Genomic DNA, 57,671 nt, shown 5'->3' on the forward strand with positions numbered 1-57,671 from the left:
AAGGCCACTCCGTCGCTTGAACCAGCAGGCAACGAACCATTATGAAAGGGGGCCAGTTTTAGGTGTCGCTAAGGGGACTCTTTCCGATGTCGCTTGAAAGAATCGGCAGCTTGGTTGATGTTTGATGGCCTACGCCTTGCGGCATCGGGAGTGATAGGCACGGCGTTATGCGTGACCATCGGCATTTCTCTTGCCCGATTGAATGTCGGAAGTTGGGCGCCTGGGACGTGGCAGCTTACCACCGCGAACCGGAACAGCAGGTCATGGGCGGAAAAGGGGCGAACGCAGGCTGCCACCGACGCCGGCGGGCAGGTAGCGCAAGCGGCTTTTCCTGTGCCTGCAGTTAGGATTAGGGGATGCTTGCTGTTGCCGCCGTTTTCATCGCGGTGATGTTTAGCACGTAGAGAATTAGCCCAGTCTCGTCCGAGACGTCTATTTGCCAGTCCTCATCCACCCAGATGAGGTCTGCGTGGTCCTTTAGAAGCTCACCTACAAACCGAGCAAGCTCGATCTGAAGCGCTGTGTGATCATCACTGTGGACCGGGACCGTATCGGAAATACGGGACTGCGTTCGGATGTTGATGTTGAACTTTGGGATGGGAAGCCTCCACCCGCAAAGCGCGCCGTTCGGCATTGCGTTCCAGTTCCCCGTACAGCGTCCAGTAACCGACTCCCATATGTTCTCTTTCTGTTCTATAGTGGCTTCACGAATCGGAAGGAGTCGGTCATGTCCATTGAGCGCCCCGAATGGGATGCATCCTGTGCTGGCTGGCAGGGCTACTGCGATCATCTCAACACAGTGAAGTTCAGCAACGCCGACCAGATGCACACAGGCTTCGTCGCTATAATGCGGGAGCGGAAGCACCCTGAGGACCTGCGCCTTTTCGTCCGCGGCTTCGCTGGGCATGATCCCGAGACAGTGACTGCCGCGCTGCGCGCCCGGTACGAGATCTGGGTCGAAGCACAGGATTGCGGCGTCGATCTGAAGGAGTCCGCGCTTGATGTGTGGGCAGCACTGGCAACCCGGCCGCTCACCCCCGAAGACTTCAATGTTTTTCCCGCGTTTGCAGATGCTGAAGCTTGAAAAAGTCCGGGAAACCGTCGCCGCTGAACTGGAGGCGCGCGGGATAGGCGATGCGCCTTTCTATGAGCAGATCAGGGAAGGGCGGCGCGATGACGGGCCGTTCATGATCGGGGCGCTGGCAATGGCGAAGCGCCGGGAAAGCGATGAAGGTCCCTGAACGGTTTACATCGTCTTGCGCGGGAGCAAGGAAGGGGTTTCCCAACGCGAAAACATGTTGCCGGGGATTGGGCATAATTTACCGCAACTCGTGACATATCGCAGCGACATTCCGAGGGCTTTCTACGCCCGTGGGAGATCACCGTTTATGTTGAGGAGGACGCCGATCAGGGGGATGATGAAGCGTGATCTCCGAAACAGACTCCGCCATCCGCGCCTTCAATGTCATGGTGGAGCAGATCGAGAAGGGGCAACCCTTCCACCCTCAAGAGGTGCAGGACGTCATAAACGAACTGCTGGAGGAGGGGCATCATAGCCTCGCCGATCGGTTGTCGCGGATGAAGATTAAGTGGGGTCGGTGAGAGACCGACCCCTGATGGAAGCACCATATTCGTATGTGGGCAATCGATGACACGCTGTCGCCTCTTTAGCGCCATGATCGCGAGCAGCTGATCGAGGATATGGCGCCGGAATGTGGCAATTTGCCGAGGCGACGTTGAAGGCTCTCACGCGGGAGCATGGCGGAACTTGATCGCCCCTTCTGCGTAATCTGCGGGCCTCGCTTCATTCACGCCCCCAGCATTTGGACGAGGCTACTTTTCTAAGGCAAGCTAGAAGCCGGTGCCTTTGCGGAGAGAATGCCGGCTCGCCCATCCCCGGAGGATTTGTGCACCTGACTCGTCCCCGCGCAGAATATTATGCGGCAAGATTGTTACAGAACCGGCAACTGGCTGACGCGGCAAGCGACCGCAACATTAGAGATGTCCATGAGCGCTTTGTGGAGATGTATGCAATGCTTCTCAGCCAGATAGATGCTTCCCCCGCTTCGAGGGGTGTGCATTTTTCGGGCTCTAAGGACTGTCGTGCTCAGGATGGCGAGTGTGCCTGAGCGTAAGAGCGTCGACCGGCCTATGTCGATGCCAGATCATCGCGCAGATCGCGCTATGAAGGCAGAGCATAGCCCGTAAACTGATCGCGGAGCCGTTTCTTGTCGATCTTACCCGTGGCGCCCAGCGGGATATCGTCGACGAACTGCACATCGTCAGGCATCCACCATTTGGCGATCTTGCCGTCCAGAAAGGCGAGAAACTCCTGCTTGTCAGCGGTCTGGCCACGGCATAGCTTGATCAGCAGCAAGGGCCGTTCATCCCATTTGGGATGGGGCACGCCGATGACGGCAGCGTTGGCGGTTTTCGGGTGTCCCATCGCGATATTCTCGATTGCGATCGACGAAATCCATTCGCCGCCCGACTTGATGATATCCTTGGCTCGGTCCGTAATTTGCATGAAGCCAAAGCCATCGATGGTGGCGACATCGCCCGTATCGAAAAATCCGTCGCCATCCAATATGACGCCGCCATCGCCCTTGAAATATTCGCCGACGACATAGGGGCCCTTTACCTGAAGATGGCCGCAGGTAACGCCATCATGCGGCAGGACATTGCCCGCGTCATCGGTCAACCGCATCTCCAGCGTCACCGGCGCGCGTCCCTGCTTCAGTCGATAGCCCAGCTGCGCTTCCTCTGCCATGGCTGCCACCTCCGGCACCAGTTCACCAATGGTGCCCACGGGCGAGGTTTCCGTCATCCCCCAAAGCTGGCTCACTTCCACACCATAATCATCCCGGAACGCACGCGCGATTGCCTCGGGCAGCGCCGAGCCGCCGATCTTGACGCGCTTGAGCGTCGTCAGCCTGCCATTCGTTTCCCGCAAATGCGTCAACAGCATCTGCCACACGGTCGGGACCGCCGCCGTGAAGGTAACTCCCTCCGCCTCCAACAGCTCATGGATCGACGCTCCGTCCAGCTTTGGTCCGGGCAGGACCAGTTTGGCGCCGACCGCCGGACCGGAAAAGGCCAGCCCCCAGGCATTGGCATGAAACATTGGTACAACCGGCATGATGGTATCAGCCGCTGAAATGCCGAGCATCTCGACCGACAATGTGGCCAGCGTATGCAGGAAATTCGAACGATGGGAATAGAGCACGCCCTTTGGCTGCCCGGTCGTGCCCGACGTGTAGCACAGTCCCGCCGGGCTGTTCTCATCAAACCCGCCCCATGCACAGTCCGGGGAACTCTGCGCGACCAGATCCTCGTAGCAGTGGGCATCCTGCCAAGGGCTGTTCTGCATGTGCTCGCGATCGGTCATGACGATGATGGCTTCGACCGTGGGCATCTTGAATCGATGTTCCGCCAACATGGGCAGGAAGGTCAGATCCGTCAGGATGACGCGATCTTCGGCATGGTTGATGATGTAGCAAAGCTGCTCAGCAAACAGACGGGGATTGAGCGTATGGCACACCGCCCCAATGCCCATGATACCATACCAGACTTCCAGGTGGCGGGCCGTGTTCCATGCCAGTGTCGCAACACGATCTCCCGGCACGATCCCCAACGCCTTGAGGGCGTTGGACACCCGCTTGGCCCGTTCATGCACCTGCGCATAGCTTGTCCGAACGATCGGCCCTTCGACCGAGCGGCTGACAATTTCGCGGTCACCATGCCAGACCTTGGCGTGATCCAGTATCTTATCGACGGTAAGGGGCCAGTCCTGCATCAGGCTACGCAAAATAACGCCCTCCTCTCCATGCCGCCTTTTCTTGAAGGCGTGCCGGCGCGCCAAACGACTGCATGACGCGGCTTATATGATGCTACTCCAAGACGGCTCGCGCGTCGCGCCATGTTTGCGGCGGCGGAAATTCCAGCATTTACCAAAAAACGGATCGGTAACGCGGTCCCAGTCTTTGGGCGCCCTCGATTTTGCAGGAGATTTTCCAGCATTATTCGTCGCATGTAAGCGTCGAAGAGCGGCACCGTAAACGCGGTATCCCCGTGCGCCGGACTGTACAACATTCCCTTCGCGATCAGACTGTTGCGCGTTGGAGCGACGCTGGATACCTTCACCCCCATGACATCGGCCACATCCCCCGAGCGATGGGGGCCTGGTCCGAGGCTCGCCATCGCGCGAAGATAGCGCTTCTCTCCAGGGGTCAGCCGGTCGAAGCGCACACGGAAGAAACTGGCGTCGAGTTCGGCAAGGGCGCCCGCAGTGGCCGATGCGATATCCTGCGCGGTGATGGGCGATGCATCAGCGACATCCCAGCCATGTTTTCCCCACTCCTGAAGGAAATAGGGATAGCCTTTGCTTGCGCGATGATCTCATCGAGAGCGTCATCGTCGATCGACTCCTCCTCGCGTTCGATCGGCAGGCGAATAGCCTCACGAGCCGCCGCATCATCCAGCGGCCCGACGGCGACAAATTCGAACAGGCGCTCAGCATAGGATTTTGACCGACCCCATCTGTCTCACTTCCTTCCACTGGAGCTAGCCACTTCTTTTCCTTGCGGTTGGAACGTTGCAGTCCCTTTGCGCACCAATGGACGAAAAGATCACCGGAACCATACTAGCCGTGCTGGCGCGTGCACCCGAATGGGTACGGCACGATCTTGCGGGCAAGGAGAACGGCATCCGCCGCCGCGCTGAAGAGACCATCGCCGCGATGATCTGCAGCGCTCTTCACGAGCGCGACGGCCATGCTTGAGCTAGAGGCTGGCGCGGTGCAGCGCCCGCGCCGCCTCTTCGATCTTCCTGCCCCATGCTAGGCGTTCCCGCCAGCGAGTGGGAATGGCATCTACTCCGTAGATAGCTCCGGCCAGTTGGCCTGTGATTGCAGCCGTCGTGTCGGCGTCCTCACCCAGGTTTGCCGCTAGCAGCACCGCTTCTTCTAAGCTGCCCGTTCTCCCAACGCACCAGAGGGCTGCTTCCAGCGAATGCAGGACATAGCCGGACGCTCTGATCTCACGTCGCTGCTTTCCACGCCAAGATCCTCCCATGATAGTCTCAACACCAGGCGCCCCGATGAACTTGCGCGGCCCCAGCATGGCACGGCGCGGCTTACCCTGGATAGCCTCCGCTAATAGCTGCGCATAGGCGCGGCAGGCATCCACCGCTTCGATGGTAGAATGGGTGGTTCTGCTCTGGCGCGCCGCAACCTCGTCCAACCTAGTCGGGTCATTCCAGTAGCGCACGGCCACTGGAGCAAGCCGCATGAGGCTGCCATTGCCTGCTGCGCTAGGATCCGTCGATCCCGCGATGGGATCGCCGGAGGCTTGCCAGCGCAGCAGCGCGTCCAGCGTGGTGTTGCCGATGTCGAAGCAAGTTCCGGTGCAGGAATAGGCGCCGTTGCGTTGCCAATCCACAAAACGCCGCATGAGATCGGCTTCCTCGAACTCATCGTGCTCCGTAAGGCTCGCCATCAGCGCCAGCGCCATAGCAGTGTCGTCGGTCCATTGCCCTGCCTCAAGACCGAACGGGCCACCGCCGATCATGTCGGTGAGCGGTGGGCCGCTGTCGCGGGCGGTAAATTCAAGAGTGGTGCCAACCGCATCACCGACCGCAAGGCCCAGCATCGCGCCGACGGCGCGCTGCTCGACGGATACACGGTCAGTGTATGGCTCGGGTTCGGAAATGGGGCGCAAACGCCTGACGTGCTGGAGCTGCGCATCGCTTTCGATCGCGCCGGGCCGCGCCTCGCGGACACGAGCGATTGCATAGGCAGGGCTCTGACCCAGCTCAACCAACAAACGCGCGGCGATTGTGCCAGCACGGCCCAGGCCGCCTTTGCAGTGAACAAGGACGTTGCCACCGTCGCGAATGATCGCGCGCAGACTGGCGCCGGCAGATTGCCATGCTCGCTCAAATTCGGGGCCTGGCACCGACACATCGGCAATCGGAAGATGATACCAAAGCATAGCGCGTTGCCGTACTGCCTCGGCCAACCTCTCTACCTTTAGCATCTGGAGCTCATGCGGCTCGATCAGCGTCACCACGGCTGCTGCGCCCCAGGAGACGATCGCGTCGAGATCTAGATCTAGGTCGCGCTCCCATGAGTCCGACCAGGCGCTTGGCTGTTTCTTGCCTGGGCAGAAAGTAACACCAACCAGACCGTAACCATGCCCAGCCTTCATCTCAGCGATTGTGAGCGGGCAATCGAGTGACGTGCGGAGTAGAGAGATGTGCACCTTTTTCCTCCTTTCAGCCTAGGTCCTGGGAAGCGTTGGATGAGCCCCGCGAAAAACGCTGCCTCCGGCGGAAAGATGCGCGATCGACTCAACGATCGTGTGCGCGTCGCGAATTGCCGCTTCCAGCGCCTGGGCGCGCTCAAACTGCGACGGCAAGGGCGCGCCTGCCTGCCCTTCAGCCGCCATTGCCGCACTGTCTTCAAACGCTGCCGTCAGCATGGCGAATAGCCTCGATATAAGCTCATCCTTGTCGACAATGGGTCACCTCGCAGCCCACAAGCCGTGGGGCGGAATGTCCACCCCCAGCTTTTGGCATGCGCAGAGATAGTCGAAGGAGCTCGCTTGTGGCTCCAGAAGAGCCTTCGCAGCCAGGCGGCTATGAGGCGGGGTTCAGGTTGAGCAGGTCGCCGGGCGGGATGTCAAAGGGTCAGGCAAGCTTTTCGACAACCGTGATTGTGGGATTGCGCCGGCCGCGTTCTATGTCGCTCACATAGGTGCGGTGGATGCCGGCCCGATCGGCATCATCCTCCCGACTCCAACCCTTGGCCTCGCGGAGGCGGCGTATAGTAAGACCAAGGCGCTGCTGGATATCCACCCCCATCTTAAAGCGCGCCTGTCGCTTATCGATCTACAGACGATCAGTGACAAAGGACGGATTAGCGTTCGCTCCGCTAACGAGGCGTCCTCCCGCCGATGCACCTCCCAAAGTCTCCTTATCCTTGCACATTCTACTCGACTTGGTGGCCCAACAGAGCGAACGCTGATGTCGTGACGACGCGGCCGAATTGAGTGCCGCTGCCCTCGGAGGATGACAATCCACGGGGCTTTGGGTGGTGGGAGCGGCGCTCATGCCTGCACCCTTGAAGGAGTCCGTTCGGTTGAGCGACATTCAACTGGTCCTGCTGGCCACCGCCGCGCCGCGCGACAATGGCAGCCTGCTGCCGCCGCCTGCCGCGGTAGGCGAGGCCCCTGCCCGCATCCGCAAGGCTGTCCAGGCGCTTATACGCCGCGGCCTTGCCGCAGAGGTGGAACTGCCCGCTTACGCAGACGCTTGGCGGACCGAGGGTGGCCACGCGATCGGCGTGGTGATCACCGATGCAGGCCGCGTTGCGATCGGCATCGAGCCGGAGGAGCCCGAATCACCCGCGACGGACCTAGCCGAACCGTCTAGAAGCTCGCTGTAAGGTTGAATGAATTATACACCGTCCAGTCCTTCGGCGGCGCATTGGGCGCGTCACGCAGGAACCGGCCCTTTGCCAGCAGCAGCCCGTCATATTCAAACCGCAGCCGCGATGGGATCAGCCAATAGCGTATGCGCCCTTCAACCTGATGTCCGGCGAATCTCCCTGACCGACCGCTCGCGTCGCGCACGCCCGTCGTCGCGAAACCGTCGGTCGCGGAGTCCAGCCACATGGCGCGGTAGGACAGGAACCAGTCCAGCCGCTTGTCCGGGGTCGCTTCCACACGCACGCCCGGCGTCACGATGTTGGCGCGGGTGATGGCATTATAGAGGCCCGCGGGCGCGAAGTCCGCACGGCGCATGCCGAGCAGCGTGTCGAACCGGCCATAGCTGCCGCCTGACCTGTCGCCGCTTGCCCGGTCGAACTCCACCGAGAAGCGTGTTTTCCACTTGTCAGCTAGACTGTAGCCGACATCGGCATGGACGAAGCTGGCGCTGACATCCTGCCGGACGGCGGTAAGCGCGAGCGACGCATTGATGCCACCCCATTGGTAGAAAGCCTCTACCTCATAGTCTAACCGCCCGGGCGCGGGATCGGTCATGATCCGCCCGCCAAACGTATTCAACGACCGATCGCGCGTCGGCCGTCCCGGCGCGTCACGCTCACCCAGGTGGAAATAGCTGACCTCCGCCATTACCGGACCGAGCGCCTTGGCCTTGCTGACCAGCCCGCCCCACAGCACCAGGTCAAAGCTCTCCTTGTCGAGCCGCACCTTATGATCCCGCACGCCCTCCGCGTCATCGGGCCGACGCATTTGCGGCAGCGTATAGATGAAGGTCGCCTTCCACCCCTTCGCCGCCGCCAGATCGGTGCGGATGCCGGTATAGCCATTGGTCGTGTTGCGATAATCATCTGCCGCCACCAGCCGCCGCGATCCCAGGTTCAGCGTCATCCGGCCCAGCGTCACGCCCAGGCTGCTTCCCCTGCCGAACGGATCCTTCCAATCCCGCGCCGCATAAGCCTGCACCAGCTCCAGCGTATTGACCTCATTGGTCGAGATCGGCGTTCCGGGGTCAGCACCCCAAGCACGGCTGTCAAACAGTTCCGCGCCTAGCCTCCATCCGTCAGCCTGATATTCCGCCAGCAGCTGCGTCCGAATATTCGTCAGCGAATCTTCAGCATCGAAACCTGCACGCGCTTGCCCGTAGATGATTTCATGACGCAGGCGAACACTGCCGCTCAACCGGAAAGCCGACCCTGCCCCTTCAGCGGCCGCCCAACCGGTTCCGTTCCAGCACAGGGCTATACAACCCAGGGCAAACCGACTTAACGATACATATGTTTTCATCATGGTGGGTGGTGATATACATGTATCTTGCCGCCTTCAAGCATTGAACTGGGCCTTGGGTTCCAATCTGCTCTCCCCTTGCGATCCAGCGCCCCAAGGGCTTGGCTGATCCTCCGCAGCGCCCGCGCCGCTGAGGCGGGTCAGGAGAAATTGCCCGAACTGCCATTCGCCAAGGCCGGAGTCCGCGTTGATGTGGCCCGCCTGTCCCGCATCAGCGAAGCGGCTGCCCCAGAACCGCGCCAACTGCCGCGCCCGCTCGAACCGGATATAGGGATCATCGCGGCTCGCCACGACGATCGATGGGAAAGGGAGCAGCGCCTTGGGCGAGGGCGCAAAGCTCAGCAATCGGGAATCGATGCCGCCCACATCGACCTCGGGCGGTGCGACCAGCAGCGACCCCGCTATCTTGTGGCTCCATTCCCGGCATTCCAGCGCCGCCCACCAGGCGACCGCATGGGACCCCAGGCTGTGCGCCGCCAGGATCACCGGCCCCTTCACCCGCGCGATCGCTTCATTGAGGTTGCTGACCCAGCTATTGCGATGCGGCCGGTTCCAACTGCCCAATTCGACGCGGCGGCAGTTGGGCAGTTCGGTTTCCCAAATCGTCTGCCAATGCCCGGGCCCGCTGTTCAGCAGGCCGGGAATGGTCAGGATGGTGGGGCATGGTTGCGGTAGGGTGGCTTGCGTGAGCATTATGAAGTCTATCCTGCGGAACTTCATCATATCTCTACTATATCAGTTGAGATGCCGAGCGACTAAAGCTATCAGCCGCTCAAGTGAGACTTGCTGCGCGCCCTTCGACCCGGTTTCAGCATCCATCGCCTCGACGGCGGGGTAGGTCAGATCGCGATCAGCGCATAGGGCCGGTCAAATTTCTCCGACACCACGAACTGCGCGCAATTGTACACCGGCACCCCGCGCGGCGTCCGTCCCTCGAACGCGCCGCGATGGGCATGTCCATGCACGGCAAAGCGCACATTGTCGAACCGGTCGATCGCCTCCGCCAAGCGGGACGAACCCAGAAAGGGAAAGATTTCCGGCGGCTCGCCTTCGACCGTATCGACCACCGGGGCATAATGCAGCACTGCGACGCAGCGGTCGGTTCGAAGCGAGCGCAACGCATTTTCCAGCTTGCGCGCTTCGTTGATCGCTTCCTCGACGAAAGTCTTAATGCCCTTCTCGCCAAATGCGCCCAGCTCCCCCCGGCCGAAACCGCCGACAAAGCCCTTCACCCCGGCAAAGCCGACGCCCTTTATCTCCACCGCCTGGTCATCGAGCACCGTGACGCCTGCGCCATGCAGGATGCGCGAGACCTCCTCGGGCTGGCCGCATTCATAATCATGATTGCCAAGCACCGCGACGATCGGGATGGAGCAGGCGCGCAGATCCTCGGCCAAAATCTCTGCCTCGCGCGTCTTGCCGAAATTGGTGAGGTCCCCGCACAGCGCCAATATGTCCGCCTTTTCCGAAATCTCCTCGAACATCGCACGGTAACGATGTTCGGACGTGTCTGTGACATGAAGGTCGCCGATCGCCGCAAGCGTCAGCCCCTCATTCCGTGCGGGATCATTTGTTCCGGTCATGGCTCTCCTCAAGACCCTTGCCGACCACATCGGCGAAGCCCCATTCGGTGATGTCGATCAGATAGTCGCGCGGGGACAACAGCCGCCCCCGGCACACCCGGATATTGGGCACCGGCAGTTCCGCCCGTGTCTGCAGGCGGCCCAGCAGCTCCTCGAACAGCCACAAGGGGACGCAATGCCGTTCGGTCGGGTAGATGAATCGAAAGTTGAGCAGGTGAATGAGCAGCAATTCCCAATGCAGCTCCATGGAATCGAGCAGCCATTGCCAGTTGATCCGCTCATGCTGTTTCAGGATCATGTGGACGACATCGGCGCCGTCATAGCGATAGCGGTCCTGGATAAAGATCTTGGACAGGATGAATTCAGTGGGCGGGGTGATCCTAACCTCTATGCCATAAACCTCGGCATAAGCGGCATCGCGGAACCATTCCTCGGTCACCGGCACGCTGGCCGATGAGATGTTATAGATCACGTCGAAGAAGTTCTTGTCCTTCCAGACCTTCCCGATCCACCGCTCATCCTCAAACTCGACCGCATGTCCAAGATGCTTGAAATAAGAAAGGATGCGCGGCGCGTCGCCGGCCTTGCAGAAGACATCGAGATCCTTCGTCGGCCGCACGATCCCGGTATGGCATCCCAGCGCATAGGTGCCCGACAGCATGAATGGGATACCGGACTCCACCAGATGCTGGAGGCTCTCGGTATAGAAAGCCACCGAATCCGGCGGCGGGTCGAAGATCGCTGGGTCGGCTGTCATTTCAGACTGCAACGGGCGAAGGTGGCGAGTGTTCCGCTGCGTCTGCTACCTCTTCCGCCTTGATATCTTGTCCGCTGCCGTCACCCCGGGCTGGACCCGGGGTTCCGCTTGTTTAAAATGAACGCCGATGGTGAAAGCAAGTGAGACCCCGGATCAAGTCCGGGGTGACGAGGAAAGCACTGTCTCCCGCCCCTTTATGAAACCCCCGGCACCCCAAGCACCCGCGCCTCATCCCGCAACCGCCCGGCCTGCCCCGGATTGGCCTTCCGCGCCGCCTCGAAGGCCGCTTGCGCTTTCGCCGTCTCGCCCAGCGTCATCCGGCTGCGCATCAACATGATCCATCCGTCGATATTGCCGGGATTGGCCTTCAGCTTGCCCTCCAGCCCCGACACCATGTTTTCGATCATCGCATCCTGCTGACCCTTGGGAAGCTGCGCCGCCGCCTGCATCTGCTCCCGGCTAGGCCCAGGAATTGCCGCCGTCGCCACCGATCCGATGGGCGGATGCGGCGCGGCCTGTTTTACCGCCGCCAGCCTATCCTTGACCTCAACCCCATTGATCTTGCCCACCTGCTCGATGGTCCGGCGCAAATCCGCTTCCCATGGCGCGCCGGGCGGCGTGTCGGCCAGCAGCGCCAGCCAGTCGCGGATCGCGCCTTCATGATCCTTCGCCAGGTCCTTGCGCACCGCCTGGAAGTAGCGCGCGCGCGGTTCCTTGGGATCGAGCTTCACCGCTTTTTGGAACGCATCCGCCGCCTCCTTGGGCATGGGATCGCGCTCGCTCGCCATCACCACCGCTTCACCCAGCGATGACCAGAAGGTCGCATTATCCGGCGCCAGCTTCACCGCCCGCCGGTACGCCCGCGCGGCATCGGCATGCCGTCCGCTCTCGAAATAGGCCCAGCCCAGCATCTGCCAGCCTTCCGCGTCATTGGGAGTGGCGCCCACCCTGTCCTGCAAGCCGCGAATGACGCTCTCCGGATCGGACGGCTGCTGCCCGGCCGCTGCGAAAGGCGCGGACGCCGCGCTTTCCTTCTCCTGCGGCCTGTCGCGCCGCACGCTATAGCCCACCGACACGAGCGCCAGCCCGGCCGCCCCAATAAGAGCCATGCGCCCCACGCTCAGCTTCGTCACTTACTCACCCCCGCAAATCACCAACTGCTCTCTAGCGTCACGCGATGGAATTGATAGAGTGCCCAAAGGCTTGATCCGCGCATCATAAACCGGCAGGGGCATTTGCCGGGGCTGCGGGTGATCTCGCAAGAGGGGGGTATCAAGTGACTGACCGCGTGCGTATCGCGATCGTCGGGTCGGGACCGGCGGGGATGAGCGCGGCCGCGCGCGCGGCGCAGCTGGGCCTGTCGCATCTTCTGATCGAAAAGACGGACCATCTGTCCGACACGATCTTCAAATATCAGAAGGGCAAGCATGTGATGGCGACGCCCAGCCAGCTCGTGCTTCGTTCCGATTTCGATTTCGAAGCTGGCAAGCGCGAGGCGATCCTGGGCCGCTGGAACGAGCAAGCCGCGGCGCAAGGCATCAACGTCGCCTATAATGCCGAGGTGAAGGCGATCACCGGCACCGGCGATCCCATCCCCGGCAGCGTCCAGAAGATCGTCGAACGCAAGCGCGACGGCACTACCGCGACCACGGAAATCCAGCGCCTCGCCCCGCCCTACCGCCTGACACTGACCGGGGGCCGCGAAGTCATCGCCGACGCTGTCATCATGGCAATCGGCACGCAGGGAAATCCCAACCTGATGCGCGTTCCCGGTGCGGACCTGCCTCATGTCCAATATCAGCTGGATGATCCCGCAGAATATAATGACGAACATATCTTCGTCGTCGGCACGGGTGACGCAGGCATCGAAAACGCCATGGGCCTCGCCGCCGATGAGGCGCAGGGGAACAGCGTCACCATCCTCAACCGCTCGACCGAATTCGCCAGCGCCAAGCCCGCCAACGTCAAGGCGCTGATGGCCGCTACCGAGGCGGGCCGCCTCTCCATCATGACCGAAAGCACCACGGCGAAGATCGAGCCGGGCTTCATCACCCTCGACAGCCGCGATGGCGAGGTGAAAATGAAGTGCGACCGCATCATCGCCCGCATGGGCTCTGCCCCGCCGCGCGCCTTCGTCGAAAGCTGCGGCATCGAATTCACGAGCAGCGATCGTCTGGCCTTCCCCAAGCTCTCACCGATGTTCGAAAGCACCGCGCCCGGCATCTTCGTCATCGGCGCGCTGGCGGGTTATCCGCTGATCAAGCACTGCATGAACCAGGGCTATGACGTCGTTGAGTTCATCAACGGCAATGAAGAGCTGAAGCCCGCCGACGAACCCATCCTCGCCGCCAAATTCGCCGCGTTACCGGGCAAGAAGAGCGTCGCGGAATGGCTCGAATATCTCCGCACCAACGTTGCGATCCTGGAAGGGCTGTCTCCTCTTCAGATGCGCGAGTTCATGCTCGACAGCGAAGTCCGCGCCTATCGTGCTGGCGAGGTGATTTTCGAAAAGCACGACCCCGGCTCCTCGCTGTTCGGTATCGCTGATGGCCAAGCGTCGGTCGAAGTCGCCTCCGAAACCCACGTCGCCATCGACCAGGGCTCGATTTTTGGCGAGGTCGGCCTCATCTCGGGCCGCCGCCGCGGCTCGACCGTGCGGGCGGGCACGGACTCGATCATGGTGGAAGTGTCGCGCACCGCGGCGCTGAAGCTCATGTCCTCGAACCCGCCCGCCAAGCGCGCCATCACCCGCATCTCGACCGAGCGGCAGCTGCTCCAGCTATTCGGCGCGGGCCTGACCCCGGCTGACCTCGCCGAAGTGCTCGACAGCGCCGAAATCAAGACCGTGAAGGCAGGCGAAGCGATCCTCACCGAAGGCGATCTCGGCAGCGACATCTATGTCATCCGCGTCGGCTCCATGATCGTGGAGAAGAAGATCGGCGGGAAAAACGTCTTCCTCTCCTACCTCCCTGCCGGTTCCTATGTGGGCGAAATGGCGCTGATCGCTGGCGGCCCGCGCACCGCCACGGTCAAAGCGACCGTCAAATCCGAAGTCATCAAATTGAATGGCGACGCCTTCGCCCGCCTGATGGCCGCCAAGCCTGCCTTGCTCGAACGCGCGCGCCGAGACATGGCCGCGCGGCAGGACGTCAACGCCTTCATCGAAAGCCGCAAAGACAGCTTCTCGACTGTCGTCGACATGTATAGCGAGACGGCCAAATTCCTCGTCGACAACGGCATCGGTGAAGCCACTGACGTTCTCCTCATCGATGAACATCTCTGCGTCGGTTGCGACAATTGTGAGAAGGCGTGCGCTGACAGCCATGAAGGGCTTTCCCGCCTCGATCGCGAAGCCGGACGCACCTACGCCCATCTCCATGTGCCAACCAGCTGCCGCCATTGCGAGCATCCGCACTGCATGGCCGACTGCCCGCCCAACGCTATCCATCGCGGCCCGGACGGCGAAGTCTTCATCGACGACACCTGCATCGGCTGCGGCAATTGCCAGCGCAACTGCCCCTATGGCGTGATTCGCATGGACAGCGTCCCGCCGAAGAAGCCAGGCCTCTTGAGCTGGATGTTCTTCGGCGCTGGCCCCGGCCCCGGCGAACCTTCCAAAAAGTGGAGCTACAAACACGCCAAGCCCGGCGTCGAAAAGCCGAAAAAAGCCATCAAATGCGATATGTGCTCCGGCATTGACGGCGGCCCCGCCTGCGTGCGCGCCTGCCCGACCGGTGCGGCCATCCGCGTCTCGCCCGAGGATTTCCTCACCGTCGCCCGCCTCGATGGGCAAGCCAGCTGATGGCCACGCGCGCAACCGCAACCCGCCGTGTGAAAGGCGAGGTGCTGCATGACGGCTTCCTGCGCCACGCCAATTTCCGCTGGCTGAAGATCGCGACCGTCATCTGCATCCTCGCCATCGCCAGTTATTTGCTGATCGATGTGACCCCACGACATAATGGCGGCAGTTGGTACGGCTACACCATGGGCACGATCGGCGTCGGGCTAATCCTCTGGCTCACCCTGCTTGGCCTGCGCAAACGCGCCATGACGCGCGGCCGCTGGTCCTTGAAGGCATGGACCAGCGCCCATGTCTATCTCGGCCTCAGCCTCATTGTCATCGGCACGTTGCACACCGGATTCCAGCTCGGATGGAACGTCCACACGCTTGCCTATGTATTGATGATGCTGGTCATCCTCTCGGGCCTCTTCGGCATCATCGTCTATGCGACGCTCCCCACCGCGCTCAGCAACAACCGCGCGGAAATGACGCAGGTGCAGATGCTCGAGGCCATCCGCTCCATCGACCGGCAGTTGCACGACGCCGCCCAGCCCCTGCCCCACAAGGAGGCGGCGCTCGTGCGCCAGTCACTGGACGATGATCCATTCGGCGGCAGCCTGATCGCCCGCCTCTCGGGCCGCCACCCCCGCTGCGCCACCGCGAAAGCCCACGCCTCCCTGCGCTACTGGACCGCCGACCACCCCGACACTGGCAAGGAGCCCTTGGAAAAGATCGACGCCCTGCTCGAACGCAAGCAGGCCATGCTCGCACGCCTCCGCCGCCACCTGAAATTGAAGGCGCTGCTGGAAATCTGGCTCTACGTCCATGTGCCCGCCACCTTCGCCCTGCTCGCCGCGCTCACCGCGCATATCGTCAGCGTCTTTTTCTACTGGTGAGCGCGACCATGAACTTCATAGTCCGCCAGATCAGCCTCACCGCAGACGGCCGCGAGATCGTCCGCACCGCCACGCTCGCCAAGCCCCAGCTATCGCTCGGCCGCGCGGCCGCGAATGACATACACCTGCCCGATCTCGCGCTGGAGCCAGACCACGCCCGCATCGAGCAGATCGACGGCCGCACGATCCGCGTCCGCGCGACCGGCGCGCTCGGCTTTGATCTCGAAGGCCGCACGACCCGCTCCGCCGAGATCGACACCAGCAAAGGCGCTGAACTGCGCTTCGGCGGTCATCGCGTCACCGTTGGGCAGGAGGATGGCGCAACCATCCTTTCGATCCGCCGCGTTGATGCCGTGTCCGAAGCCTCGGAGGAAAAGGAGGAGGCCAAAGTCTTCTCGCTCGCGCGGCACCTCCCGCCCAAGCGCCTGACCGCCTGGGGCATGGTGCTGGCGATCCTGATCGGCTTCCTCGCCATCCCGATCTACAGCTACGCCACCCGCGCCGCCGCCGACACGCGCAACATCTATAGCGTCAAAGGCGACGGCGCATGGTCCTCCGGCCCCTTGAGCCAGGCCCACCACGCGCTCGAAGGCAAATGCGAGACCTGCCACCAAAAGGCGTTCGTCTCTGTCCGCGATTCCGCCTGCCAGACCTGCCACAAGCCGGTCCATGACCACGCCCCCGCCGCGCGCATCGCCATGGCCCGCGCCGAGCCCGGCATTGGCGGAAAGCTCCTCGCCAGCGTCGCCGCCACCTTCGGCAAGCCCCCGGAAGGCGCCTGCGTCGATTGTCACCGCGAACATGAAGGCGCAGGCCCCATGCAGCCCACGCCCCAGGCTTTCTGCACCGACTGCCACGGCACGCTGAAAGATCGCCTGAAGGATACAAAGCTCGCCAACGCGAGTGACTTCGGCACCGCCCACCCGCAATTTTCCGCCCTCGTCCAATATAATCCGGGCAAGCATCCCAGCTTCACCCGGGCCAGCCTGGACGCCAGGCCCTCGGACGACAGCGGCCTCAAATTCCCCCACGACATCCATCTCTCGAAGACCGGCGGCGTCGCCCGCATGGCGCGGTCACTGAAGGCTCAGAATGGTTATGGCGACGCCCTCGCCTGCAAGGATTGCCACCGTCCCACCGCCGACGGCGTGCGCTTCCTGCCGGTCGACATGGAGCGCGACTGCCAGTCCTGCCACAGCCTCGCCTTCGAAACGATCGGCGGCACTGTCCGCACCCTGCGCCACGGCCAGCCCGAGCAGGTGGTCGCGGACCTGCGCGCCTATTACCGCTCCACTGGCCCCGCCCAGCCCATCGCGCTCGGCGGCATGGCCCGCCGCCGCCCCGGCGACTATGCACAGGGCCGCCTTTATCACGCCTATTTCGGCGCAGCAGCCGCGCGTCCCTCCCGCGCCGACGACGCGATCCGCGCTGTCTTCTCGAAGGGCGGCGCCTGCTACGACTGCCACACTGTCACGAGCGGCGCTGGCGGCTGGCACGTCACCCCCGTAAACCAGCCGATGCGCTACATGATGACAGGCTGGTTCGATCATAAGGCGCACAGCACCGAGAGCTGCGAAAGCTGCCACGCCGCGCCCAAGTCGCACGACGCCAAGCAACTACTGCTGCCAGGCATCGACAGCTGCCGCACCTGTCATGGTGGCGAAAAGTCGAAGGCGGATGTGCCGTCCAGCTGCGCCATGTGCCACAGCTATCATATCGGCGACGGCGCTCCATGGACGCCCGCCGATCAAACCATCAGACGAGAGCAGGCGGACAGGCCGCGCCGGATCGGCCGCGACAGTTGAAGGGGGAAAAAGGACCATGCTGATCGCACAGGTCACGGACATTCATCTCGGCTTCGACCCCGGCAATCCCGCCGAACTAAACCGGCAGCGGCTCGACCAGGTCCTTGGCGCGCTGATCGACGGCCCCAACCGCCCTGACCTGCTGCTCGCCACCGGCGACCTGACCGACCATGGCGACCTTGAAAGCTACCGCGCGCTGGCGGAGGCATTCGCCCAATGCCCCTTCCCCGTCTGGCCATGTATGGGCAATCATGACGACCGGGACAATTTCGCCGCGATCTTTCCGCACGTGCCGCAAGAGGGCGGCTTCGTCCACTATGTCGTCCCATTGGACCACCGCCGGATCATAATCCTCGACACGCTGGAAACCGGCCGCCACGGCGGCGCCTTCTGCGACGCGCGCGCGGCATGGCTGGCCGCTCGGCTCGATGAGGATGCAGAGACGCCCACCCTCATCGTCATGCACCATCCCCCCGTAGAGGTGGGCATCGACTGGATGAACACGCACCCGGAGGAACCCTGGGTCCAGCGCTTCTCTGCCGTGATCGCTGACCGGCCCAACATCACCGCCCTGGTCTGCGGCCATCTCCATCGCACCATCACCGCGCCGTGGATGGGTATGGCGGTGGCCATCTGCTCTTCGACAGCGCCGCAACTCGCCCTAGACCTGCGCCCGATGGACCCCGATACGCCCGACAACCGCCCCATGATCATAGCGGACGCCCCCGCCTATGCCCTGCACCGCTGGACCGATGCGGGCCTCGTCACGCATTTCGAAACGGCTGGGGATCATACCACTCTGGCGAAATTCGATGCAGCGATGCAGCCGCTCGTGCGGATGCTGATGGACGAACGGCCCGCCTGAACTGACCTCTGCATGCCTAAAGGTCGCGCCTCCTAAACGGCCCCGCCTGCGACCGGCGCCCGTCCACTTACTTTGCCGCCATGTCGTCCAGCGCGGCGTTCAATCGCTGCATATCGGCGCGCGACAATGCTTCGCCCAGCGCGAGTTTTTCGCGCGCGATATTAAGCAGTGCTTCCAATCTTTGCAGCCTGACCAACCCGCCTGCCGATGCGGTCGATGCCGTGGCCGTCAACTCCGTTGGTCTAGCGTTCATCATTTGCTCCATTCTGATCTGCAGCGGCTAAGGTCCGCGAGGGCTCGGGCGTCAATGGGTCAGCCAAACTGCCAGTCCCGCCCCTGCAAGCAAAAGAAGCAAGCCGTTCACGATGACCGCCCCCCAAAGTGTGTCATCGCGAAACAGATCGGCAGTTAATCGCAACCTGCTGAGCTTTGCCGGACGGCCGGTCGTCGCTGAGGGGCCGTCGCCCGCCACTGCGCCGCCCTCATTTTCCCAAGCGCCGACTGCTCTTTCCAGTCGCCGCTCCCGCGCGAAGGAATCTGCGCAAAATGTTCGCTCTCGCGCGGCGCCCAGGGCAAGTGTCTGCCGCTCGACATTGGCATGCAAATCGCGCTGTCGAAGTGATGAAGATGATGATGATGATGATGAATTGGGTGAGACGGACATGTCGCTCTCCTCGCCAAACGGGAGCACAAGCCTCTCTCAGTCACGGCATGTCTGGAAAAATTCAGCCGGGATAGGTCAATATACCATAGGCCCTTTCGGCGGCCTAATGGACTCTTCGGCTCAATGCGCGGGGAATATGTCTGTCAGATGGGCTGGGGCCGTATATGGTCGAGCAGCGCGCCGCCTAGCTCGTCCGCGCTTTCGCTCCCGAAACATGATAGGTTCGCCATACCGCGGCGCCAGCATCTTGCGAGCGCTGCAGGAGGCCGCCCATGGCTCGAAATGACAATGATCTGTCCGCGCTCGATGCCATCATCATGATCGTGCTGATTGGCCTCACCATGGGTGTAGGCTGGATGCTGTGGGGCTGGCTCTTCACACCATAGCCCTCACGGGCCGCCCACCCCGGCTCAGCGCAGCAACGGCGGCCGCCACGCCTTCATGTCCACATCATCGCTGACCTTGTAAGGCACGCCCTTGGCGTTCAGGAACAGCCGCTCCATTTCCGGCCGCGTGAAGGGCCGCGATCCGATCCGTCCGAACACCGCCATCTGCCCACCCGTCTCGTCCACCGCCCGGTCGCGGTCCAGCCCCTTGGACAGCGCCAGCGCAGGTGAGGGCGTGCGCGCCCAGGCGATCAGCTCGGGCTTGGGCGCGGGGGAGAAGCCATAGAAATTGGGCTGGCTCGCGGGACTGGTGAGCTGGATCACCTTCATGCCGTTCCGCCCATCCGCGACATAGGCGAAGAGCGAGGCGTTGGTCGTGCCGACCATCACATCCTCCACATCCGTCATCTGCCCGCCAAACGTCTCCTTCGCATAGACGCTCGGCCGCAGCGGATTGGTGATGTTGATGATCGCGAGGCCCTCCGTCTTGGCCGCGACATAGGCATAGGTGCGCGCCAGATAGATGCGCCGCGCATCGGCCAGCGGCACGGTCGCCGAAGGCACTGCCACCGGGTCGGTCAGCCGCGTCACATCGAACAGCTTCAGGCCCTCCGCATCCGTCACCCACAGGTAACGGAACTGGATCGCACTCGCCCGCGCGTCCTTCATGGGCCGCACCGCCGCCAGCTTGGGATGCACCGGATCGGCCAGGTCCACCACCACCAGCCCCACATCAGCGGTGATATAGGCGATCTGCCCCGCCAGCTGGATATGCCGCGCTCCCTTCAGCACGCCATCGGGGTTCCAGGTCACCGCGCGCTTGAGGAAATTGTTGCGGAATTCGCCATCGGCCATGGTCTCGATATTGACCATGATCAGCCCCTCGACGCTGTCCGTCACCGCCGCATAGCTGTAGATCGGCAGGAACGGCTGCTCCTGGTTGATCGCGCGCAATTCCTTCGTGTTACGCAGCGGATTGACCGGCTGATTGGTGGCTAGCGCCATGCAGGTCGCATTCTTTGACGCCACGCCCGCATTATGGCCGAGTTTCGAGAAAGGCCCGCTCAATATCGGCTCGGAAAAGCCCTTATTGGCGATCGACGCCACGTCATAGACGCGGAAGCCGCCCTTCCCTTCGGCCACGAACATATATTCGCCGCGCAGTTGCAGGCAGCCGACGCGGCCCGCCGTGCCCTTTACGACATTGCGGAACTCCTCGACCGGCCGGGTTTCGCCCGACGCCTTCTTGTCAAAGAACTTTCCCCGCACCCAATTTTTCAGCTCGCGCTTGTTCTGCTCGACATGCAGCTTCCAATAATCGGGATAGGCATATTTCTGAAGGTAACTGCCGATCACCGCCTGCGGCTCGTCCCATTCGGTGACGCGGATCGCCTCGAACCCGCCTTCAAGCCCCGTCCAGGCGTTCAGCCCCACAAAATTCACATAATTGGTGCCGAGCAACAACAGCTGCGACATGATCGCATTATTGTCGTCTTTCGCCGACAGGTGGCAGTCCGAACAGGTCTTCGTCTCCGTTTTCCGCACCGTATGCGGGAAATGCGGCGCGAAGGCCTGGGACGAAAAGCCGATCCCGGAAATTGGCGGCTGCTGGATATAGATGCGCTCGCGATTGATGTTCGTGGACGACAGCACAAGCGCGGACGTCGACCGCACCGGAGCGGTTTCATTCCCCTTGGTCGTCATATGCTTGCCAAGCTGGAACATCTCGTCCCGCGCGACCTGCGGATTATAGGTCGCGAAGTTGCGCGTCTCCTCTCCGTCGAAATGGTGGAGCGTGGTCTTCCAGTTCGCCTCGATCGGCAGGTGACAGCCACCGCAGCTGGTCGTCCAGCTCAGATGGCAGGTGAAGCAGGCCATATTGTCGTCGCCATGCGCGCGGTCTTCCTTCGCGACTCCGGGGCCAAAGGCGAAGCTGCCATCTTCCGCGCCCGACCGGCTCATCAGCTTGGCGCGCGCCGCCTTGGCGTTGAAGTGCGGATTGGCCGGATCGACGCTGTCCTTGACGAGGCTGACCTCCCACTCAAGGCTGGGATCGACGATCGACCGCTGGATCAGCTTGCGCTGCCCGCTCGCGTCATAGAACCACTCGAACCGCCGCTTGCCATCAGGATTGCGCAGCAGCGCGAGGTTTGTGCCCTTGGGCGGAGCCGCCGGCCCGGAGGTCAGCAGCGTGGGATAAGCATCCGCCGTGCCATGGCAATCCTTGCACCCGATCTCGATCGCGTTCGCCACCTCGCCATAGATGAAGCCGTTGCCATGGCTGTCCTGCGCAAAGTGGCAATCCGCGCATTGCAGGCCCTTCTCCGCATGAATGTCCATCATATGGACGGTCTTGCCAGGGTTCACACCGGGTTGGACGAACTTGCCCTCGCCGTTTTTCCGCCATTTCTCCGGATCATCGTTCGACACGATCTTGCCGTCCGCGTCGAGCAGATTGCCCTCCCGATCGCGCTTGAACACGCCCCGGAAGTTCCAGCCATGGCCATGATAGTCGGCGAACTGCGTATCCTTCGCCTTGTCATTCAGGTCATAGACGTTGCGCAGGAAATCGAGGTCCGACCATTTGCCCTTCGGCCCCGCCCCTTCCGGATTGCGCTCCAGCGTCTGATGCACTTCGGCGGCGGTCGGATATTTCTGCTTCGCCGGCCACATCAACGGAGCGTCGGACTCATAGTCCCACATGGTGTAGCCCAAATAGCTGTTCAGGAAGATATTGGGCTGGTGCATGTGGCAATTCATGCACTGCGCCGTAGGGATGGCGCGCGTGAATGTGTGCCGGATCGGGTGCCCGCTTTCCTTGGCCCCTGCGGCCGGAGGGCCGCTTCCCTCGACTAAAGCGACGGGATGATCGGGCTTGACCGTCTCGCCATGCGCACTCTTCAGCGCGCCGTGACCGCCATCCTCATGGGCCAGCTTCCCCGCGATCGTCGGGTCCACCGTCGCCGACTGCCCGTCGCGCCCATATTGCGCATAGATCAGGCTGTGGCGCGGCTCGCGGTCATTGGCATAGACGACATGGCATCCCGAACAGCCCGAATGGCGATAGTCGCCCGGCTGATCATTGGTCCCCATGAACCACATATAGGGGTCGTTGAGGCGGGTTTTGTGCAGGTTCAGCACCGGAATGGCGACGCGAAGGCCCGTCCCCGGCCCCCGGCTCGACTGCTTCAGGTCCGGCCGCCCCGGCTCCTCCAGCCTCTGGATCGATCCGGTGGGATTGGGCAGCCCGATCTCCGCAAACTGCGTCCCAATATTGCGCCCGCCCCGCTCGAACACGCGGAAGATATCGCCCGGCGGCGTCACCTGCCAGTTGGGCAACGGATAGAGTTCGCTAAGCGCCCCGCGCGCCTTCTGCTCCGCCGTCAGCGTGCCCGGCGGCGATCCCGGCGACACGATCTTCGCAGGTCTGCCATCCTTGGTATAAGCCTCGCCGAAGATGTAGTTTTTGAACGGCACGATCCCGTTATTATAGGCTGCCCCGCCCCACAGCATCGCACCCGACGCCATCAGCGATCGCTCGGCCGCCTCGATGGTCTGCATATGGCAGGACCCGCAAGCCTCCCGCGCCACGCGATAATCGCTCGGGTTCACAAAGCGCACGAATTCGGGCGCCTCCCTGTTGAGCAGCGTGTAGGTCCGCTTGGGGTTCGCGGAGGAGGGATAATGCCAGCTTCCCGGATAGCGCGGCAGCACATGCGCCTTGTCCCGCGCCGCCACATAGGCCGCGTCCTCGAACCCATGGCTCGGGTCGCCCCGAACCGTCGCATCGCCGCCATGGCAATCGACGCAGCCCAACATGACTGCCGGAGTTGCATGCATCGACGGCTCGTCGGTTTTGTTATGACAGCTATAGCAACCGTCCGATTTCGCCGCGACCTGTTCCGCCGTCTGGCTCATCGGCGCAGGCGCGGTCTTCGCATAGACGCGCTCGACCGGCTTTTCTGCATCCGACGCATTGAGGATGGCGACAGGCAACGCCAGCGCAGCGAGGATCAGCAGGAAAAGGGCGGAAAGTGCGCGCATCAATAACTCAAGATCAAGTTGCCGAGCACCGAATAATATTCGCGGTTACGCTCGCTATTGGTGAAAAGGTCGCGAAAGCCCGCGCCCGGCAGCAGGGCCGCGCCCGACAGCCGGAACACGATATTTTGGCTCGCATGCGGCCGCCAGATCGCGGCGGTCGACAAATCCCATCCGATCGCCTTGGGAATGCTCCCTTCGTTCCGCAGCGCCTGCAACGTCGCGGTATTTTCAAACCACAGATGGTTCGCATTGGCCGACAGCCGCAGTTCAGGCAGCAGGTCGAAATCCGCCCCCGCCCCCAGCAGCATCGTGCCAGGATTGTTGAAGTTGGACTGGCCCTGCTCCTTGGACGACCGCAGCGAGTTCAGGATGCCGTTCCGGCCGCTGATCCCGATCACGCGCCCGCCGCCCGCAAAGGGGATGGTCTGCCTGATCCAATAGCTTGTATCCGCACCCGCAAAGACCGGATTTTCGAATATCGCATCGAAGCCGTTCTCGCGATCGTCGTAAGGATCGCCATCGCCGCTGGCATAAAGCCCCGACAGCCGGAACCGCATCCAATCCTTGTCGATGCTCGCCTCGGCCACTGCGAAGAACGCCCTGATCTGCGCAGGCCGTGACGTGAAAAAGCTGTTCCGATCCTCGCCCAGCGCCCCATAGAGCGACGCGGTCAGGTTGACCCGCCCAAGCCGCCCATCGGCATTATAACCAAGGTACACAACGTCATAATCCCGCCCGCGCAAGTCGCCCAGCAAAGCGGGCCGCACCGGGAAGCCATTATCGTCAACCTCGATCCGCCCGGCCTCCCGATTCATATTGTAAACGGCAGTGATCTGGCTGGTGAGGCCGGGGATCAGGAAATCCTGCCGGTAGAGATTGGCCAGGAACACCCAATCCCTTCGCGGCGACTGCACCACGCTGTTGAGCCCGCTGTTCGTGTCCTTTTCCAGCCGCCAGAAAGCCGCGAGATTGAACTGGAAGCGGTTATTGTCGCGATTGCCGAACAGGCGGATGCCAAGCTGCTGGTCGTTGAACAGGAAGCCGCGAAAGTCCGACTGGAAAGGCTGGATGCCGACGCGCAGCGACCGGAAATCATAGCGGTCCGACGTGTTCGCCAGGTGATAATCGACGAACAATTCCTGCACGCCCAGAAACTGGTCGGTGCGGTGGCTCGGCTCGGACGGCTCGACGAACAGCACGCGCCGTTCAGGCACATTCACATGATTGATGTTATACGCCAGCGTCAGCCGATACTCGATCTCGGGCGGCTTGAACGCGGTCGATCCCTTGATCAGCGCTACGCCGCCGATGAAGGTCTGGCTCAGCACATAGCTCGCATCCTTGCCGAACACATCGATGCTGCCAGGCCGCTCGGTCGTCTGCACGCCGACGGGAATGGGAAAGGTGCGCGGTTCGATGACCGTGTCGCTCACGGCATTGACGACGAAGAACCAGTCGTCGCCCTTGATAGGCAACCACTTCACCTTCTCCCGGTCGATCGGCCGGTCGCCCTTCAGCGTGTTCTGATTATAGGGGTCGAACCAGCGTTCCTTGACCACGCCAAGGCTCTCGATCAGCCGCCAGCGGTCGGGGATCGGCACTTGATCGACCGGAAAGGCTTCGGGCGGCGGCGCGCGCAGAGCGCCCTTGTTGTCCTGCGTCACCGCCTCGGGCAGCGGCGCTTCATATCCGGGCCGCCGCCGTCCTTCGATCGACTGCTCGTCCGCGCCGACCTCGGGCGCGTTCAAAATCTCTTCCCAATTGTCGGGCGGCGGCGGGGGAACCGGCTCGCCGGGCTGCGCTAGCGCGAACAGCGGCAGGAAGGCGGCAAGCCCCATGGCTATAGCCCCTGACACACATTCTGCGACGCACTGTCGAGGAACGGCGCAAAGGGACAGCTCACATAGCGCAGCCGCACCGATGCGTTGCCAATGTCCACGACAATCTGATCCGACCGGATCGCCGCCGGGGCATTGCCGATACCGCCACTGCGCTGCCCGCCATTATGCGTGCCTAAGAAGCTGATCATATCATCCTGATCAATGCCATCGCCCGACACGCCGATCGCGCCGACCAGCACATTGCCGCGATAGATGGGCACCGATCCCGGAAAGATCTGGATGCCGTTCTGGATGCGGTTGGCCGCGCCGACCCCCGTCACCGCCGAACAGCGCTGCGGCGTGTCGGACGCGCTCGCGCCGGTCACATAGGCCAGATGCGCGGCGAGATCGCCTACCACCAACGCCGACTGCAGGCCGGTCGAAAAGGGATTGAACTGGGCGATCGGGCGGGAGAACGGCCCATTGGGGCGCCCCACCTCGCCATCGGGGAAATAGGGCCGCGACAGATTGCCGTTCGCCCTGTCGCTAAAAGCATTCTTGCCCGTCAGCGCCGTGGGATCGTTGAGGAAGGTCCGCGCTTTCCCCACAAAAGCCGCCAGATCCGCACTGCTGCTCGCCAGCAGGTCCGGCGCGGCATGCGCGCCCGAGAAGAAGGCCGCCGTCCGCGCCTTCTGCAGGCTGACATCCGTGCCGAAGATCGGCGCGTCGGGCGATCGCACGATTCCCAGCGCCGCGCCGCGCGTGTCCACCACGCTGATGGTCACCTGCGCCCGGCTGTCGAGCGGCTGCCGGATCTGCGCCCGCGCCCGGCTCATGATGGCGAAGGCCTCCTCCAGCACCGCCGTCACCTCGGCCGCGCTTAAGGGCTGCGCCACATCCCCCGCATCGGTCGCCGCCCGCACCGGGAAGCGATTATTCCCCGACCCGTCCGTCAGCACGAAGGCGTCACGATTGGAAAATTCCCCCGCCCGCGACGCTCGCACGCCCGAAGCCTCGCTGCCATAGGCGACACCCGCCAGGACCATCGGCGCGGGCTCGCCATAATAGCCGCGCACCGGCACCAGGTTCCCGACGCTGCCGTTGATCGCGGCAAAGCTCACCGCGCCACTCCCCATCAGCCCCGAATAGGCGGCGTCCGAATAGCGCAGCGATGTCCCGTCCACGAAAATGCGGTTCGCGCGGATGCTGTCGGGCGCTTCAAAGCCCAAGGTCCCGGCCAGCGCGATATATTCTTCCGGATCATTGTCCGTATCGGTAACGTTAGGATCGGAACCATAGACCCCATCCGCCATCACGCCGATGCCGCCCACCACGACGCCATTTTTGTAAAGCGGAAAGCCGCCCGGATCGGCCGCCAGCCCGAGCGGCGATCGCTTCGGCCCGATCATCGCCTGCGCGCCTGACGACATGAAGCGCGCCGACAGGTCCGAACAGGGCAGCTGGCTGAACTGCACCCCGAACAGCGGCCCGCTTTCGAGGCCCACCGTATTGGGGGCGGGCGGAAAATGCGCCTGCACGATCATGCTTGCCGTGCGCGTCGAAAAGGCGTTGCCGCCACTCGACAGATAGGCGCCGGTAATAGCCTTGGAAATCGCGCCCGCTTCGGCCGGGACGGTCAAATTCTGCGCGTCGATATTCTGGCCATTCGGCGCGGCGCTGGTCGTCGCGCTGGCCCGCGCGCCATTCATCCGGAACACGGCCAGCACATTGCCGACCCGGTCGGTGACGGCGATCACCGCAGGCAGGCTGCGCGCCTGCGCCTCCGCCACGGCATGGCCGACGACGCTCTCGACATCAGCGACGCTCAACGCCTCCTGCGCCGGATCGGCATAGAGCCGGGTCGCCGTGGGTGCCGGCGTCGGCGTAGGACTTCCCCCGCTCCCACCGCTTCCACCGCCCCCGCCCCCGCCGCACGACGACAGCATCAGCGCCGACAGAGCCGCAAACGCGCTAAGCCTGCGCCTCAATGCTCTCATCGTAGAACCCCAGCGCCGCGAAGCGCGCTACCCGAAACCCCACCGGGTTGCCGCCCGGCTCCCCGATCTGCTGCGTTATGACCGCGGAAGTCGGGCCGAACCTTCGCCGCCGCGCAGATGGCGACGCCATCCCGCACTTTCGGGCGCAGGACCACATGATCTGCGCCAGCGCCCCTCAGCAGCCTGACCAACCCATGCCGCTCAGCCCTCACCGCAACGCTCCAATGCTGCGCGCGGCGCTGCCCAGCGCCGACCGGAAAGCGGCGGGTTGGTAGCCGTTCGGTTCCTTCACCGCCGCATAGGCGCGATTGACGTCCGACCGGATGCCCGCCGCCGCGCCGACGGTCACCTGGCCCGACTTCACCATGCTGTTAAGCAGCGTGTCGACCGCCATCACCGCCTGCACCGATCCTTCATAATCGGTGAAGCGGGGGGCAATCGCTCCGCCCGCAATCTGCTGCACGATGGCGAAGGCCATGTCGCCTTTCATGCCCCCGCCCGCAAAAGCGTCGCCCAGCGCCCGCGCGCTCGCCGCCAGCTTGCCCGCAGCCGCCACCGCCGCCCGCCGATCCGTCGCGATCGCCGCATGGAAGGCGCGGCTGTCCGCATCGAACCGCCCCTCCAGGCCCGGCGCGGCCACCCGCGCAGCCGCCGACAGCAGGATCATATTCTCGTCATTGAAGGGCGGCATCCCCGCCGGGATCGGGCGTCCGGGGTTCGCCTCCCACGTCTTGCTCCGCTCCGCTTGGTCATAGATGCGGCGATGGCAGCTCTGGCAATCGAAGAAGTAGAATTCCGGGAAAGCGCCCTCGCTCCCCTTCGACGATGCGTAAAGCGTCAGCGCGCGTTCCACCGCCATCGCCTGCCCCACCGCCCAGAATTTCAGGCTGTCCGTCCGCCCCTTGCGCCGCGCATAGTCCGCATCCTCGTCATGATGCGCCTGCATCGAGGAAAAAAGGTCCAGCTCGAACGAAACGCGCGGATGCCCCGCCGCCATCATCCGATGGTCCACGAACTGCCCCGCCCGATGGCTGCCGAAATGGCAATCCAGACAGACAGAGGCGCGCGCCTGCGGCTTCTCCAGCGGTATCATCCCCGCCGCAATATTTCCCGCATGGCTCGCCCCCACCGCATAGTGGCCCGCAATCCAGCCACCCGCCGCGCCATGGCATGCCTCGCACCCCACGCCGTCGCTCGCCAGAAAACGCGAGCCCCGCGCCGCCGCCGGAGTAGAATGGCACCCCAGGCACGCGGGCGCTGCCGTGGGATCGCCCAGCCCCAGCGTCGCCGCGATCTGTCGCCCGCGCGCGCCACCAAGCACCGCAAAGGCGCGGCTATGTGCGCCGCCGGGCGTTGAAGGCTCCTGCCAGCGCATCAGCTCGTCCTGGCGCACGACCTTGCCGTCGCCTTCCATCCGGCCGTGACAAGTCGATCCCGCGCAGGAAGCGACGCCCACGAACCCGCGCCCTCCAGACGCATCCGCCGCGCGCAGGCCGCTTTCCGACAGGCCGCCCAGCAGCAACAGCACGAGCAGCATCGCCGCCGCCAGCATCACGCCGGCCGCCCGCTTGCCCATCCTGTCGCCTGTTACGTCCCCCATCTACACGCCCCCCTGCGCGCGACGCTCTTGCCGCGTCCGCCGCGCCCTTTCAATCCGTTTCTGCCCCTTTTTCCGCTTATTGCGCCGCGCAGGCTTCCTCCCCGGGACCGCCGCACGGCCGGTCCCAAAGATCCTCATTGCCCGCGCCCGTCACCGGCTCGTCGATCAGCGGCGGAAAGCCCTGCGTCACCACATCGCGCAGCTGGATCAGCGTCAGCGGGAAGATCCGCGTCACCGACACCGCCGGGTCCAGCAACCCATCGATCGTGTCCCGGCTATCGACGCTGATCCCGGTGCAGGACGCGCCATTGCCGATGAAGCAGCCGTTGATCTTCGACCCCGCGGCATAGCGCCCGTCGATCGCCACCAGCGGGATCGTGTCCAGCCCCGTGGCAAACAGCCCGGCGCTTGTCGCCAGCCGCCCGTTGATCGCGATCTGCGGCCGCCCGCTTCCGGCGATGATGGTCAGGCTGTTGGCCGTAAAGCCGCGCCGCGCCGCAAAGTCGGTCGAAAGCCCGCTATTCTGGATATAGACGCCATCGCTCGCCTGCAGCCGGATCGCCCCCGCCCGCAACATCCCCGCGTCCTGCGCCAGCCCGTCATTCTGCGCCAACCGCAACTCACGCGCGCCCAGCGATCCCGCCGCCTCAACGTCAGCGATCGCGGCCAGCGTCGCGGCATAGATGGACGGCGCGTCGATGCTCAACACCCCGCCCAGCCCGCCATTACTGTCGCTGATGTCGATCGATCCCTGTCCTGCGATCACCTGCACCGCCTGGCCAGCCGACAGCGCCAGCCCGCCCTGCCCGCTCCGCCCGGTCAGCGCCACCGCGCCCTGCACGCGCAGCAACCCCGGCGAAGCAATGCTCAGCACACCGCCGCTTGCCAGCACGCCGCTGCCGATCGTTAGGTCGCGGACGATGACATCGCCCGCCGCATCGATTGCGATATCGCCAGCCGACACCAGGCCCAGCTCCGCCGCCGACAGGCTGTAGCCCGCCGTCGCATCGCCGCCGCCGATCGCCGCGCCGCCCAGCGCGGTGAAGCGCAGCAGCCCCGCCGCATCGACCCGCCCGTTCGCGCCGATGACGATATCGCTCGACCCGATCGTCACCGCCTGCCCGCTGATCTGGCCCGCCACCGTCGCCACGCCCGCCGCGTTCAGCAGCACATTGCCGCCCGCCAGCGCATCGGCGATCGTCACCGCGCCGCTCGACCCCAGGCTGATGTTGCGGCCAAAGGCCGAAATCGGCCCCTGCGCGACGATATCGCCGACCAGCAGGTCACCCGCGCCCGCATCCAGCAGCGCCGCGCCGCCCGAACCCAGCCGCTGCGCGCTGATCCCGATCCCGCCAAGCGTCAGCGCCCCCCCGGCCACCGCATTGCCGATGGTCAGGCCACCCGCGCTGGACGTCAGAAGGACATTCCCCGCCGCCTGCGCGTCACCGACGCTGAGCCCGGCTACGGATCGCAACAACAGATCGCCCGTTCGCGCATTCAGCCCATTGGCACTGATGCTCCCCGCATCCACGTCGATCGACCCGGCCGCAACGGTCCCGCCAAAGGCCGCCACCGCCCCGCGCTGCTGCAACAGGCCGCCAATATCCGCGCCGCCCAATTGCAAGCTGCCATTGACGATCAGGTTGCCGCCCATCACCGCGCTGCCGATCTGCACGCTGCCCGGCGCAGTCAGCGTCTGGCTCCCCGCATTCAGCGTTCCGATGCCGATGCTCGCCGCTGACAGGGTCCCGCTGCCCGCGCCGATGGTCAGCGCGCCGCTGACGGCAAAGTCGCCGCCGATCGCGATGCCCGTCCCGCCCAGCGCAGCGCCGCTCGCATCGGCCATGTCGAGCAGTCCGCCCGACGACAGGCTGGCGAGCCGTATAGCGCCCGCCCCGCCAAGCCCGATCGCCGCCCGGCCGCCAGCGCTCACCGCCCCGCCCGCGCCATCGACGCTGCCTTGCGCGAACAGCCGCAAATCGCCGCCCGCCGACAGCGCACTGCCGCCCGACAGCGCAATATCGCCGCCTCCCGCCAGCATCGTCAGCAAAGCCGCGGATCGCAGCGCCCCACCCACAACACTGATGCCGCCCGGCGTGGTCAGCAGGATGCTGTCCGCAGACAGGCTGTCCAGCCCTGCCGGTCGCGCGCCATGGCTGATCGTGATGCCCATGCCGGAATAACCCGTCAGCGCGCCCGCCACCGCCAGCGCGCCGCCGCCGTCAAAGGCGAAGCCCAGCGGCCCCTGCGTCATGAAGTCGGCCGTCCCGCCGACGGTCACCGGGTTGCCCGAAGCGGCGAAGCTGATGCCGGTAAAGCCTGGAACCACCGTTCCGCTCGCGCTCAGCGTCATCGGCCCGGCGACATGAAGGCCCCCGCCCGCCGCGCTCGTGCTGTCGGCAAAGCTGATCCGCCCGCCCGCAATGCCATTCGCCGTCATGGACAGCGACGCCAGCAACCGTTGCGCGCCCGCGCCCAGCACCACGCCGCCGCCATGGGTCAGCCGCGCCGTTCCCCCGCTCGTCAGACCGTCCGCGCCGCCCGCGCCGCCCAGTCCCGCCGTGCCACTGGCGATGATGGAAAGGTCGCCCAGCACGAAGTCGGCGTCGCTCGCCTCGAACGAAGCGATGCCGCCCGCGCCCGAACCGCCGTTTCCGCCCGCACCGGCGGCACCTGTCGAAATCGACGCACCGCCATTCGCACCAGAGCCGCCCTTGCCCACCGCCGTGATGCTGTAGGGGGGCAGCGTCGAAAAGCTGCTGTTCACCCGCAAGCGCCCGCCGTCGATGCGCAGCGTCGCGGCCCCGCCGATCGCCTGCCCGCCACTGCCGCCAGCGCCTCCGGCCGGTCCGTCCTGCCCGGCCGATCCCGCGCCGCCGGTCGCATCCCCGCTCAATGTCAGTAGCGCGCCGGTGATGGCGCTCGCCCCCGCATTCACCGCGAACAGCGCCGTGCCGCCCGTTGCGTCGCCGCCGTCCGCGCCCGCCAGGCCAAGGCCACTCTGTAGCCCCGCTGCGCCACCCATTCCGCCCAGCGCCTGTGCAAGCACCCCAATGTCACCCGCGTCGAGCGAGGTGGAGGCTCCGGTCAGCCCCAGCGCCGCGCTGCCGCCGAACGCATCGCCGCCGCGCCCGCCAGCGCCGATCGTGCCAGCGCCGCCCGCTCCGCCAAAGCCGGAGGCCGACACGCGCAGTTCGCCGCTGACGCTGGTCGCGCCAAAGCCGATGTTGAGCGCCGCGACGCCGCCCGTGCCGACGCCGCCTGCGCCACCCGTTCCACTGACCGCGCCCACGCTGCCAAATCCGTCCGCACTGACGATCAGGCTCGCGAAGCTCGGATCGACATCGATCAGCAGGTCAGCGAGGCCGCCCTGCCCTGCACCGCCCGCGCCGCCCTGACCGGAGCCGTAGGCATAAATCGGCTCTCCAGTGCCTTCATCATAACCACTGAAATAGCCGTTGACGCCCGCGACGCCGCCTTCGCCATCCGCTGACACCGTCAACGCGCCGATGGCATGGCCTTCGCTCAAATAAGCGACACGCGCCGTTCCGCCGATACCATTGCCAGCAGCGCCGCCCGGCCCATCGCTGTCATTGTCGCCGCCCTTACCGCCCGCACCTGCCGCCGACACCAGCAGCGACGGCGTGGTCAGCGCGCCGCTTGCCAGCGTCAACTCGGCGGTGCCGCCTGTGCCGTTGCCGCCCGCACCGGCTGTGTAAAAACCGCCCGACCCGTCCGATCCGGCGACGCCGCCCTCGCCGCCGAATCCCTGCGCCCTGATGCTGACATCCTCGCTGACGATGATCTGGCCAGTCCCGCCCACATCCATCAGCAGCCGGGCAGTGCCCCCAATCCCTGCGCCGCCATCCGCGCCATTCGGGCCGCTGTAGGAATAATAGGAATAATAATCGCTGCCGCCGCCCGCGCCGTTCGCCTCGATGCTGATCCCATCGGCGTTCAGCACGCCGCCGCGCGATTCCAGCTGCGCCGTGCCGCCCGTGCCGCGTCCCGCAATGCTGGACACCTCATCCGGCGCGCTCGCCGCCGCACCCGCGCCGCCGATGCCGCCTGCCGCCAACGTCAACGACGCGATGGTGGCGCTGCCGCCGGTGATCAAAAACTGCGCGGTGCCGCCCTGGCCGCTGCCTGCCTGAAACGGCGTGACGCCGTCGCCGCAGCTCGGGCAATTGATGGACGAAGCGCCACCCCGACCATCAGCGGTGCCCAATAGGCTTGCCGCCGTCATGCTGCCGCCCGCCACCAGGAAATTTACCGATCCGCCAGTGCCGGTTCCGCCATCGCCTTCATTGAAGGCCGATCCGCCGAGACTGAGCGTGGAAAGATTTCCGGAACTGAGCGCCCGAAACCCGAAAGACGCTTCTGTGGACGCGGCGTCGGCGGAAGCGAAGACGCTGCCAAAGCGCATATCCGCGCTGCCCGCTGCACCGGCCCGGCTTTCAATGGCAATCGCGCCGCCCAGCCCATCGCCGCCTCGGCCTGCTACGCCATCATAGAACTCGGTGCCGCCACCAATGCCGTTCGCCTGCAAATACAGGTCGCCATCCATCGCGAAATCCGCGTCGGCGGCGTAGATCAGGATCGACCCGCCTGCCGCATTCGCCCCATTCTGGCCATAACCGCCCCGGCCATCGGCGGTTATGGTGCAATAGGAGGAGCAATCGGCGGCGAAACTGCCACGCAACCCGTTTAACGCGCTCGCCGACACATTGATGCCGCCGCCGCTGCCTGTTCCCCCTAGGCCGGTGGCATCGCCGCCTACGCCATCAGCAGCTAGATCGATATAGCCGGTGGTGATGCTGCCGCCAGCAGCCGACACGTTGATCGTTCCGCCAGTGGCGTTGCCGCCGGTGACAAGCTGCGGCGAATAATAATCATTGGCGACACCCGCCGACGCACTCAGCGACATGCTGCCGAACCCGATCGTCCCCGCCAGCGCTGCGCTCGGTCCAGCAGCGGTTCGCGCCGACACGGTGATGGAGCCGCCCGTCGCATTGCCCGAACTGTCACTGCCCAGCCCGCCGATCGCATCGGCATAGGCAGAAAGGTTCGCCGCGCTGATCGACCCGCCATTAGCGATGACGTTGATCTCGCCCCCGATCGCGTCCCCGCCCGCCAGCACGGGCGTGTTGAAATCGCCCACTCCGATGGCGCTCGCATCCAGGACCATCGATCCGGTAACGCTGATCTGCCCATTGCCAGCCGCCGTCGCGCTCCCGCCATAGGTCAACACGTCGATCTTGCCGCCGGCGCCCGCCATTCCAGCGGTAAGATTCAAATTGCCGCCGACGCTGATGCTGCCGCCCTGATCGGCGCGCAGCGTTACCGCCTCGGCCGCTTTCAAATCGATATTGCCAGATGCGCTGACCGTTCCACCGACGCCCGCCTGCACAGCGATCGCGCGTTCCGCTGTCAGGTTGAGGGCCGCAAAGCCCGCCGCGCCCGCGCCAGGCTGGACCGTGATGCCGCCGGTCGCCTGCCCATTCACATCGGGCTGCCAAGTCCCGCTGCCGATGGCGATATTCGCCTCGCCGGTGGCCGTGGCGTTGCGCACGCCCACGGCGCCGCCGCTCACATCATAACCCGCCGACAGCACCACGCCGCTGTCCGTCTGCACCGCGCTGTTCGCCGCGTCATAACCGACATTGCCCGACAGCAGCATGGTCAGCGCATTATTCTTGGGCACCGCCACCATGAAGATATGCTGGGCATCCGTGACAGTCGCGCCGGGCCGCTCGGTCGTTCCCGTATGCACCACACCATTAGCGTCGGTCGTCCCCGCGCTGATGCTGATGTCGAACAGCCCGCCATTGATGGTGATATCCGCCGCTTCCGCAGCAACATAGGCGGCCGATCCATTGACCTGCACCGTCCCCGCCTGCACCACCCGCGGCGCGACCAGCGCGACATAGCTGCCGCCAGACAGTGCGCTGATCTGCGCCCCGCTGCGCACTTCCACCGATGTCAGGACATCGGCAGTCCCCCGGAACCGTATTTCACCGCCGCTGCCGTAAAGGCCGCCGGTCATGTCGATGTCGTTACTGGTCAACAGCAGCGACCCGACGTTGAAAATGCTGCTCGCCCCCGCGACGATACCGCCGGGCGCATAGAACCAGACCTTGCCGCCTGTACTGCCGTTGATCTCGCTCTGCACCGTCCCGTTCAGCGCGACCACCCGCGACACGGAAATGCCGCTGCCGTCCACCGGCAGGATGCGGTTCAGCACCGTGAAGTCATTGACGCCGGAAACCTCGTTCGTGAACTTCTGCGTCTGCCCCGCCGGAAGGAAATCGATCACTCCCGTTCCCGAAGTGTCGTTGGGGATCCAGTTGATCACGGTCTCCGCATCGCGCAACACCACGGTCCCCGGCGTCGTAAGGTCCGGATTCGCCAACCCTTGCACAGTTGGAGTGCCCTGAAAGCCTGTCTGCCCCCACACCGACGGCCTGCAGCAAGCCACCGCCAGAGCCATTACACTTACGTAACGACAGTGCAGCGTGAATCGCGTTTTTCTCGCTATTTCGTTCATGACTTCACCGCCCCCACGGCAGAATGCGCGTCGTCACCGACATCAGCAACCGCGTATCGCCCCGCTCCGTCTGGAACGCCGCCTTCCGCAACGGCGTCGCCAGCGTCAGGTCGATCCGCGCATGATTGTCCCACGTCGCCCGCACCCCGCCGCCCACTGAATAGAGCTTCTGCGGATCAAGCCCGGCAAAGCTGCTGCCCTGGTGCCAAACCCACGCCGCATCGAAAAAGAGGAAAGGCTGCAACGCGATCGCGCCCGGGCCCTTGGGCGTGATCCGCCCATAGCGCAGTTCCGCCGCGACCCCCACGCCGCTATCCCCAGTCAACGCGCCTGGATCATAACCGCGCCCGACCGTATAGTTGCCCGCGCTCATCTGCTCATAGGACAGCAGTTGATCCGGACTATATTGCGCCCGCGGCGCCAATGCGAAGGTCAGGGCCGGCGCCGGGCGATACTCTGCCTGAACCCCCGCTCGCACGACCAGGGCGGACGCGTCGCCGCCTAACTGGCTCGTCGGCACGCAGGTCGCCGCGTTGCCGCAATCCTCACTCGCCCCCAGTCCCGCCAGGCCGTGACGCAGTTCCAGATTGCCGCCCATCCGCCATTTCGGCTCGATCCCAGAATAGCCCGCCGTGCTGATCAGACTATCAGGATCGATCATCTCGCCCTCCAGCCGCAGGAACAGCACCCGCAGCCGATCGCGCGACAAAGGCGCAGAGCCGATCCGAAGATCCTGGTCGATCACATCCAGCCCACCGCTCGCCAGCAGTGTATGCACCTGTCGCCGCACCAGCGGGTAGGACAGCGCCACGGTCGCGATCATCGTCTTTGATGACAGGTCCAACCCGTCAATGTCCGGCCTGGTCCAGGCGTAGGTAAAGTCCCCCGACAGGCGCAGCCCGTCGCCGCCCAGCGCCATGCTATGCCCCGCCTGCAGCACCGTCTGTTCGTCAGGCTGCGCGGTGTTGAAGAGGCTCAGTACCGTGCTGTCGCCCATGCCCGTCAGGTCATTGAAGCGCACCCGCGCCAGCCCGCCAAAGCGCCCTACCGCCCTGCTACCAAAATTCTGGACATTGACGTCCATTTCCACCCGGCGGCGCACGACCGTGACCTCACCCACCACCTCGCCGGGCGCAGTTCCCGCCGGGCGCAGCGCCAACCGCACGTCATAGCCGGGCAGGTCGCGCGCCAGCAGCAAATGCCGTTCCGCCTCATGCACGTTGAACAGCGGCTGTCCTTTCAGCGCCTCCATATGCGCCGCGATCAGCCGCTCGCTATTGCCTGCGTCGCCGCGCACCTCGATCGCAACGAGGTGCGCCATCAATATATCGAAGCGGACCGTGCCGCCCTTTTCGATCCGCTGGGGGGGCACCTGCACCGCGGCGAGATAGCCCCTCTGGCGCAGCGCCGTCGCCGCGCGATCCCGCACTTCGCACAGGCTGGCGATCGGCACGTCGCTGCCAGCCAGATCGATCCAGCTGTCCTTCAACACGTCCGGCTCTACTCCGCGCAGCCCGTCAAACTGCACAGCGGCGAAGTTCACCGTCACATTGGCAAAGCGCGGATCGGCGAGCGGACAAGGCGCACGTTCAACCCCGCCTTCGACCGTCAGTCGGCTTCCCTGCGGCGCGACGTCCCCTTGCCGCTCGGCCGGTGACAGTTCCTCGCGCGTCGGCGCGCGCGGCGCGACCTGCGACATCGCCGCCACCGGCACGACCGCCGTCAAAGCCAACGCCAACCGCGCGCGCTTCGTGAAAGTGATTGCCCCTGCCCCCAGCAAGCCCATAGACGTCCCATTTCCCCCAACCGTGCCGGAGAAGCGGCCTTGTGGCCTGTCATCCCCATCGCTGCGACCGTCCAGGTGCGGGCGCTCTGCACTTCCCCGGCCTGGCTATCAAGTCCTAACGCGCTGCCGTTTCGACCAACAGGTCAAGCTGCGCCTGACAACCATGCGCGATCAGCGCCGCCGCCGTCCCATCCAGTCCGGTATCGGCCGCGTTCAGGAGCGCAAAACGGATATCGCTGGACCGTCCGCCAGCCTCTAGGCGATAGGACGCGCCATCCTTCACCGGCAGCGTAGCGGGCCAGGCAGCGATGGTCTCGCCCGCCGCAAAGCTCGCCGCCGCCTGGACGCCCCCGCCGCTGATGCGCAGGCTCAGCGGCTTGGTTGCATCAACGCGCCACAGGCGAACCGCAGCCGGATCAGCGACGCACAGGGCGCCCGGCTGCGCAATATCAACAAGCCACAAATTGGGCCGCTTCGCCACGGCAGGCGCTTCGCCGAGCGCACCGCGGACCGCGCCGGTCCTTGCCCGTCGTACGCGCTTCGTGTCGAGCAGCGCCGCGAGCGTCACATTGCTGGCAGGCGCAGCGCTCGCCGCCGCCGTCACGCCAAAGCGTCCTGGCCCGCGCAGCGTTCGCGTGCCCTTGGCATCCAACAGCGTCACCACATCCCCCGCCTTCAGCAGCAGCGATCCGCCATCGGCCAGCTTCGCGCCCGGCGGATAATTCCGCGCCGAAGGTCCGGACGCGCGCACCACCAAAGTCTCCGCCAGCGCAGGCCCCGCCACGCCCAATATAGCCGCCACGCCCAGCGCCGCCGCCCGCTTAGCCCAGACCATAAATTCCTCCATCCCCAATATATTCATAGCGATACACCAGATTGGCGAGCGCCGCATCCTCCGGGTAGCGGTCTGCCAACGCTTTCAACTGCCCCAGCGCCGCCGCGCGCGCTTCCACATCTTCGGTGTCAAAAGCGGCCAGAGCCTGCTCCAGCAGGGCGCGATCCTCGCCAGGGAAATCCGGCGCGGGCTCGAACAGATCAACTGGCGTGGCCCGTCCGCGCAGCCTTACGCGCCCCATGGGCCGCCACCAGTTGAGGCCGGACCGCTCCATCGCCTCGCGCGACACCAGCACAGCCGTCTCCAGCGCCTTGTTCGCCGATTCAAGCCGAGCCGCCGTATTCATGCTGTCGCCAAGAGCAGTATATTGGATCCGTCCCTCTCCGCCGAAATTGCCGACGATCGCATCGCCATGATGCAGCCCCACGCGCGTCCGCCCGATCGGTGGGACGCCCGGCGGCAGGTCGCGGCGGAACGTCTCCCCCGCCTGCCACATCGCATAGGCGGCCAGCGCCGCCTTGCGTCCGTCATCGTCACGCGCGATCGGCGCGCCCCAAAAGGCGACGACGGCATCGCCTACGAATTTGTCAATCGTCCCGCCATGGGCCAGCACGACGTCGCTCAACATGTCGAGATAGCGGTTGAGCAATTGCGCCACCATCTCCGGCGCGATGGCATGGCTAAGCTTGGTAAAGCCCTCGAGATCAGTAAACAGGGTGAAGATCGGCCGCTTTTCCCCGTGCAGCGCGAGCTTCTCGGGGTCAGCCAATATTTGCGCCGCTATGTCGCGCGGCAGATATTTGCCAAGGGCCGCCTGCGCAAAGCGGCGCTGCTGCGACGTCACCGCGCGTGCCGCCGCGCTCACAGCCGCAAAAGCGATCACCCAGCCCAGCGCCCAACCAGCGGCCGGCAACCCCTTCGTGTCCCATCCGCGCGCCTGCAGCCAGAGCGGCGCGCCCACAATCGCCCCAGCCTGCACGACCAGCGCGGGCACAAGCCAGAACCAGCGCAGTTCCGCCAAGCTGGTGAGCCCCGCCGTCAGCACCACCAGCGCCGCTGCCGCCCACATTGCCCATCCCGGAATCGCCGGCAGCAGTGCTTCATCCAGCAACTGCGTCAGCATCGTCGCATGGACTTCAAGACCGATCATCGTCGATTTCGCCTGCCTGCCCGACAGCGGCGTTTCGAACTGGTCGATATCGACAATGTCCCCGCCGATCAGCACATGCCGCCCCTTCACCATCGGTGCGAGCGCGGCGGTCATGGCGGAGTCAGCAAGCAGATCGATCTGCAGGCTAGGGATCACCGGCTCCTCCGCCCCGTCCGCTTGGGCCAGCGGCATGCGGAAGCGGATCGCGCCGCGATAATCGGTAAAGCGCGGCGAAGGCTGCATCGCGAGCGATAGCAGCGGGGGCTGCCCTGCCAACGGCCGGGGCCAGCTACGTGCGACATTGTCAGCGTCGGTCTCCAGTCTGATGCTCGCAGGCCGGACACGATCGGTGCGCGCCCTTGTAAGGAAGCGGTCGAGATATTGCTGCTGCTCAAAGATGATCTGTTCGCGATTGTCGCCGATATTGGCGTAGCCCAGCCAAACCGGCGTGCGCATCCCATGAAGCGCCGCAATCAGTTGCGCATCCTCGTCCTGCGGCTGATCGAACAGGATATCGATGCCGATCGACTTCGCGCCCATCGCATCCAGATTGCGCAGAGCCCGCGCCAGCAGCCCACGATCGAGCGGTGACCGTTTGCGCGTCGCGATCAGGGTCTGGTCGTCATAAACAACCATCACCACTTGCTGGTCCTGGCCTACGCGCGGCGCAAAGGTGGCCGCCCGCCAGTCATATAACCCGCGCTCCGCATCCGCCGTCGCAATCTCGCGCTGCGACCCCGCGCCACCCAGGGGCCGCGTCCAATCCCATCCAGCCACGAAGAGTGCAAGCATCAACAGCAGCGCTGTTCCAGCTAGCCGCCAACGTCCCGCGTCCTGCACCACGCGTGCGCCCCGGCGCAGCAGTGCCCGCGCCGCCATCAAATCACCGCTGGGCGATCAAGGGGCGCGCGCCATCGCCGATGACCGCAAAGCCGGACCAGTAAAAGGGATGCGACGTATCGGCATCGTCCATCAATTTGACCTGCGTCGCCCGCAATGCCTCGGCGACCGGCTCATTCGGCGCGGCGGCGAACAGTCCGCTCATCAGCCGTTCGGTCGCCCGATATTCCTCCGGCGCGGGCCAATGGCTGGCGATCACCGACCGGCTCCCCGCCCCGATAAAGGCGCGCACCAGACCGTCCAGCGCCCCGCCGCCGCTGGAAAGCCCGGCCGCCCGCGTCGTTTCGGCGCCCGCCGCACCGGCCGTGTCGCAAGCCGACAGCACCACGAGATCGGCGTTCAGCCGCAGGTCGAAAATCTCGCCAAATTGCAGCAGCCCGTCCGAAGCGCCGCTCGGGGCAAAGCTCGTCAGCAGCGCCGGGCGCGCGGGGCATCCCGCACGTGGCGGCGTTACCAGGCCGTGGGTCGCGAAATGGAGGATGCGGAAATGGTCAAGGTCGCCGCGTCCCATAACCGCCGCATCGGTGAAGGCACCGCCGGTCACCAGCTCGCTGCCCTGCCCGCCGATGGCCTGCGCCGCCCGCCGCAATTCGGTCGCCGGGATAGGATGGTTCCATTGCGCAGGCGACCAGCCGCAATCCTCGCCGACGCCGGGCAAGGCGCCGCGCGTCAACGCTGCCAGCTTGAGCCCTGCGAGCGGCACATTGTCGCCAAAACCAATATAGCTTTGCGCCGCGCCTGACGGCGCGGTCAGCCGTGCATCGCGAAAAGCCCGCGCTGACAGTGCCGTGCTCACTGCATGATCGCGCCCTAGCCAATCGACGCCGCGAAAATCAAACTCGTCGCCCCCCTTCGCCACCCGCGCTTCATAGGCATCCACACCGGATTGGCTCGCCACCAGGAGGTTGACCGGCAACTGCAGCATCGCGCCGTCGGGCTCGAAGATCAGATGGCCAACGCTCTTCAGCCGCTGATCAACCGGGCCGAAGAGGTCAAGATAGAGGCTGCGCGCCACGGGCAGGTCCAGCGCATAGGTGGTCTGCACGCCACCTACTGCGATCGAGATCGTCTCGCGCAGCGCCGCGACCTTGCGCGCCACCTCGCTGGCGCTCGTTCCCAAACGGAAGCCGGTCGCCCCCTGCGCATCGATCCATAGCCCGTAAAGCGCGTCGCCAAGCTGGGCGAGCTTGTAATAGCCCTCCCCGCTCTTAAGCGTTGCCCGCATCTCGTCCAGCGTCAGCACCTGCGGGCTCACCGCACGATATTGTGGATAGGCGGCCAGCGCTGTCAGCGTCGCCGCCTGGTCGCTAGAGAGAGCATCAAGCTCCGCCTGCCGCCGCGCGACTTCTTCCCGTGTGGCGCTGTCGTCCTTGCCAGCCTCGCGTAGTTGGGCGAGCGCGATGCGGCCGCGCTCGACGTCGCGTGAGAGGGAGACCGACTGGCGAAACAGCCGCGCCGCTTCTCCATCGCCAGCCGACAATTCCCGGCTCAGCAGCTCCAGCGTTTCGGCAGCACCAGGCCGCACTAGCAGCTGCGATGCTTCGAACAGGTCCGCCGCCAGTTCGGGCCGTCTGGGCATCTCCGCCGCCAGCAACGTGAAATAGGGCTGCAACTGGTTCACCATCGCCGTCAGCGTGCCCCGGCCCGCAACCGTGGACGCCATGATCGCGCGATAGGTTTTCAGCGCCTCTTGTGTCCGTCCGCGCCGTACCAGGAAAGCGCCCAAGCGCGCCCGCGCGCCGTTCAGCGCCAACGTTTCGGGATATTGCGCTGCGATCAAGGTGACAGCCTGGTGGAGCCGCGCCTCCGCGCCTCCGAAATCGCCCTCGGCCTCCTGCGTCAGCGCGATCTCGCCCAGCAGTTGGGCGCGCAGGCGAGTGATCGACGTCACGCGTCCGTCGCGGATGCGCTGCGCATCGGCCAGCGCCTGGGCCAGCACCGCGCGCGCCTCGCGTGGCTTGCCCGACAAGCGCAGAATCGTGCCGCGCAACTGCTGCGCCTGCGCATCGAGGATCGCTGCGCGCTCGCCCGGAGCGAGCTTCGCATCCTGCCGTACGCCGAGCGCCCGTGCTCCGGACGCGCCGCTGCTCAATTCCGCCGCGACGTCGCTGGACAGCATCACCGCACCGTCGTCGCCTGCGCCGACCGCCACGCCACCTTCTGGCGACTGGTCCAACAAGCCAAGCGCGCCTTGCAGATCCTGCTGATTGAGATGATGCACCGCTTCAAAATTGCGGCGGAGGCGCAGCTGCACCGGGTCAGGCGTGGGAATTGCGCGCGCCTGCGCGAAGGCGGCATCGGCCTGATCGAACAGGCCAAGATTAGACAGCTGCAGCCCATGATTGACCAAATATTCATGCGCCCGGTTCGCCCGTTCAACCGGGCTCATCGCATTCGCGTCCGGATCGCGCGCCAGCCGGTCGGTCAGGCTGTCGAAAAATTCGGCGGCTTCGGCATAATTGCCCGAGGCATTGCGGCGATAACCCTCCGCCAACACGGTCTGCGGGTCGAGTGACGCCGCCTGCATCCGCGCGAAGGCCGCGCCATTGCCTCCGCCTGTCGTAACGATGTCCAGCTTGCCCGGCACCGTGCGCCCAAGGGCCACAATACGCAGGCCCAGATCCAGGGCGCTCGCATAAGGCGCAAAACCCTGCGCCGCATAAAGCGTCTTGCCGCGCGCCACCGTCACTATGCGATAGACGCCCGCCTGGCTGCTGCAGTTGCGCACCGTGACCTGTCCTACATCTGGCAGCGTCACACCGCCCGCCCCGCTGCAATTCACTGCAGCGCCGCGCGAGGCGGCCAGCCGTCGCAGGATAATGTCGTCGCTATCGCCCGCGCCCTGGCGAAGCGCATAGAGCTGCCCCACCGGCCGAGCCGAGTCACGGCAGACGACCGTCCAGGCGCGATCGAACATGGTGCGGGCGGCAGGATCGCCGTTGGCGCTCTGCGCTTGGCACAGCGCACCGCCTCCGCTGCCGATCCGGAAACTGTCCTGCAATAGCGGTCGATCACCGCTGCCCTGCGCCGACAACAAGGAAGACAGGCCCAAGGCGCCAAGCCCGGCCAGTATGCGACCAATTTTCCAAACAGCGCTCAAGGCTTATCCCCCAGCCTCGCCGGATCTGTCCGTGCGAGCCCCCCTCGGCGCGACCCAGCGCGCTCTTCATAGCGGGACGCGCGTGCGCCGCAAGGCCCTTCTCTTTAACCTCAGCGATCTTTCCTCACTCATCCGCCTGGGGCTATCGAAGGGGCGTCAACAGGACACAGGCGGAAGAGGACATCAGTTCGGTATCACTCTTCGCCTGTTCCCGGCTCCGCCTGCTTGCGATGGAATTCCGCCAGGACGCCGGCGGGGGCGACATGAGCGGCCGCCGCCTGGATCTTGTTCTTCCAGCCCGACACGATATGCGCTTTGCCTGCAATGAGCGCGTCCCAGCCGTCACGCGCAACCTTGGCCGGGTCGTCCTTTTCCATCGTGCCGACCTTGGTATCCAACATGTCGGCGCGCTCGAAAAATTCGGTATCGGTCGCCCCTGGCATCAGATTGGTGATGGTCACGCCGTCGCTTTCCTTGATCTCGTTGCGGATCGCGTCCGCAAAGCTGTCAATGAAAGCCTTGGTGCCGTTATAGACGGCATGAAAGGCCCCCGGAATGAAGCCTGCAATAGAGCCGGTGATCAGCACCTTCCCTTCATTACGCGCCACCATTTGCCGCAGCACCTTCTGCAGCAGGTAGAGCGTTCCGGTGATATTAGTGTCGATCACGCGCCGCCAGGTCGCGACATCTTGTTCGAGGAAGCTGTGCCCGATGCCACGCCCGGCGTTGGCGAACAGCAGGTCGATTTGTCGTCCCCCCGCCGCCGCGAGCAGCCGATCCACACCTTCGAAGGTGGAAAGGTCGGCCTCCACCGATTGCACGACTGTGCCATGCCGCGCGAAATCTCTCGCCGCCGCCTCGATCAGCGGCTCGTCGGCGACGACCAGCAGGTCGCATCCTTCCTGCGCCGCCACATGGGCGAGTTCAAAGCCGATGCCGGTCGATGCGCCGGTCACAATCGCGAGTTTGCGTGAAGCCATGGTCCTTCTCCTCTTCAGGCCGGCAGCGCCGGATCCATGCCGGGCTTCAGTACGATCTTGGTCACTTCATTCTGCTTGTCATGGAACATGCGATATCCCTCCGCCGCCTGTTCTAGCGGCAGGCGATGGCTGATGAGGAAGGTCGTATCGATCTTGCCTTCCATGATCGCGTTCAGCAGGGCCGGCATATAATGTTGCACATGAGTCTGGCCGGTCTTCAGCGTGAGCCCCTTTTGCATGAAGGCGCCAAGCGGGAATTTATCGACCATGCCGCCATAAACCGCTGGCATCGACACGCGTCCGCCCTTGCGGCAGGCGATAATCGCCTGGCGGATCGAATGGGCGCGATCGGTGCCAAGGAAGGTCGATACCTTGATCTGATCGATTACATTGTCAGCAAACAGGCCATGCGCTTCTAGCCCAACCGAATCGATGCAGGCGTCTGGCCCGATGCCGCCGGTCATTTCCATCAGCGCGTCATAGGTCTTGCTTTCCTCATAATTGATCGTCTCCGCGCCAAAACGGCGCGCCAATTCCAGGCGGCGGGGGAAATGATCGATCGCGATCACCCGCTCAGCGCCCATCAGGAAAGCCGATTGCACGGCGAACAGCCCGACAGGGCCGCAACCCCAGACGGCGACCGTATCTCCAGCCTCTATGTCGGCATTCTCCGCAGCCATCCATCCGGTCGGCAGAATGTCGGACAGGAACAGCACCTTGTCGTCATCCACCCCGTCGGGGATCACGATCGGCCCGACGTCGGAAAAGGGCACGCGTACATATTCCGCCTGCCCGCCCGCATAGCCGCCGGTCATATGGCTATAACCAAACAGCCCAGCCATGGGATGGCCATAGAGCGTCTGGGCGATCTCCTGATTCTCGGCGGGCAGGCCGTTTTCACAGGCGGAATATTGATGCTTTTCGCAATGGAAGCAGCCCCCGCAGCTGATCGTGAAGGGTACCACGACCCGCTGCCCTTTCTGCAGCGTGGATTTCGCCCCGACCTCGACTACTTCGCCCATGAACTCATGGCCCAATATGTCGCCTTTCTCCATGGTGGGGATATAACCGTCATATAAATGCAGGTCGGATCCGCAGATGGCGGTTGATGTGATCTTGATGATCGCATCGCGCGGGTTGATGATTTCGGGGTCGTCCACAGTGTCCACGCGGACGTCATGCTTTCCATGCCAGGTGAGCGCGCGCATCAGTTCTGCTCCTCCTCATATTGCGCCATCGTCCGGGCGGCCGTGGCGATTTCCCCGGTTTCCATGAGCTGCTTTAGCCGCCGCAGGTCGCGGCGCGCCTGGATGTGCGGTTCACGCTGGAACATCTTGGCGATGACCTTGCCGATGACGCCCGCCGGCGGATCATAGAGGATGGTCGCGGTCACCCATGTGCCGCGCCCACCCGGCGCGTCACGAAATTCGATACGCCCGCTATTGGCCACATCAGCGCCTTCTTCGGACATCCAGGCGATCAGTTCGCCCGGCCGGTCCTCGGTCACTAACGAAGTCCATTCGACGGTGCCGCCACCCGGCGCCTTGACCGTCCAATGCGACCGCTGCTCATCCAACGTATCGATGGCGATGACATTGTCCATCACCTGCGCCAGGTTCGAAAAGTCGCGCCAGAAGTCATAGATTTCCTGCCTGGGCCGATTGATCGTCACCGTCTTCGCGCTGATGTCGCTGCCCTCGGCCTGCGGGATCCCGGCCTTGGCCTGCTCCTGCTTTTCCGCCTGCTTGGCGGTGACGGGCGGCGCGTCGTCCTGCTGGCTTGGGGTCCTTATGTCACCCATGCTGCGCTCCTCTCTTTGGGGTCTGTCCTGATCCCTCGCCAACCAGCACGGCCATGCGCCGTTCCGCTTTCCCGACCAAAAATCGCGCCTCGTTAACCTGCGTTAGGGGCTTTCTCCTGTCTTCCAAACACGGTGGAACGGGGCTGCGCGAGGCTCGTTGTCGGACCATTCAGGCAAAGGAGGATCATCATGGGCGCGCACGCACCGCTTCACCGTTTCACCCACGGCTCCAGCCGCGAAGCCTTGATCGGGGCGGGCATCGGCGCGGGTCTTGCTCTCTTGGGGGCAGCCGGACGCAAATTCGCTGTCCAAGCCCCGACCGCGCTAGCAGGCGAGTGGGACAAGGCCCTGGCGCTGGAGCACAAGATGGCGCTTGGGCTATTCGACAAGCTGCGTGAGGCGGGACCGGCCGCGCATGGCAGGCGCAGCATGCTGTTGACCCAGCTTAAGCATGCGCTCGGCAAGCATGCGATGGAGGAGGAGAACGCCATCTATGCTGCGATGCGCGCCGCAGGCATGCGCGAAGAAGCCGACGCGCTCAACGCCGACCATGGCTATGTGAAGCAATATCTCTACGAACTGACCGACCTCACCCGCGACCACACCGCTTTCCAAGCCAAGCTCGCCCAATTCCGCCGCGATATCGAGGAGCATATCCGGCGTGAGGAGCAGGAACTCTTTCCTCGTCTCAAGCAGGCGATCAGCGAAAAGGAAAACGGCACCCTCACCCGCCGCATGAACCAGGAGGGGCTGAAGCTCGCCTGAGCGCTCCAGGAGAAGCGATATGACAGACCCAACCCGAAGCAAGCGCAACGTGCCTACGCAGCAGACGCGCAATCCCAATATTTCGACGGAGAACCAGCCTCCGGGCGCCGCCCGCCGTCCCAGCGCGACGCTCGACCGCGAGCCGGAGCGCGACCCGCGCAGCGGCGGGTCCATCCCCTCCAACTACAATCCTGAAACCATGACCCGCCGCGGCGAAGAGGATGACAGCCGTGCAGGGCAGGAGGGCGCAGGAGAAAAGTCGCGCCGCGCCGATGACTAAAGACAAGCGAGTTCGCGACTTGCCCCCCATCTACCAGGGCGATCAGGACGCCGATATCCGAGCGGACAAGCCACTCCCTATCTCAACCGGCCGGGAGGATAATCGCGGACACCGCGCGCGCCCTGGGTCAGGCGTGGTGGAGGGAAGCGGCGCTGGTGCGGGCGGAAGCGGAAATCCCGAAGATTTTGACAGCGATCCCGTCTCGGGCGGGAACGCACAGCAAGGACAGGACGATGATCGAGAACCAAAATCGCAGTGAAGGCCGCGACGACAGCGACCTGCATGACGATCCGGCCGCACCCGGTCAGGGCGGCGCGGCAGGCGGCAACACCGCACGCGACATCGGCTCACGCGTCGAGGAAAAGACTGCGCGAGGCGGCCATCCTGGACCCACGCGCGTGACCAAGCAGGACAAGGTGCAACCAGACACAGGCACACAGTCCGATCATGAAGGTGCGCAAAAACCCTGAAGACGATTTGTAAAGAGGGCTGGCAGCCCTCCGTTCGGGCGAACTGGGAATTATTGCCCGTCTTAGCGCAGACCTTAAGCCAAAACCTCATTGCTCGTGAGCGCCGCCGCATCCCGTAGCGCCGCCAGATCCGGGATGCGCAGCCATTTGGACTGCAACTCCACCAGCCCCCGCTGCCGCATCGTCTGCAGCGTACGGTTGACATGCACAGGCGTCAGGCCTGTCATGTCAGCAATCTCCATCTGCGTCAGCGGCATGGCGCATTGCTGCCCATAACTGAGGCCCGACGAGCGCATCCGTTCGAACAACTCCAATAGAAGATGGGCCAGCCGCTCTATCGCGGTCTTGCGTCCCAGCGTCACCAACCAATTGGTCTGTCGCTCGATCATGTCCGCCAGGCCTTTCCAACAGGCTTGCTGGCTTTCCGCTGGCAGGACACCATGAGGGCTCGAGGGCAGATTGGTAGCCCTCACGTTAGTAAGGGCTACGATCGGCTGCGAAGGCCGCTTGCCCAGTGCCCAATGCGGTTCGCAAATGTCTCCCGGCAGAAACAGGCCGGTGATCTGCCTGCGCCCGTCCGGCAACACCCTGTAACGGCAGGCCCAGCCCTCATCGATCCGATAGATCGCGTCGGGCTGTTCATCCTCCCGAGCCAGAAACTGGTGCGGGCGAAAATGGCAATGCGTTTCGCTTGCAGCAAACTGGCCTAACATGGGCGATTCCCTGTTTAAGCCCCCTTCAACAACATACCCAACCTACTTAAGCGGGACTTTATCCATGTTGGACAACTTATTAAACTTACGATGAAATGAGCGTCTTCATCGACAAAATGGTTCGCCGTTAATATTAGCTTTACTTTTCCTGATCCTGATCAGTCGACCCGTTCTTCTGGGTGGCGAGGAATCCTGCAGCGTCCAGGTCCACCTTGAACTCCCGATCCCACAGCCGCAGTTGCCCGCAGAGCGCGAGGAAAGGGGTGACATCTTCTGGTCCTTCCAACCGCACCAACCCTTCGTCCATGTCAGCTTCGCTGACCCCCGCACGATCAATCAGCGGCAGCGCGTCATCGACATAGGCAATGAACTTGCAATGGGCGTAAGCGTCGCTGACGAAATCCTTGGCCGCCTTGTCCTGCGCCAACTGCGCTGCGCCATCAGAGGAGAGGATGAGAGCGACGGCGTCGTAAAGAACCGAAGGGCCGCCATCGATCTTCTGCTTCCCTTCGACTAAAGTGCCATCGTCTAGCACCGCGCCCGCGATTTTCGGCGCGATGATTTCATAGACGGCGCCAAGCTGCTTCACCTCCTGGGTCAGCGCCTTCACCAACGCGACCGGCGCGCCATCGCTGACCAATATGCCGAGCTTGCGGCCAGCGAAACTTTCCGGGCCGTTGCGGACGATGCTGAGCGCCTCCGAGGGCGGCAGGTTGGTTCGCGGCGCGGCGGCGGCCGGGGCGGGATCAGGTAGTTTGGACAGGCCCAGGCCGCCTGCGACCACCGTCGCCAGCTTTTCGTCGATATTGCGCAGATGCGCGACCATCTTCTGCCTTATGTCGATGCGCTCGCATTTCGACAGCTCGAACACCAAGGCATCGCCGATATGCTTCTGTTCGATCGGCGTCTGGCTGATGAAGAATTGCCGCGCCTGGCTGTAATGATCGTTGAAGCTGGGCGAGCGGATCTGCAGCTTTGGTCCTGCTTCGCCTGCCGCGAAATGGCGATAGCCGCGATCGGGAGACTCACGCGGGCCGCCCCAGCTATTGGGCTCGTAATTCACCCGGCCCCTGGGATTGCTCATCGCCATATGGCCGTCCTGCTGAAAATTATGCACTGGGCAGCCACGGGGGGCGTTGATCGGAATGTGCGTGAAGTTGGGCGATCCAAGCCGCTTCAGCTGCGTGTCAAGATAGGAGAAATTGCGGCCCTGAAGCAGCGGATCATTAGAAAATCCGATCCCCGGCACGACATTTTGCGTGCAGAAAGCCACCTGTTCGGTTTCGGCGAAGAAATTTTCGACCCGCGCATCTAAGACGAAGCTGCCGATGAGGCGCACCGGCACTTGCTCCTCGGGAATGATCTTGGTCGGGTCCAACACGTCGAACTCGAACTGGTCGGCGAAATCATCGTCGAAAATCTGCACGCCAAAGTCCCATTCAGGCGGGCTGCCGAGATCAATCGCATCCCACAGGTCGCGGCGGTGGAAATCAGGGTCCGCGCCGTTGATCTTAAGCGCCTCGTTCCACATCACCGACTGCAGACCCTGCTTAGGCTTGAAATGGAATTTGACGAAGCTGCCCTTCCCTTCAGCGTTGATCAGGCGGAAACTGTGGACGCCAAACCCTTCCATGAAGCGGAAGGACCGCGGGATAGCCCGGTCGGACATGACCCACATGATCATATGCATTGATTCCGGCGTCAGGCTGATGAAGTCCCAGAAATTGTCATGGGCGGTCTGCGCCTGGGGAAAACCGCGATCAGGCGTCTGCTTGGCGGCGTGAACCAGATCGGGAAATTTGATCGCATCCTGGATGAAGAAGACCGGGATATTGTTGGCGACAATGTCCCAATTGCCTTCCTTGGTATAGAATTTGGCGGCGAACCCACGCACATCGCGGGCGAGATCAAAGGACCCCTTGTTGCCGACCACCGTCGAAAAGCGCACGAACATCGGCGTCTTCTCGCCGACTTCGGTCAGCACCTTAGCGGTCGTGAACTCCTCCAGACTCTCGTTCAGGGTGAAGGTGCCGTGCACGCCAAAGCCGCGGGCATGCACGACACGTTCCGGTATCCGCTCATGGTCGAAATGGAAGATTTTCTCGCGAAAGTGGAAATCCTCCAGCAGCGTCGGGCCGCGCTCTCCCACCCGCAGGCTGTTCTGGTCGTCGGCGATCGGTACCCCTTGCTGCGTCGTTAGGACATCGCCCGACGATCCCGCGATTTGATGCAGTTCGCCCCCGGCGCCTGTTTGAGTCTCGAATTCGCGGGCAGCACTTTTGGCACCCTTGTCCTCACCGATCTTCCGGGCCATGCGAAGCTCTCCTGATGCAGATGGTTTCAGCGCGGGGAAGGCTTCCCCTCTCCCTGCCCAGACCGATGAGGCCCTGCTCTGGTTCCTGCGCCAATGGGCAAGCTTGCAATGAATCCGGCGGTCAATAATGCAGGTTATGAACTTTCCTCGCAGCCTCTGGAACATCATTTCCCGTAACTCGCTCTACCGCCGAGAGGAGTTCATGATGCCCAAAACATCGCTGATCATTGCATCCTTGCTTGCTGCCGTGCCCATTGCGGCCTATGCCCAAACCCCGTCGACCTACGTGGCCACAGCTGGCGCGGGGGACCTTTTCGAGCAGACTTCCAGCAAGCTTGTCCTGCGCACGACAAAGGATGCCAAGGTTCGCTCCTTCGCCACAATGATGGTGCGCGACCACGCCAAGAGCACCGCCATGGTCAAGGCCGCAGCTCTCAAGGCAGGGGTCAAGGCTGCTCCCCCGCAGATGAGCGCTGACCAGAAGAGCAAGATCGCAGCGCTGACCGACGCAAGCGGCAAGGGCCGCGACCAGCTTTATTGGCAGCAGCAAAAGGCAGCCCATAAGGAAGCACTGGCCCTGCATCAGGGCTATGCCTCGACCGGCTCCGCTGCGCCGCTAAAGGCGGCCGCCGCTCAGATCGTGCCGGTCGTCCAACATCACCTCCAGATGCTGGACAGCGGCGGCACACATGACAGTGCGAAGCATAAGGACTGATACAGCGCAGGAACTAACCGCCATGACCAGTTTGAACATACAACCGCGGCTTGACGACCGGGCGCCACCCGTACCCCGCGACCTCAAACATGTGTCGATCAAATCAGATCTGGAAGTGCAATATTGGTCGCAGCGCTTCCAGACTTCCCGGCAATTGCTTGAGGATGCGGTCGAACGGGTTGGTCACAACGTCAACGCCGTGGCCGATTATCTCGACCGGAACCGCTGACTACTTATGAACCGCGCCGAACCGCCGCCGCCCCCCCGCAAGCCAGGGAAGGCGGCCGTGCTGGTCCTTCTGGTAATCGCCGCGATCATCCTGATCATCTTCTTCGCCCGCAACATCTGGCATGGGGAAGAGCTGCAGGAAAATCAGGAAGCAGGGAATAACGTCGCCGAAAATTATCAAGGCCAGTCGAACTACTAAATGGCCTCTATCACTCTCCAAAGGGATAGGTTTCCGGCACGCCGCGATGATGCTCCGGCCCCAGCGGGGTTACCGCACGTGTCTCGTCGAACCAGACGAAAGCATCGAACTGCTCAGCGATATTGGCTTGGCTATAATGGCTCCAAAGCTCGGTTTCGGGCCGGTAGATGACGCCGATGAACCGCTCGAGGCGCGGCTCGGACAGGCTGCGGCGCAACATCTCATGACGACCGGGTGTCAGGTCCAACAAAAAGCGCGACAGTCCGCTGTCATGGAATAGTCGTTCATAGCTGTCAGCTCGCGAGGGATTGACCCGCTTCACTTCCATATCGCCGTCCCAGTCGGTGGCCGCCGCTACCGTGCCGCCATGGGTGCCAAAGCCAATCAACGCAACGCCCGAGCCGAAACGCTCCCGGCACAACTGGCCGATGTTGAGTTCGTCCCGCGTTGCGCCCATGTCGGTATGACGCGCGTCGCCGATATGGCTATTATGCGCCCAGACGATCGCCTTCGCGTCCGGCCCCTTGGCCTCCAGCAGATTTTCGAGCGTCTCGAACATATGGGTGTCGCGCAAGTTCCAGCTTTCCGCGCCGCCATAATACATAATCCGGTAATAGCGTTCGGCCGACGCGATCAGCCGCGCATTTTGCGCCGCGTCCAAGAAATCATCGCCGCCCTTCTGCGCATAATCCAGCTCCTTGCGCAGCAAGGACTGGCATTGTTCGATCACCGCTGCCTCGCATTGGGCATAGCCGCGCGATAGCGCCGCGCGGCCGTAAGTGGCCGGATCACTCTGCCAAGGGGTCAGGCAGCCATAGCGTTCGCGCGCCACCGCTGCTGCTTCTGGATCGACCCGGTCAAGATAGTCCAGCACCGCTCCAATCGACCCGGACATATTGTAAATGTCGAGCCCGTAAAAACCGGCTCGCTCCTCGATCGCCGCAATCCTACCATTATGGTCGTGCATCCAGTGGATCAGCGCCTGTATGTCGGTGTTGCGCCACATCCAGGTCGGGAAGCGCTGGAAAGGTTTCTCCGTCCCTCCCCTCTCGCCCGCCCGATGACGGACATAATGATCGACCCGTGCCGCGTCGGGCCAATCCGCTTCGACCCCGACGATCGTGAACCCATGATGGGCGATCAGATGTCGGGTGATGGCAGCGCGAGCCTGATAGAATTCACTTGTTCCATGGCTCGCCTCGCCCAGCAGCACGACGCGCCGATCCGCAAAGCGATCGAACAGCGCCCCGAAAGCCGGGTCGCTGAAGTCCGGAAGCGGTTCAGCGGCCACTGCGATCATCGGCAGGAGTGAAGCAGCATCCTTCATCTCTCAGTCCTTTACTTCGGCTCGCACCCGCTCGCCCAGCAGGAACAGCCGCATAGTCTAGAACCGGGCGGGAATGATGCGGATCGGCACCGGCTCGGGCAATCGCCGCCATCCCAGATCAGCGATCACCTCATTGCTCTGCACCGCCTCCCGGCCCCTGCTGCGGTCAAGCGACCAGGTGATGTGATAGGTGCCGCCATCGGGCCGGCCAGTAACGCCGCCTACCGCGACGATCAACGCTTGCAGTCCCTCGCCATCGCTGATGCTGCCAATAATCTCGGCCGACTCAGCTGGCGGAGGTGGGTCGTCCGCGGCCGCGTTGGCGTCCAGCGTGATATGATCGGCGATGACATCGGGCCAAAGCGGCGGGATCTGCTCCAATAAACCGGGACGCTCCGTCTCATCCAGTTTCCATCCAGTGACGGCCATATCCTGCTCCTCAGCCTGTTAACGTCCCAGCGCGCAGTTGGTCGCAGGAAAGATGTCGCAAAGTCTCAGCTCTCCAGCATCTCCCGGATACGGGCGGAGAGCATCTCGATCTGGAACGGCTTGGTAATCATCTGCATGTTGTTCGACAGGAAGCCGCCACGCACCGCAGCGCTTTCGGCATAGCCAGTGATGAACAGGATGGGCAGATCGGGAAGATGCTCGCGCGCAATCTCCGCCAGTTGCCTACCGTTCATCCCCGGCAGCCCGACGTCGGAAATCATGAGATCGAACCGTTGCCCATCCTCCAATATGCGCACTGCCTGCTGCCCATCGGGCGCTTCGGTCGCCTTGTAACCCAGCTCTTCAAGTACGTCGCGCACCAGCAGCCGCACGGATTCATCATCTTCCACAAGCAGCACCGATTGCCCGTCGCCATGATGGATCGGCGCGCTTTCCGCGGTTTGCTCTTCGGGTTCTGCATCAGCGACCGGCAGAAAAATCTTGACCGATGTGCCCTCGCCCAACGTCGAGTGGATGCGGACCAGTCCGTTCGACTGTTTTGCAAAGCCATAGACCATTGACAGCCCAAGCCCGGTTCCTTGGCCGATTGGCTTGGTTGTGAAGAAGGGGTCGAACACCTTGTCTAAGGTTGCCGCATCCATACCCACGCCCGTGTCCGACACCGCAACCACCACATAGCGGCCCGGCGTGACGCCCAGGTTGCGCGCGCAGAAGGCCGCGTCCAGCTCCTGTTCCTCACAGGCCAACGTCAAACGCCCGCCATCAGGCATCGCATCGCGGGCGTTGATCGCCAGGTTGATGATGGCGCTTTCCAGCTGGTTAGCGTCGACCAGGGCTGGCGGCAATGACGTCGCCGATACGATCTCTACCTCGATCGATTCACTCATCGTGCGCCGCAGCAGATCTTCCAGCGAATGGACAAGGTTGCCGATGTCGGTTGGTTTGCTGTCGAGTGACTGCCGCCGCGAGAAGGCCAACAGCCGCGCCGTCAGCGCTGCGGCGCGCTGCGCTGAAGTGCTGGCTGCGTCCATGAAGCGATCGAGATCCTCCAGCCGGCCGCTGGCGATCCGCCGCTTCAATATGTCGATCGCGCCGATAATGCCGGTCAGCATATTGTTGAAGTCATGTGCGATGCCGCCCGTCAGCTGACCCACCGCCTCCATCTTCTGCGCCTGGCGCAGGGCCTCTTCGGCGCGCGCGCGATCTTCAGCCTCGGCTTCAAGCCGCGCGAGCGCTTCGCGCAGTTCGAGCGTCCGGGCATCGACCTCCTGCTCCAACCGCTGCGCCGCTTGCGCAAGCGCCTGCTGCCCGCGCTTTTGTTCATCGATATCGACGATCACGGAAATGGCGCCCGTCACCGTGCCGCTGGCGTCGCGCAGCGGCACGCCGCTTACCCGCGTCCAGACGGGTTTTCCAGTGGGCGGATGGTGCAGAAACTCAACGCCCGTCACATGCTCGCCCTTGAGCGCACGGGGGGTGACGAAGCGGTCGCGGGTGATGCGGCCCCCCTCTTCATCATAGCCCTCCCACTGCTGCTCCGCATCGGGCAAGCGCGCGGGTATTTCGCCGCTCGGTAGAAACCGGAGAAAGGCGGGATTGGACAAAAGGGTATTGCCGTCGCGATCGACAAAGCCGACACCAACAGGCAGATTGTCCAGCAGCGCATTCAGCCGGCTCCGCTCCGCATCCAGAGCGGCCAACTGGTCGCGGATCTGCAATTGCTTCTGCCGCGCGCGCATCGCCGAAGCGACCGCGCTGACCAAGGATTCACCGCTGACCGGCCGTTCCAACAAAATGACGCTCAGGGCATTCTCAGGCAATCGCCGCCGCACCGCCTCACTGGAAGACAGGCGGCCCGCCTGTCTTCCTGCAAGCAGGATGAAGGGCACGTCGGACCAGGCGGGTTGCGCCTCCAGCGCGCGGTGCAGCGGCCCCAGGTCGGCGAACAGAGCCTCTTCGGTGACCAGCACGACGCCCGCCTGTTCGTCGATCGCTTCGGCTATGTCGTGCAAAGTGGGGCAGACAAGGACGCGCTGCCCTTCGCCGCGCAGCAGCTGGGCGGCGCTTTCCGCGTCGCTGCCATAGGGTGCACTGACAAGGACCCGCAGGCCCGAAGATGTGGGCTTATGCACGGCCCGGCCGGTCGTCCATCAGCGGCGTTGTGGAGCCGAGATATTCCGGCGTTCCCGTCAGAACGCCCCTGAAGTCGGACAGCGGGGCGCCGACCCGGATACCCTGGGTATCGATACGCAATTCGCGGATCGCATCCTCATGCGGGCCGCTGCGGTTCTTGACCACCGACAGCGCCTTTCGGATCCGCCCATCCGCCTCGAAGAAGCGCAGCAGGATGACGATGTCAGCGATGTAGGACACATTTAGCCCATTGGTGCTCATCGTCCCGAAAAAGCCCTGTTGCGGATTAATCAGCAAGGTCACGACGCCACGGTGGCTGAGATAGGACAGCAGTTCATGCAGTTGCAGGATCAACTGCTGCTCTTCCGGCATGGAGGCGACATAGCCGTTGAGGCTGTCGATCAGGACGATGCGCGCGTCCCCCTGCTCCACCGCCTGCCGAACCATGGCGGCAAATTCGCCCGGCGTGATTTCCGCCGGATCGACCTGTCGGATCACCAGCCTGCCCTCGTCCATGAACGCCTGAAGATCCATGCCGAAATGGCGGGCTCGGCCGATCAGCGTGCCAACACGTTCGTCAAATTGGTAGATGACGGCATTTTCGCCCCGTTCGCATGCTGCGATCAAATATTGCAGCGCCAGCGTAGTCTTACCTGCGCCAGCGGGCCCGCTGATCAAAGTGCTGGTGCCGCGGGCCGGGCCTCCGCCCAATATCGCGTCCAGAGCCGCGATCTTGCTTGGCACCGGCTCGCCTACGAAGGTCGAGTGATGGTCGGCGGCGATCAGGCGGGGGAAAATATCTATGCCGCCCTTGCGAATGATCATGTCATGATAGCCCGCGACAAAATCGACGCCGCGCATCTTCTGGATCTGCATCCGCCGCCGCGCAGCGCCGAAATCTAGTGTCAGCCGCTCCAACGTGACGACGCCATGGCACAGGCTGTGGAGATGATTATCGCGCACACCAGACCCGCCCGTGAGGTCATCGACGAGCAGAACGGTAGTATCTATCCGCGCGAAGAATTGTTTGAGGAATAGCAGTTGGCGGCGGTAGCGCAGCGGATCTTGCGCCAATAACCGCAGTTCGGAAAGGCTATCGAACACGATCCGGGCGGGCTTTACCCGTCCTACCTCTTCGCGAATCAGTTCGATGATCCCGCCCAGCTCCATTTCCCAGCTATGAAGGATGGATTGATCGCGGCCGACGCCTAGCACGGAATCGGCGGAGGCCAGTTCGAACAGGTTCACATTATCCAGACTCCAGCCGTGGGAGGCGGCCACTACGGATAATTCCTCGCTCGTTTCCGAAAGTGTGACATAGAGGACCGGTTCGCCTGCCTTCACGCCTTCCAGCAGGAACTGCAGCGCCAAGGTCGTCTTGCCCGATCCCGGAGCCCCCTCGATCAGATATAGTCGCTTCGCCGGCAGTCCGCCGCCCAACACGGAATCCAGCCCTTTATTGCCCGTCGAAATCCGATCGAAAATTCCCGTCATTCAGCCGCACCTCCCTCAGTACGGCCGTCAGCATATCGATCACCATAGGAAGATCTACCGCCTATCATCACCCGAAGGCACGCGCCGCATTGGTTGCCATGCGCACATAACGCCGGGGGATCGCCGCCAGTTGCATCCTGGTGAAAGCGCGTCAGCGGCCGGGGGGATCGCGGGGGGCCGGAGCCGTCACCGGACGCAAGCTTTCGCGGTCTTCAGGCGGCACTGGCGCGGTGGGATCAGGACGATAATGTTCTTCCGCCCGCACCATCCCGTCGGGATGACTGCCGCCTTGCAGATCGGAGGGAACATGCCCTCCTGAGGCCGTGGATGGCCCTGCCTGGGGCTGGAGCCGAGTGCTGCTTTGGCTTGGGGAAGGCATATCTGCGCGCGAGCGGTCGAGCAGCTTCTTGGCGATGAACCCGGCTCCGGCGAGAAGGGCAAGCTTGCGGATCATGATGATCATCCTGTCAATGATGGGTCACTTCGGGCGCGCGGAT

General features: G+C 63.8%; 48 protein-coding genes (1 of these 48 running past the window's edge). 16 read left to right on the plus strand and 32 right to left on the minus strand.

Annotation, left to right across the window (positions count from 1 at the left end):
* Window positions 1–349: 349 nt before the first annotated feature.
* A complete protein-coding gene (locus ACFO3E_RS10415) occupies window positions 350–634 on the minus strand; it encodes a DUF6894 family protein (RefSeq protein WP_380804508.1) in 285 nt (94 codons plus the stop codon).
* A gap of 93 nt (window positions 635–727) precedes the next feature.
* On the opposite strand from ACFO3E_RS10415, the gene ACFO3E_RS10420 reads away from it, so the two are divergent.
* The 3 genes from ACFO3E_RS10420 to ACFO3E_RS10430 all read left to right on the plus strand — a co-directional run bounded on the left by ACFO3E_RS10420 (window position 728) and on the right by ACFO3E_RS10430 (window position 1,602).
* Window positions 728–1,084 (plus strand): hypothetical protein, encoded by a 357-nt coding sequence (locus tag ACFO3E_RS10420; protein WP_380804511.1) that lies wholly within the window; start codon window positions 728–730, stop codon window positions 1,082–1,084.
* Window positions 1,071–1,241, plus strand: coding sequence for a hypothetical protein (locus tag ACFO3E_RS10425; protein WP_197486421.1), 171 nt, complete (start codon window positions 1,071–1,073; stop codon window positions 1,239–1,241). Before ACFO3E_RS10420 ends, ACFO3E_RS10425 begins: the two co-directional genes overlap by 14 nt.
* A 184-nt stretch (window positions 1,242–1,425) precedes the next feature.
* Window positions 1,426–1,602: a hypothetical protein gene (locus ACFO3E_RS10430; RefSeq protein ID WP_156518645.1), complete on the plus strand. Its 177-nt coding sequence runs from the start codon at window positions 1,426–1,428 to the stop codon at window positions 1,600–1,602.
* Window positions 1,603–2,182: 580 nt separating this feature from the next.
* Here ACFO3E_RS10430 and ACFO3E_RS10435 read toward each other — a convergent pair.
* Entirely contained in the window at window positions 2,183–3,808 is a 1,626-nt protein-coding gene (locus ACFO3E_RS10435; protein WP_380804513.1) for a long-chain-fatty-acid--CoA ligase, read from the minus strand.
* 577 nt (window positions 3,809–4,385) lie between these two features.
* On the opposite strand from ACFO3E_RS10435, the gene ACFO3E_RS10440 reads away from it, so the two are divergent.
* Together ACFO3E_RS10440 and ACFO3E_RS10445 are read left to right on the plus strand one after the other, a co-directional pair.
* Window positions 4,386–4,529 carry a hypothetical protein gene (locus ACFO3E_RS10440; protein WP_380804516.1) on the plus strand — a complete coding sequence of 48 codons (144 nt, stop codon included), beginning with the start codon at window positions 4,386–4,388 and terminating at the stop codon, window positions 4,527–4,529.
* Between the two features lie 86 nt (window positions 4,530–4,615).
* Entirely contained in the window at window positions 4,616–4,780 is a 165-nt protein-coding gene (locus ACFO3E_RS10445) for a DUF6771 family protein (protein ID WP_380804518.1), read from the plus strand.
* Between the two features lies 1 nt (window position 4,781).
* Here ACFO3E_RS10445 and ACFO3E_RS10450 read toward each other — a convergent pair whose 3' ends face one another.
* The 3 genes from ACFO3E_RS10450 to ACFO3E_RS10460 form a co-directional block, all read right to left on the minus strand.
* Complete coding sequence (locus ACFO3E_RS10450; protein ID WP_380804520.1) at window positions 4,782–6,260, minus strand: ADP-ribosylglycohydrolase family protein; 1,479 nt, start codon at window positions 6,258–6,260, stop codon at window positions 4,782–4,784.
* A gap of 18 nt (window positions 6,261–6,278) precedes the next feature.
* Window positions 6,279–6,479, minus strand: a complete 201-nt coding sequence (locus tag ACFO3E_RS10455; RefSeq protein WP_380804522.1) for a hypothetical protein — start codon at window positions 6,477–6,479, stop codon at window positions 6,279–6,281.
* Between the two features lie 208 nt (window positions 6,480–6,687).
* Window positions 6,688–6,861 carry a helix-turn-helix domain-containing protein gene (locus tag ACFO3E_RS10460; RefSeq protein WP_380804525.1) on the minus strand — a complete coding sequence of 58 codons (174 nt, stop codon included), beginning with the start codon at window positions 6,859–6,861 and terminating at the stop codon, window positions 6,688–6,690.
* A gap of 277 nt (window positions 6,862–7,138) precedes the next feature.
* Between ACFO3E_RS10460 and ACFO3E_RS10465 the strand changes: the two genes are divergently transcribed.
* On the plus strand, window positions 7,139–7,444 hold the full coding sequence (locus ACFO3E_RS10465; RefSeq protein WP_197486349.1) for a hypothetical protein: 306 nt from the start codon (window positions 7,139–7,141) through the stop codon (window positions 7,442–7,444).
* Here ACFO3E_RS10465 and ACFO3E_RS10470 read toward each other — a convergent pair.
* From ACFO3E_RS10470 to ACFO3E_RS10490, 5 genes are all read right to left on the minus strand, one after another.
* Window positions 7,428–8,684, minus strand: coding sequence for an alginate export family protein (locus ACFO3E_RS10470; RefSeq protein WP_380804527.1), 1,257 nt, complete (start codon window positions 8,682–8,684; stop codon window positions 7,428–7,430). The two genes, ACFO3E_RS10465 and ACFO3E_RS10470, sit on opposite strands and share 17 nt — an antisense overlap.
* A 141-nt stretch (window positions 8,685–8,825) precedes the next feature.
* Window positions 8,826–9,482 carry an RBBP9/YdeN family alpha/beta hydrolase gene (locus ACFO3E_RS10475; RefSeq protein ID WP_380804530.1) on the minus strand — a complete coding sequence of 219 codons (657 nt, stop codon included), beginning with the start codon at window positions 9,480–9,482 and terminating at the stop codon, window positions 8,826–8,828.
* Window positions 9,483–9,628: 146 nt separating this feature from the next.
* Window positions 9,629–10,372, minus strand: a complete 744-nt coding sequence (locus ACFO3E_RS10480) for a metallophosphoesterase family protein (RefSeq protein WP_380804533.1) — start codon at window positions 10,370–10,372, stop codon at window positions 9,629–9,631.
* Window positions 10,356–11,129 carry a nucleotidyltransferase gene (locus ACFO3E_RS10485; protein ID WP_066530677.1) on the minus strand — a complete coding sequence of 258 codons (774 nt, stop codon included), beginning with the start codon at window positions 11,127–11,129 and terminating at the stop codon, window positions 10,356–10,358. The genes ACFO3E_RS10480 and ACFO3E_RS10485 overlap by 17 nt, the downstream gene beginning before the upstream one ends.
* 194 nt (window positions 11,130–11,323) lie before the next feature.
* Window positions 11,324–12,262 (minus strand): tetratricopeptide repeat protein, encoded by a 939-nt coding sequence (locus ACFO3E_RS10490; protein ID WP_380804535.1) that lies wholly within the window; start codon window positions 12,260–12,262, stop codon window positions 11,324–11,326.
* A gap of 191 nt (window positions 12,263–12,453) precedes the next feature.
* Between ACFO3E_RS10490 and ACFO3E_RS10495 the strand changes: the two genes are divergently transcribed.
* From ACFO3E_RS10495 to ACFO3E_RS10510, 4 genes are read left to right on the plus strand one after another with little or no spacing between them, the layout of a single operon-like run.
* A complete protein-coding gene (locus ACFO3E_RS10495) occupies window positions 12,454–14,931 on the plus strand; it encodes a cyclic nucleotide-binding domain-containing protein (protein ID WP_380804608.1) in 2,478 nt (825 codons plus the stop codon).
* Window positions 14,931–15,806 carry a hypothetical protein gene (locus ACFO3E_RS10500; protein ID WP_380804537.1) on the plus strand — a complete coding sequence of 292 codons (876 nt, stop codon included), beginning with the start codon at window positions 14,931–14,933 and terminating at the stop codon, window positions 15,804–15,806. Before ACFO3E_RS10495 ends, ACFO3E_RS10500 begins: the two co-directional genes overlap by 1 nt.
* A gap of 8 nt (window positions 15,807–15,814) precedes the next feature.
* Window positions 15,815–17,611 (plus strand): cytochrome c3 family protein, encoded by a 1,797-nt coding sequence (locus tag ACFO3E_RS10505; protein WP_380804540.1) that lies wholly within the window; start codon window positions 15,815–15,817, stop codon window positions 17,609–17,611.
* 16 nt (window positions 17,612–17,627) lie between these two features.
* Window positions 17,628–18,476, plus strand: coding sequence for a metallophosphoesterase (locus ACFO3E_RS10510; protein WP_066530672.1), 849 nt, complete (start codon window positions 17,628–17,630; stop codon window positions 18,474–18,476).
* 67 nt (window positions 18,477–18,543) lie between these two features.
* On the opposite strand, the gene ACFO3E_RS10515 is transcribed toward ACFO3E_RS10510, so the two are convergent.
* From ACFO3E_RS10515 to ACFO3E_RS10580, 14 genes are all read right to left on the minus strand, one after another.
* Entirely contained in the window at window positions 18,544–18,732 is a 189-nt protein-coding gene (locus ACFO3E_RS10515) for a hypothetical protein (protein ID WP_380804542.1), read from the minus strand.
* Window positions 18,733–18,780: 48 nt separating this feature from the next.
* On the minus strand, window positions 18,781–19,140 hold the full coding sequence (locus ACFO3E_RS10520) for a hypothetical protein (RefSeq protein WP_380804545.1): 360 nt from the start codon (window positions 19,138–19,140) through the stop codon (window positions 18,781–18,783).
* Between the two features lie 410 nt (window positions 19,141–19,550).
* Window positions 19,551–23,570 (minus strand): LVIVD repeat-containing protein, encoded by a 4,020-nt coding sequence (locus ACFO3E_RS10525; protein ID WP_380804547.1) that lies wholly within the window; start codon window positions 23,568–23,570, stop codon window positions 19,551–19,553.
* Window positions 23,570–25,408 carry a hypothetical protein gene (locus ACFO3E_RS10530; RefSeq protein ID WP_380804550.1) on the minus strand — a complete coding sequence of 613 codons (1,839 nt, stop codon included), beginning with the start codon at window positions 25,406–25,408 and terminating at the stop codon, window positions 23,570–23,572. The genes ACFO3E_RS10525 and ACFO3E_RS10530 overlap by 1 nt, the downstream gene beginning before the upstream one ends.
* 2 nt (window positions 25,409–25,410) lie before the next feature.
* Window positions 25,411–27,387: a heme-binding protein gene (locus ACFO3E_RS10535; protein WP_380804552.1), complete on the minus strand. Its 1,977-nt coding sequence runs from the start codon at window positions 27,385–27,387 to the stop codon at window positions 25,411–25,413.
* Window positions 27,388–27,595: 208 nt separating this feature from the next.
* Window positions 27,596–28,924 carry a multiheme c-type cytochrome gene (locus ACFO3E_RS10540; RefSeq protein ID WP_380804610.1) on the minus strand — a complete coding sequence of 443 codons (1,329 nt, stop codon included), beginning with the start codon at window positions 28,922–28,924 and terminating at the stop codon, window positions 27,596–27,598.
* Between the two features lie 139 nt (window positions 28,925–29,063).
* Window positions 29,064–35,408 carry a histidine kinase gene (locus ACFO3E_RS10545; protein WP_465269434.1) on the minus strand — a complete coding sequence of 2,115 codons (6,345 nt, stop codon included), beginning with the start codon at window positions 35,406–35,408 and terminating at the stop codon, window positions 29,064–29,066.
* 130 nt (window positions 35,409–35,538) lie between these two features.
* A complete protein-coding gene (locus ACFO3E_RS10550) occupies window positions 35,539–37,320 on the minus strand; it encodes a ShlB/FhaC/HecB family hemolysin secretion/activation protein (RefSeq protein WP_380804557.1) in 1,782 nt (593 codons plus the stop codon).
* A gap of 115 nt (window positions 37,321–37,435) precedes the next feature.
* Complete coding sequence (locus ACFO3E_RS10555; protein WP_380804560.1) at window positions 37,436–38,155, minus strand: hypothetical protein; 720 nt, start codon at window positions 38,153–38,155, stop codon at window positions 37,436–37,438.
* Window positions 38,142–40,184, minus strand: coding sequence for a CHASE2 domain-containing protein (locus ACFO3E_RS10560; RefSeq protein ID WP_380804563.1), 2,043 nt, complete (start codon window positions 40,182–40,184; stop codon window positions 38,142–38,144). Before ACFO3E_RS10560 ends, ACFO3E_RS10555 begins: the two co-directional genes overlap by 14 nt.
* Window positions 40,185–40,188: 4 nt before the next feature.
* The gene (locus ACFO3E_RS10565; protein ID WP_380804612.1) at window positions 40,189–43,122 is read right to left on the minus strand and encodes a CHAT domain-containing protein; all 2,934 of its coding nucleotides are present in this window, start codon (window positions 43,120–43,122) and stop codon (window positions 40,189–40,191) included.
* Window positions 43,123–43,499: 377 nt separating this feature from the next.
* Window positions 43,500–44,285, minus strand: coding sequence for an SDR family NAD(P)-dependent oxidoreductase (locus ACFO3E_RS10570; protein WP_066530652.1), 786 nt, complete (start codon window positions 44,283–44,285; stop codon window positions 43,500–43,502).
* 14 nt (window positions 44,286–44,299) lie between these two features.
* Window positions 44,300–45,493 (minus strand): zinc-dependent alcohol dehydrogenase, encoded by a 1,194-nt coding sequence (locus ACFO3E_RS10575; RefSeq protein WP_380804565.1) that lies wholly within the window; start codon window positions 45,491–45,493, stop codon window positions 44,300–44,302.
* Complete coding sequence (locus tag ACFO3E_RS10580) at window positions 45,493–46,086, minus strand: SRPBCC family protein (protein WP_380804568.1); 594 nt, start codon at window positions 46,084–46,086, stop codon at window positions 45,493–45,495. The genes ACFO3E_RS10575 and ACFO3E_RS10580 overlap by 1 nt, the downstream gene beginning before the upstream one ends.
* 189 nt (window positions 46,087–46,275) lie before the next feature.
* Between ACFO3E_RS10580 and ACFO3E_RS10585 the strand changes: the two genes are divergently transcribed.
* From ACFO3E_RS10585 to ACFO3E_RS10595, 3 genes are all read left to right on the plus strand, one after another.
* Window positions 46,276–46,851, plus strand: coding sequence for a hemerythrin domain-containing protein (locus ACFO3E_RS10585; protein ID WP_380804570.1), 576 nt, complete (start codon window positions 46,276–46,278; stop codon window positions 46,849–46,851).
* Between the two features lie 19 nt (window positions 46,852–46,870).
* Complete coding sequence (locus ACFO3E_RS10590) at window positions 46,871–47,131, plus strand: hypothetical protein (RefSeq protein ID WP_066530644.1); 261 nt, start codon at window positions 46,871–46,873, stop codon at window positions 47,129–47,131.
* A 233-nt stretch (window positions 47,132–47,364) separates the two neighbouring features.
* Window positions 47,365–47,601, plus strand: a complete 237-nt coding sequence (locus ACFO3E_RS10595; RefSeq protein WP_380804571.1) for a hypothetical protein — start codon at window positions 47,365–47,367, stop codon at window positions 47,599–47,601.
* 74 nt (window positions 47,602–47,675) lie between these two features.
* Here the strand turns inward: ACFO3E_RS10595 and ACFO3E_RS10600 are convergent, their stop codons facing one another.
* The gene (locus ACFO3E_RS10600; protein WP_380804574.1) at window positions 47,676–48,314 is read right to left on the minus strand and encodes a Crp/Fnr family transcriptional regulator; all 639 of its coding nucleotides are present in this window, start codon (window positions 48,312–48,314) and stop codon (window positions 47,676–47,678) included.
* Between the two features lie 139 nt (window positions 48,315–48,453).
* A complete protein-coding gene (locus ACFO3E_RS10605) occupies window positions 48,454–50,628 on the minus strand; it encodes a catalase (RefSeq protein ID WP_380804576.1) in 2,175 nt (724 codons plus the stop codon).
* 136 nt (window positions 50,629–50,764) lie between these two features.
* On the opposite strand from ACFO3E_RS10605, the gene ACFO3E_RS10610 reads away from it, so the two are divergent.
* From ACFO3E_RS10610 to ACFO3E_RS10620, 3 genes are read left to right on the plus strand one after another with little or no spacing between them, the layout of a single operon-like run.
* Window positions 50,765–51,343 carry a DUF4142 domain-containing protein gene (locus tag ACFO3E_RS10610; protein WP_380804579.1) on the plus strand — a complete coding sequence of 193 codons (579 nt, stop codon included), beginning with the start codon at window positions 50,765–50,767 and terminating at the stop codon, window positions 51,341–51,343.
* 22 nt (window positions 51,344–51,365) lie between these two features.
* Window positions 51,366–51,572, plus strand: coding sequence for a DUF3606 domain-containing protein (locus tag ACFO3E_RS10615; protein WP_066530637.1), 207 nt, complete (start codon window positions 51,366–51,368; stop codon window positions 51,570–51,572).
* A gap of 6 nt (window positions 51,573–51,578) precedes the next feature.
* Window positions 51,579–51,770 carry a hypothetical protein gene (locus tag ACFO3E_RS10620; protein ID WP_066530634.1) on the plus strand — a complete coding sequence of 64 codons (192 nt, stop codon included), beginning with the start codon at window positions 51,579–51,581 and terminating at the stop codon, window positions 51,768–51,770.
* A gap of 10 nt (window positions 51,771–51,780) precedes the next feature.
* Here the strand turns inward: ACFO3E_RS10620 and ACFO3E_RS10625 are convergent, their stop codons facing one another.
* From ACFO3E_RS10625 to ACFO3E_RS10650, 6 genes are all read right to left on the minus strand, one after another.
* Complete coding sequence (locus ACFO3E_RS10625) at window positions 51,781–53,097, minus strand: erythromycin esterase family protein (RefSeq protein ID WP_225870612.1); 1,317 nt, start codon at window positions 53,095–53,097, stop codon at window positions 51,781–51,783.
* Between the two features lie 57 nt (window positions 53,098–53,154).
* Window positions 53,155–53,526 carry a hypothetical protein gene (locus tag ACFO3E_RS10630; RefSeq protein ID WP_066530633.1) on the minus strand — a complete coding sequence of 124 codons (372 nt, stop codon included), beginning with the start codon at window positions 53,524–53,526 and terminating at the stop codon, window positions 53,155–53,157.
* 65 nt (window positions 53,527–53,591) lie between these two features.
* Window positions 53,592–55,679 carry a response regulator gene (locus ACFO3E_RS10635; RefSeq protein WP_380804583.1) on the minus strand — a complete coding sequence of 696 codons (2,088 nt, stop codon included), beginning with the start codon at window positions 55,677–55,679 and terminating at the stop codon, window positions 53,592–53,594.
* The gene (locus ACFO3E_RS10640; protein WP_380804586.1) at window positions 55,672–57,174 is read right to left on the minus strand and encodes an ATPase domain-containing protein; all 1,503 of its coding nucleotides are present in this window, start codon (window positions 57,172–57,174) and stop codon (window positions 55,672–55,674) included. The genes ACFO3E_RS10635 and ACFO3E_RS10640 overlap by 8 nt, the downstream gene beginning before the upstream one ends.
* A gap of 151 nt (window positions 57,175–57,325) precedes the next feature.
* Window positions 57,326–57,628, minus strand: coding sequence for a hypothetical protein (locus tag ACFO3E_RS10645; RefSeq protein WP_380804589.1), 303 nt, complete (start codon window positions 57,626–57,628; stop codon window positions 57,326–57,328).
* A 13-nt stretch (window positions 57,629–57,641) separates the two neighbouring features.
* A protein-coding gene (locus ACFO3E_RS10650; protein WP_066530622.1) for a hypothetical protein crosses the window boundary here: on the minus strand, window positions 57,642–57,671 show its end. It continues 474 nt past the right edge of the window; only the last 30 of its 504 coding nucleotides appear in the window; the start codon falls outside the window, past its right edge; the stop codon is at window positions 57,642–57,644.

It is taken from the genome of Sphingobium tyrosinilyticum (genome assembly GCF_042654265.1).
In the GTDB taxonomy this organism is placed as follows: Bacteria; Pseudomonadota; Alphaproteobacteria; order Sphingomonadales; family Sphingomonadaceae; genus Sphingobium; species Sphingobium tyrosinilyticum.

What these genes read in the sequence shown, in the direction of transcription:
- ACFO3E_RS10415 (WP_380804508.1), bottom strand. Translation starts at nt 634, where the DNA reads ATGCCGAACGGCGCGCTTTGCGGGTGGAGGCTTCCCATCCCAAAGTTC.
- ACFO3E_RS10420 (WP_380804511.1), top strand. Translation starts at nt 728, where the DNA reads ATGTCCATTGAGCGCCCCGAATGGGATGCATCCTGTGCTGGCTGGCAG.
- ACFO3E_RS10425 (WP_197486421.1), top strand. Translation starts at nt 1,071, where the DNA reads ATGCTGAAGCTTGAAAAAGTCCGGGAAACCGTCGCCGCTGAACTGGAG.
- ACFO3E_RS10445 (WP_380804518.1), top strand. Translation starts at nt 4,616, where the DNA reads ATGGACGAAAAGATCACCGGAACCATACTAGCCGTGCTGGCGCGTGCA.
- ACFO3E_RS10455 (WP_380804522.1), bottom strand. Translation starts at nt 6,479, where the DNA reads ATGCTGACGGCAGCGTTTGAAGACAGTGCGGCAATGGCGGCTGAAGGG.
- ACFO3E_RS10460 (WP_380804525.1), bottom strand. Translation starts at nt 6,861, where the DNA reads ATGGGGGTGGATATCCAGCAGCGCCTTGGTCTTACTATACGCCGCCTC.
- ACFO3E_RS10475 (WP_380804530.1), bottom strand. Translation starts at nt 9,482, where the DNA reads ATGCTCACGCAAGCCACCCTACCGCAACCATGCCCCACCATCCTGACC.
- ACFO3E_RS10480 (WP_380804533.1), bottom strand. Translation starts at nt 10,372, where the DNA reads ATGACCGGAACAAATGATCCCGCACGGAATGAGGGGCTGACGCTTGCG.
- ACFO3E_RS10485 (WP_066530677.1), bottom strand. Translation starts at nt 11,129, where the DNA reads ATGACAGCCGACCCAGCGATCTTCGACCCGCCGCCGGATTCGGTGGCT.
- ACFO3E_RS10495 (WP_380804608.1), top strand. Translation starts at nt 12,454, where the DNA reads ATGAGCGCGGCCGCGCGCGCGGCGCAGCTGGGCCTGTCGCATCTTCTG.
- ACFO3E_RS10500 (WP_380804537.1), top strand. Translation starts at nt 14,931, where the DNA reads ATGGCCACGCGCGCAACCGCAACCCGCCGTGTGAAAGGCGAGGTGCTG.
- ACFO3E_RS10505 (WP_380804540.1), top strand. Translation starts at nt 15,815, where the DNA reads ATGAACTTCATAGTCCGCCAGATCAGCCTCACCGCAGACGGCCGCGAG.
- ACFO3E_RS10510 (WP_066530672.1), top strand. Translation starts at nt 17,628, where the DNA reads ATGCTGATCGCACAGGTCACGGACATTCATCTCGGCTTCGACCCCGGC.
- ACFO3E_RS10515 (WP_380804542.1), bottom strand. Translation starts at nt 18,732, where the DNA reads ATGATGAACGCTAGACCAACGGAGTTGACGGCCACGGCATCGACCGCA.
- ACFO3E_RS10520 (WP_380804545.1), bottom strand. Translation starts at nt 19,140, where the DNA reads ATGTCCGTCTCACCCAATTCATCATCATCATCATCATCTTCATCACTT.
- ACFO3E_RS10525 (WP_380804547.1), bottom strand. Translation starts at nt 23,570, where the DNA reads ATGCGCGCACTTTCCGCCCTTTTCCTGCTGATCCTCGCTGCGCTGGCG.
- ACFO3E_RS10530 (WP_380804550.1), bottom strand. Translation starts at nt 25,408, where the DNA reads ATGGGGCTTGCCGCCTTCCTGCCGCTGTTCGCGCTAGCGCAGCCCGGC.
- ACFO3E_RS10535 (WP_380804552.1), bottom strand. Translation starts at nt 27,387, where the DNA reads ATGAGAGCATTGAGGCGCAGGCTTAGCGCGTTTGCGGCTCTGTCGGCG.
- ACFO3E_RS10540 (WP_380804610.1), bottom strand. Translation starts at nt 28,924, where the DNA reads ATGCTGCTCGTGCTGTTGCTGCTGGGCGGCCTGTCGGAAAGCGGCCTG.
- ACFO3E_RS10550 (WP_380804557.1), bottom strand. Translation starts at nt 37,320, where the DNA reads ATGGGCTTGCTGGGGGCAGGGGCAATCACTTTCACGAAGCGCGCGCGG.
- ACFO3E_RS10555 (WP_380804560.1), bottom strand. Translation starts at nt 38,155, where the DNA reads ATGGTCTGGGCTAAGCGGGCGGCGGCGCTGGGCGTGGCGGCTATATTG.
- ACFO3E_RS10560 (WP_380804563.1), bottom strand. Translation starts at nt 40,184, where the DNA reads ATGGCGGCGCGGGCACTGCTGCGCCGGGGCGCACGCGTGGTGCAGGAC.
- ACFO3E_RS10565 (WP_380804612.1), bottom strand. Translation starts at nt 43,122, where the DNA reads ATGTTCGATCGCGCCTGGACGGTCGTCTGCCGTGACTCGGCTCGGCCG.
- ACFO3E_RS10570 (WP_066530652.1), bottom strand. Translation starts at nt 44,285, where the DNA reads ATGGCTTCACGCAAACTCGCGATTGTGACCGGCGCATCGACCGGCATC.
- ACFO3E_RS10575 (WP_380804565.1), bottom strand. Translation starts at nt 45,493, where the DNA reads ATGCGCGCGCTCACCTGGCATGGAAAGCATGACGTCCGCGTGGACACT.
- ACFO3E_RS10580 (WP_380804568.1), bottom strand. Translation starts at nt 46,086, where the DNA reads ATGGGTGACATAAGGACCCCAAGCCAGCAGGACGACGCGCCGCCCGTC.
- ACFO3E_RS10585 (WP_380804570.1), top strand. Translation starts at nt 46,276, where the DNA reads ATGGGCGCGCACGCACCGCTTCACCGTTTCACCCACGGCTCCAGCCGC.
- ACFO3E_RS10590 (WP_066530644.1), top strand. Translation starts at nt 46,871, where the DNA reads ATGACAGACCCAACCCGAAGCAAGCGCAACGTGCCTACGCAGCAGACG.
- ACFO3E_RS10595 (WP_380804571.1), top strand. Translation starts at nt 47,365, where the DNA reads ATGATCGAGAACCAAAATCGCAGTGAAGGCCGCGACGACAGCGACCTG.
- ACFO3E_RS10600 (WP_380804574.1), bottom strand. Translation starts at nt 48,314, where the DNA reads ATGTTAGGCCAGTTTGCTGCAAGCGAAACGCATTGCCATTTTCGCCCG.
- ACFO3E_RS10605 (WP_380804576.1), bottom strand. Translation starts at nt 50,628, where the DNA reads ATGGCCCGGAAGATCGGTGAGGACAAGGGTGCCAAAAGTGCTGCCCGC.
- ACFO3E_RS10610 (WP_380804579.1), top strand. Translation starts at nt 50,765, where the DNA reads ATGAACTTTCCTCGCAGCCTCTGGAACATCATTTCCCGTAACTCGCTC.
- ACFO3E_RS10615 (WP_066530637.1), top strand. Translation starts at nt 51,366, where the DNA reads ATGACCAGTTTGAACATACAACCGCGGCTTGACGACCGGGCGCCACCC.
- ACFO3E_RS10620 (WP_066530634.1), top strand. Translation starts at nt 51,579, where the DNA reads ATGAACCGCGCCGAACCGCCGCCGCCCCCCCGCAAGCCAGGGAAGGCG.
- ACFO3E_RS10625 (WP_225870612.1), bottom strand. Translation starts at nt 53,097, where the DNA reads ATGAAGGATGCTGCTTCACTCCTGCCGATGATCGCAGTGGCCGCTGAA.
- ACFO3E_RS10630 (WP_066530633.1), bottom strand. Translation starts at nt 53,526, where the DNA reads ATGGCCGTCACTGGATGGAAACTGGATGAGACGGAGCGTCCCGGTTTA.
- ACFO3E_RS10640 (WP_380804586.1), bottom strand. Translation starts at nt 57,174, where the DNA reads ATGACGGGAATTTTCGATCGGATTTCGACGGGCAATAAAGGGCTGGAT.
- ACFO3E_RS10645 (WP_380804589.1), bottom strand. Translation starts at nt 57,628, where the DNA reads ATGATCCGCAAGCTTGCCCTTCTCGCCGGAGCCGGGTTCATCGCCAAG.